Annotated in this window: 46 protein-coding genes, 7 pseudogenes and 2 riboswitches (1 of these 55 only partly in view); of the genes and pseudogenes, 20 read left to right on the top strand and 33 right to left on the bottom strand. The window is 51.2% G+C overall.

What is annotated here, in order from left to right:
* On the top strand, positions 1–262 hold the final stretch of the coding sequence (gene thiD / locus JI735_RS22245; RefSeq protein WP_039839459.1) for a bifunctional hydroxymethylpyrimidine kinase/phosphomethylpyrimidine kinase. It extends 551 nt beyond the left edge of the window; the window shows 262 of its 813 coding nt (coding positions 552–813); its start codon lies beyond the left edge, outside the window; its stop codon occupies positions 260–262.
* Between the two features lie 187 nt (positions 263–449).
* Here thiD and JI735_RS22240 read toward each other — a convergent pair whose 3' ends face one another.
* Together JI735_RS22240 and JI735_RS22235 are read right to left on the bottom strand one after the other, a co-directional pair.
* Positions 450–1,424, bottom strand: coding sequence for a hypothetical protein (locus JI735_RS22240; RefSeq protein WP_051052322.1), 975 nt, complete (start codon positions 1,422–1,424; stop codon positions 450–452).
* A 157-nt stretch (positions 1,425–1,581) separates the two neighbouring features.
* Positions 1,582–2,628: an aromatic ring-hydroxylating oxygenase subunit alpha gene (locus JI735_RS22235; RefSeq protein ID WP_051052323.1), complete on the bottom strand. Its 1,047-nt coding sequence runs from the start codon at positions 2,626–2,628 to the stop codon at positions 1,582–1,584.
* A 650-nt stretch (positions 2,629–3,278) separates the two neighbouring features.
* Here JI735_RS22235 and JI735_RS22230 point away from each other — a divergent pair.
* Positions 3,279–4,784: a serine hydrolase domain-containing protein gene (locus JI735_RS22230; RefSeq protein WP_202676446.1), complete on the top strand. Its 1,506-nt coding sequence runs from the start codon at positions 3,279–3,281 to the stop codon at positions 4,782–4,784.
* 896 nt (positions 4,785–5,680) lie between these two features.
* On the opposite strand, the gene fucU is transcribed toward JI735_RS22230, so the two are convergent.
* Genes fucU through JI735_RS22210 form a run of 4 tightly spaced genes read right to left on the bottom strand, consistent with a single transcriptional unit; the run spans position 5,681 to position 10,018 of the window.
* Positions 5,681–6,112 carry an L-fucose mutarotase gene (fucU, locus tag JI735_RS22225; RefSeq protein ID WP_039839483.1) on the bottom strand — a complete coding sequence of 144 codons (432 nt, stop codon included), beginning with the start codon at positions 6,110–6,112 and terminating at the stop codon, positions 5,681–5,683.
* A gap of 15 nt (positions 6,113–6,127) precedes the next feature.
* A complete protein-coding gene (locus JI735_RS22220; protein WP_039839486.1) occupies positions 6,128–6,778 on the bottom strand; it encodes a class II aldolase/adducin family protein in 651 nt (216 codons plus the stop codon).
* Between the two features lie 19 nt (positions 6,779–6,797).
* Entirely contained in the window at positions 6,798–8,225 is a 1,428-nt protein-coding gene (locus tag JI735_RS22215) for a rhamnulokinase (RefSeq protein WP_202676445.1), read from the bottom strand.
* 26 nt (positions 8,226–8,251) lie between these two features.
* Positions 8,252–10,018: an L-fucose isomerase gene (locus JI735_RS22210; protein ID WP_039839494.1), complete on the bottom strand. Its 1,767-nt coding sequence runs from the start codon at positions 10,016–10,018 to the stop codon at positions 8,252–8,254.
* 222 nt (positions 10,019–10,240) lie between these two features.
* Between JI735_RS22210 and JI735_RS22205 the strand changes: the two genes are divergently transcribed.
* Both JI735_RS22205 and JI735_RS22200 read left to right on the top strand, forming a co-directional pair.
* Positions 10,241–11,011, top strand: coding sequence for a DeoR/GlpR family DNA-binding transcription regulator (locus tag JI735_RS22205; protein WP_039839497.1), 771 nt, complete (start codon positions 10,241–10,243; stop codon positions 11,009–11,011).
* A 115-nt stretch (positions 11,012–11,126) separates the two neighbouring features.
* Complete coding sequence (locus JI735_RS22200; RefSeq protein WP_051052325.1) at positions 11,127–11,591, top strand: MarR family winged helix-turn-helix transcriptional regulator; 465 nt, start codon at positions 11,127–11,129, stop codon at positions 11,589–11,591.
* A 65-nt stretch (positions 11,592–11,656) separates the two neighbouring features.
* On the opposite strand, the gene JI735_RS22195 is transcribed toward JI735_RS22200, so the two are convergent.
* The 3 genes from JI735_RS22195 to JI735_RS22185 form a co-directional block, all read right to left on the bottom strand.
* Positions 11,657–13,525 (bottom strand): LTA synthase family protein, encoded by a 1,869-nt coding sequence (locus JI735_RS22195; protein ID WP_039839498.1) that lies wholly within the window; start codon positions 13,523–13,525, stop codon positions 11,657–11,659.
* Between the two features lie 212 nt (positions 13,526–13,737).
* On the bottom strand, positions 13,738–13,911 hold the full coding sequence (locus JI735_RS22190; protein ID WP_157771518.1) for a hypothetical protein: 174 nt from the start codon (positions 13,909–13,911) through the stop codon (positions 13,738–13,740).
* A gap of 511 nt (positions 13,912–14,422) precedes the next feature.
* Positions 14,423–15,655, bottom strand: coding sequence for a cation:proton antiporter (locus tag JI735_RS22185; RefSeq protein ID WP_039839500.1), 1,233 nt, complete (start codon positions 15,653–15,655; stop codon positions 14,423–14,425).
* 49 nt (positions 15,656–15,704) lie between these two features.
* A riboswitch (cyclic di-AMP (ydaO/yuaA leader) is annotated at positions 15,705–15,849 on the top strand.
* A gap of 191 nt (positions 15,850–16,040) precedes the next feature.
* On the opposite strand from JI735_RS22185, the pseudogene JI735_RS22180 reads away from it, so the two are divergent.
* Positions 16,041–16,698, top strand: a pseudogene (locus tag JI735_RS22180) (KamA family radical SAM protein); the annotation flags it as partial.
* 18 nt (positions 16,699–16,716) lie between these two features.
* Here the strand turns inward: JI735_RS22180 and JI735_RS22175 are convergent.
* The 9 genes and pseudogenes from JI735_RS22175 to JI735_RS22135 form a co-directional block, all read right to left on the bottom strand.
* The gene (locus JI735_RS22175; protein ID WP_039839503.1) at positions 16,717–17,541 is read right to left on the bottom strand and encodes an alpha/beta fold hydrolase; all 825 of its coding nucleotides are present in this window, start codon (positions 17,539–17,541) and stop codon (positions 16,717–16,719) included.
* Between the two features lie 7 nt (positions 17,542–17,548).
* Positions 17,549–17,706: riboswitch (cyclic di-AMP (ydaO/yuaA leader) on the bottom strand.
* Between the two features lie 17 nt (positions 17,707–17,723).
* The gene (mnhG, locus tag JI735_RS22170) at positions 17,724–18,101 is read right to left on the bottom strand and encodes a monovalent cation/H(+) antiporter subunit G (RefSeq protein ID WP_233182841.1); all 378 of its coding nucleotides are present in this window, start codon (positions 18,099–18,101) and stop codon (positions 17,724–17,726) included.
* Positions 18,085–18,378, bottom strand: coding sequence for a Na(+)/H(+) antiporter subunit F1 (locus tag JI735_RS22165; protein WP_039839508.1), 294 nt, complete (start codon positions 18,376–18,378; stop codon positions 18,085–18,087). Before JI735_RS22165 ends, mnhG begins: the two co-directional genes overlap by 17 nt.
* The gene (locus tag JI735_RS22160; RefSeq protein WP_039839510.1) at positions 18,375–18,854 is read right to left on the bottom strand and encodes a Na+/H+ antiporter subunit E; all 480 of its coding nucleotides are present in this window, start codon (positions 18,852–18,854) and stop codon (positions 18,375–18,377) included. Before JI735_RS22160 ends, JI735_RS22165 begins: the two co-directional genes overlap by 4 nt.
* A gap of 6 nt (positions 18,855–18,860) precedes the next feature.
* Positions 18,861–20,336, bottom strand: a complete 1,476-nt coding sequence (locus JI735_RS22155) for a Na+/H+ antiporter subunit D (RefSeq protein WP_039839512.1) — start codon at positions 20,334–20,336, stop codon at positions 18,861–18,863.
* Positions 20,333–20,656: pseudogene (locus JI735_RS22150) on the bottom strand (Na(+)/H(+) antiporter subunit C); the annotation flags it as partial. The gene JI735_RS22155 and the pseudogene JI735_RS22150, both read right to left, overlap by 4 nt.
* Positions 20,657–20,680: 24 nt before the next feature.
* Positions 20,681–23,526, bottom strand: a pseudogene (locus JI735_RS22145) (Na+/H+ antiporter subunit A); the annotation flags it as partial.
* A gap of 33 nt (positions 23,527–23,559) precedes the next feature.
* Entirely contained in the window at positions 23,560–24,201 is a 642-nt protein-coding gene (locus JI735_RS22140) for a universal stress protein (RefSeq protein WP_039839523.1), read from the bottom strand.
* Positions 24,202–24,545: 344 nt separating this feature from the next.
* Positions 24,546–25,601 (bottom strand): AraC family transcriptional regulator, encoded by a 1,056-nt coding sequence (locus JI735_RS22135; protein WP_325175530.1) that lies wholly within the window; start codon positions 25,599–25,601, stop codon positions 24,546–24,548.
* Positions 25,602–25,940: 339 nt separating this feature from the next.
* On the opposite strand from JI735_RS22135, the pseudogene JI735_RS22130 reads away from it, so the two are divergent.
* Positions 25,941–27,073: pseudogene (locus tag JI735_RS22130) on the top strand (glycerol dehydrogenase).
* A 7-nt stretch (positions 27,074–27,080) separates the two neighbouring features.
* Positions 27,081–28,841 (top strand): dihydroxyacetone kinase subunit DhaK, encoded by a 1,761-nt coding sequence (gene dhaK, locus JI735_RS22125; RefSeq protein WP_202676444.1) that lies wholly within the window; start codon positions 27,081–27,083, stop codon positions 28,839–28,841.
* A gap of 96 nt (positions 28,842–28,937) precedes the next feature.
* On the opposite strand, the gene JI735_RS22120 is transcribed toward dhaK, so the two are convergent.
* From JI735_RS22120 to JI735_RS22110, 3 genes are all read right to left on the bottom strand, one after another.
* Positions 28,938–30,104 (bottom strand): NAD(P)-dependent malic enzyme, encoded by a 1,167-nt coding sequence (locus tag JI735_RS22120; RefSeq protein WP_083886957.1) that lies wholly within the window; start codon positions 30,102–30,104, stop codon positions 28,938–28,940.
* 199 nt (positions 30,105–30,303) lie between these two features.
* Entirely contained in the window at positions 30,304–30,825 is a 522-nt protein-coding gene (locus JI735_RS22115) for a CDP-alcohol phosphatidyltransferase family protein (protein WP_039839533.1), read from the bottom strand.
* A 26-nt stretch (positions 30,826–30,851) separates the two neighbouring features.
* Complete coding sequence (locus JI735_RS22110) at positions 30,852–31,511, bottom strand: TVP38/TMEM64 family protein (protein WP_202676443.1); 660 nt, start codon at positions 31,509–31,511, stop codon at positions 30,852–30,854.
* Between the two features lie 194 nt (positions 31,512–31,705).
* Here JI735_RS22110 and JI735_RS22105 point away from each other — a divergent pair, with 194 nt between their 5' ends.
* Positions 31,706–32,404: a response regulator transcription factor gene (locus JI735_RS22105; RefSeq protein ID WP_039839538.1), complete on the top strand. Its 699-nt coding sequence runs from the start codon at positions 31,706–31,708 to the stop codon at positions 32,402–32,404.
* Positions 32,397–33,713 (top strand): HAMP domain-containing sensor histidine kinase, encoded by a 1,317-nt coding sequence (locus tag JI735_RS22100; RefSeq protein WP_039839540.1) that lies wholly within the window; start codon positions 32,397–32,399, stop codon positions 33,711–33,713. The genes JI735_RS22105 and JI735_RS22100 overlap by 8 nt, the downstream gene beginning before the upstream one ends.
* Before the next feature lie 113 nt (positions 33,714–33,826).
* Here JI735_RS22100 and JI735_RS22095 read toward each other — a convergent pair whose 3' ends face one another.
* Positions 33,827–34,582, bottom strand: coding sequence for a YheC/YheD family protein (locus tag JI735_RS22095; protein ID WP_202676442.1), 756 nt, complete (start codon positions 34,580–34,582; stop codon positions 33,827–33,829).
* A gap of 210 nt (positions 34,583–34,792) precedes the next feature.
* On the opposite strand from JI735_RS22095, the gene JI735_RS22090 reads away from it, so the two are divergent.
* Both JI735_RS22090 and JI735_RS22085 read left to right on the top strand, forming a co-directional pair.
* The gene (locus JI735_RS22090; protein WP_039839545.1) at positions 34,793–35,605 is read left to right on the top strand and encodes a DUF6492 family protein; all 813 of its coding nucleotides are present in this window, start codon (positions 34,793–34,795) and stop codon (positions 35,603–35,605) included.
* Between the two features lie 14 nt (positions 35,606–35,619).
* Positions 35,620–36,939 carry a sugar phosphate nucleotidyltransferase gene (locus tag JI735_RS22085; protein WP_202676441.1) on the top strand — a complete coding sequence of 440 codons (1,320 nt, stop codon included), beginning with the start codon at positions 35,620–35,622 and terminating at the stop codon, positions 36,937–36,939.
* 17 nt (positions 36,940–36,956) lie between these two features.
* Here the strand turns inward: JI735_RS22085 and JI735_RS36150 are convergent, their stop codons facing one another.
* The 3 genes from JI735_RS36150 to sbnA are packed head-to-tail and all read right to left on the bottom strand — an operon-like array spanning position 36,957 to position 40,180.
* Positions 36,957–37,319: a hypothetical protein gene (locus tag JI735_RS36150; RefSeq protein ID WP_233476000.1), complete on the bottom strand. Its 363-nt coding sequence runs from the start codon at positions 37,317–37,319 to the stop codon at positions 36,957–36,959.
* Entirely contained in the window at positions 37,259–37,921 is a 663-nt protein-coding gene (locus JI735_RS22080) for a hypothetical protein (protein ID WP_233475999.1), read from the bottom strand. The genes JI735_RS36150 and JI735_RS22080 overlap by 61 nt, the downstream gene beginning before the upstream one ends.
* Positions 37,922–37,951: 30 nt before the next feature.
* Positions 37,952–40,180 (bottom strand): 2,3-diaminopropionate biosynthesis protein SbnA, encoded by a 2,229-nt coding sequence (gene sbnA, locus JI735_RS37440; protein WP_325175529.1) that lies wholly within the window; start codon positions 40,178–40,180, stop codon positions 37,952–37,954.
* A 118-nt stretch (positions 40,181–40,298) separates the two neighbouring features.
* Here sbnA and JI735_RS37955 point away from each other — a divergent pair, with 118 nt between their 5' ends.
* From JI735_RS37955 to JI735_RS22045, 6 genes are all read left to right on the top strand, one after another.
* Positions 40,299–40,703 (top strand): YheC/YheD family protein, encoded by a 405-nt coding sequence (locus JI735_RS37955; RefSeq protein ID WP_411829941.1) that lies wholly within the window; start codon positions 40,299–40,301, stop codon positions 40,701–40,703.
* Positions 40,654–41,136 carry a YheC/YheD family protein gene (locus JI735_RS22065; protein WP_202677678.1) on the top strand — a complete coding sequence of 161 codons (483 nt, stop codon included), beginning with the start codon at positions 40,654–40,656 and terminating at the stop codon, positions 41,134–41,136. The genes JI735_RS37955 and JI735_RS22065 overlap by 50 nt, the downstream gene beginning before the upstream one ends.
* A gap of 135 nt (positions 41,137–41,271) precedes the next feature.
* Complete coding sequence (locus JI735_RS22060) at positions 41,272–41,946, top strand: response regulator transcription factor (RefSeq protein ID WP_039839559.1); 675 nt, start codon at positions 41,272–41,274, stop codon at positions 41,944–41,946.
* Positions 41,943–42,998 (top strand): HAMP domain-containing sensor histidine kinase, encoded by a 1,056-nt coding sequence (locus JI735_RS22055; protein WP_039839560.1) that lies wholly within the window; start codon positions 41,943–41,945, stop codon positions 42,996–42,998. The genes JI735_RS22060 and JI735_RS22055 overlap by 4 nt, the downstream gene beginning before the upstream one ends.
* A 158-nt stretch (positions 42,999–43,156) precedes the next feature.
* A complete protein-coding gene (locus tag JI735_RS22050; RefSeq protein ID WP_202676439.1) occupies positions 43,157–44,908 on the top strand; it encodes an ABC transporter ATP-binding protein in 1,752 nt (583 codons plus the stop codon).
* Complete coding sequence (locus JI735_RS22045; protein WP_039839566.1) at positions 44,908–46,668, top strand: ABC transporter ATP-binding protein; 1,761 nt, start codon at positions 44,908–44,910, stop codon at positions 46,666–46,668. The genes JI735_RS22050 and JI735_RS22045 overlap by 1 nt, the downstream gene beginning before the upstream one ends.
* A gap of 85 nt (positions 46,669–46,753) precedes the next feature.
* On the opposite strand, the gene murI is transcribed toward JI735_RS22045, so the two are convergent.
* The 7 genes and pseudogenes from murI to JI735_RS22015 all read right to left on the bottom strand — a co-directional run bounded on the left by murI (position 46,754) and on the right by JI735_RS22015 (position 52,740).
* Complete coding sequence (gene murI, locus JI735_RS22040) at positions 46,754–47,542, bottom strand: glutamate racemase (RefSeq protein WP_039839567.1); 789 nt, start codon at positions 47,540–47,542, stop codon at positions 46,754–46,756.
* Between the two features lie 59 nt (positions 47,543–47,601).
* Entirely contained in the window at positions 47,602–47,895 is a 294-nt protein-coding gene (locus tag JI735_RS37435) for an alpha/beta fold hydrolase (RefSeq protein ID WP_325175528.1), read from the bottom strand.
* Positions 47,882–48,232, bottom strand: a pseudogene (locus JI735_RS37430) (alpha/beta fold hydrolase); the annotation flags it as partial. The pseudogene JI735_RS37430 and the gene JI735_RS37435, both read right to left, overlap by 14 nt.
* Before the next feature lie 160 nt (positions 48,233–48,392).
* Positions 48,393–49,481: an NAD(P)H-dependent flavin oxidoreductase gene (locus JI735_RS22030; RefSeq protein ID WP_039839568.1), complete on the bottom strand. Its 1,089-nt coding sequence runs from the start codon at positions 49,479–49,481 to the stop codon at positions 48,393–48,395.
* Between the two features lie 336 nt (positions 49,482–49,817).
* Positions 49,818–50,428: pseudogene (locus tag JI735_RS22025) on the bottom strand (sugar O-acetyltransferase).
* A complete protein-coding gene (locus tag JI735_RS22020; protein ID WP_051052329.1) occupies positions 50,429–51,685 on the bottom strand; it encodes an MFS transporter in 1,257 nt (418 codons plus the stop codon).
* Between the two features lie 23 nt (positions 51,686–51,708).
* Complete coding sequence (locus JI735_RS22015; RefSeq protein WP_039839570.1) at positions 51,709–52,740, bottom strand: ROK family protein; 1,032 nt, start codon at positions 52,738–52,740, stop codon at positions 51,709–51,711.
* A 144-nt stretch (positions 52,741–52,884) separates the two neighbouring features.
* Between JI735_RS22015 and JI735_RS22005 the strand changes: the two are divergent.
* The 3 genes and pseudogenes from JI735_RS22005 (at position 52,885) to JI735_RS21995 (ending at position 54,632) form a co-directional block, all read left to right on the top strand.
* Positions 52,885–53,516, top strand: a pseudogene (locus tag JI735_RS22005) (histidine phosphatase family protein).
* A gap of 466 nt (positions 53,517–53,982) precedes the next feature.
* The gene (locus JI735_RS22000; protein ID WP_157764218.1) at positions 53,983–54,159 is read left to right on the top strand and encodes a hypothetical protein; all 177 of its coding nucleotides are present in this window, start codon (positions 53,983–53,985) and stop codon (positions 54,157–54,159) included.
* A 173-nt stretch (positions 54,160–54,332) separates the two neighbouring features.
* Positions 54,333–54,632 carry a hypothetical protein gene (locus tag JI735_RS21995; RefSeq protein WP_020429858.1) on the top strand — a complete coding sequence of 100 codons (300 nt, stop codon included), beginning with the start codon at positions 54,333–54,335 and terminating at the stop codon, positions 54,630–54,632.
* Positions 54,633–54,877: 245 nt separating this feature from the next.
* Here JI735_RS21995 and JI735_RS21990 read toward each other — a convergent pair whose 3' ends face one another.
* Positions 54,878–57,535 carry an adenosylcobalamin-dependent ribonucleoside-diphosphate reductase gene (locus tag JI735_RS21990; protein WP_202676437.1) on the bottom strand — a complete coding sequence of 886 codons (2,658 nt, stop codon included), beginning with the start codon at positions 57,533–57,535 and terminating at the stop codon, positions 54,878–54,880.
* Between the last annotated feature and the right edge of the window lie 136 nt (positions 57,536–57,671).

Genomic DNA, 57,671 nt, shown 5'->3' with positions numbered 1-57,671 from the left:
GGGCGGCGATCTGGCCATAGATGTGTTCTTTGACGGCTCTGAATATACTGTGCTGGAAACAGCCAAAATCGAACCGGCCTACAACCACGGAGCAGGCTGCACCTTTGCCGCTGCCATCACAGGCGGTCTGGCCAACGGCTTGTCTGTGCATGATGCAGTGGTAAAAGCCAAGGACTTCGTCTCTGCTGCCATCCGCAGGGGCTACGCGTTTAACCAATATGTCGGCCCTGTCTTCCACGGCGGCTACCGGCTGGAGCGTTAATACCGGGACAAGACATAGCAAGGTGTACACCTGCTGCAGTTGATCCTTCAGCGCACAGCGGCAGATGCTTGAACACAAAGAATGGCGGAACTTGAAAGGCATTGTGCCCTTCTGTTCCGCCATTCTTGTTATCCATCTATTGAGGATGCAATTACTTGCTGCAGGAATACTCCTGCAACAAAGCCTCCTACTGCGCTGCGCCCTCCTCGGCGATATGCTTCACAAATTGAATGATTTTCTCCTTCGGTTCATCCCCGCCCAGCACTCCAATTTCAATAGACTTGGTGTTATGGTTGATCGGCAGGGAGGACACAAACTTCGAGTCCGTGATGTTAACAGCGTACAGCTGTTCCTCAGTGCTCTCTCCCACCTTTCCCCACTTCAGGCGGGGATCGTCTTTGGAAATCTTGCCATCCGCCAGAATGGGCTCCAGATTCTGAAATCCATCCTGCTTGCCGATCCATTCAAGCGTAGCTTCATCGAGGATCAGAATATCCGGCGTGTTCGCTGCCAGCTCGACTACGGCTTTTTGCAAATAATTCATATCCAGGGTATCCGAGCCCTCGCCGGTCTTGGGAAGATAGACCATGCTGCTGTCCACCCGCTTCCATTCCGGGTACTGCTCGATGATCGCCTGGTTCAGCGCATCCATTTTGCCGTCTTCGTCCTTCACGCCGAAATTGCCTATGAACATAATCTTCGCATCAACCGGCGGCAGGGTGGCCAGATACTTTTTATGCTGCCAGTTGTTATATAGCGCGTTGCCGGCAAAGATAAGCACGATTACCGCGATAATGGAAATGATGACGTGGGTCTTATAGAGCCGCATAAAGCGTTCCCATTTACGCGCTCCGCCCGCAAGACTGCCGTATTTGGCCAGCCGCTGGTCTTCAGCCTCTTGAATTTCCTGCTGGTCTCTCGCATCGAGAATAAACTTGATGGCCTGAAACTCCTCTTCATAGGCGGCAATTTCCGCTTCAGTGGTTAAGGAGCGCCGCCGTCTTAGCAGCAGATCGAACCTTTTGTTCAATTCCTCTCTGGTTACGGTTTCAGGAACCCCCAACCTTTCATAAGCCTGCTTCAATTTCTCGTCCACAATCAAGTCTCCTTTGGGTTGATGCCGGTCCTGCATTGCGCCGCCGCCGGTACAGTCTGGAATCATTGTGTATTCATTCTACCATCTGCATTTCTATTTTATCAGACATGGGCCTACATTCTCCAGTGGACGGTAGAAAACACAAAAACCCTCCCCGCACGCTGCTCCGGAGAACAGATACAGAAAGGGATTGTGGGTACCAAGTGATAGAATGCTCCACTATTTATGACGTATAAGACCGGCCCAGGCCCAGTTCAGTCAGCAGCTGGCGGTAAGCGATGGATGTGCGGTCAGCCGGGATATGCGCTTCGGCCTGCAGATCAAGCGGCAGATCCTCCGGGGTCTGCGCCTCCACCATTTCCGCGTCTTCTGCAAAGACCTGCAGATTGAACTTAATCGTATCCTCGACCGGCGCACTCTTGTCGAAGTTTCTGGAAATCGGACAGAACAATCGCGTATAGCGTGCGGATACCGGGGAAGCACAGTTTAGAATGTTGAGCCTGCCTTCGTCCGGGAAATACACGGTAAGGGAAGCCGCAAATGGCGGGAACACACGGAATTCACGCAGCCACATGAAGCCCTCCGGTGCCGGGTTCTCTTGGCCTTTTCCATAGTTGCTTACTGTACTCCAGTATTCAGCGACCAGCTCGTTGCCCTCGCGTCTGACCTTGTACTGTGGAACCTCAGTGTTGTTCCGGTCACCAAAGGTGGCTGTATGCACATAAGCGAAATGGGAGACGTCGAGGAATCCCTCCATCTGGCGGCCGGACGAACCGGCAATATCGAAGCCCGGCGGCAAAATATTGATATAGTCCGGGTCTTCCCAGCCCGGGAAATCCGGAATCTGCTCCGCCGCAGAACCCAGGCAGGTCCAGATCAGGCCGTAGCGCTCCACCGCCGGATAGACAATCAGCTTCAGCTTGGGTGAGATTTTGGAGCTGGGATGGGCCGGTACAGCGGTACATTTGCCTTCACAGTTGTAACGGAAGCCATGATACGGACAGACAATTTCTCCGTTCTCCATCCAGCCTTTGCTCAGCGGCGCTCCCCGGTGGAAGCAAAGATCACGGGCGATCACCACCTTGCCTTCACTGCGGTAGCACACCAGCTTCATATCCAGCAGCTTCACCGCCAGCGGTTTGTCCTGTACTTCGTCCGCAATTGCCACCGGATACCAGTATTCAGCCAGTACCCGCCAGTCCTCAGGGGAGAACGTGCAATCACGGGGAAGTTCGATTTCTTGCACCGGTTTCTTCTTTTCCTCTATCATGATCGTTTCACCTCTCCACTCACACTAAACTTCATAAAGATAATTTATTATATATGTCAGATTATATAACTTATTGTGTGTATTTTAATCTTTTTTCGTTAAAAAAATCAATTACAGTAGGTTCTGTTTTGTATTATTGACTAAAAATATCGTTTGAATGTTATGCATCATGACATAATAAACAAAAAAAACAGCCCTCTACGAATCAGAAGGCTGTTTTGCTATTCTAAGCTGCATGCCATCCGGCTCAAGACTCCGCCAGCCACGGAAAGCTTCTCTTTCTCATAAAAGTTCATCGGCCCGCCCATGATGCAAAGCCAGTCGAAGCTGTCGACACCCGAAAACTTTCTATATAGGTTGAACTTGAATCCGTACTATTATTGTGGATCAGTTGATGTTTCGCATGGCTGCACTTCGTGCAATAGAAAGCGAATTCCGGCCTAGTTTGAAGGGGATTCGCATACTGCTCCTTCTCTTAATACCTCTCCTCACCACGGAGACTTGTCTACTGTCCACTACCTTACAGCCGTGTAAGCTTCCTTTAAGAAACTTTAAAGGTGGACGTAAGCTAAATCTATGGGTGCTGAACTTCGTGTGGACTATGCTGGATATAGTGTTCATTTAACTTCATACCGAAGGAGTTCAGAAACATGAAGCGTAAAGAAAAAACAATATTTTTCCGGGGGCTTGCCCTCAGCATGATGATTGCCGCAAGCTTGACAGTTCTATGGGGCTTCTCCACCCACATGAAAGCCGAGTCCGCTCAGCCGCCCACTGCCGGAAGCACAGAGGAATTCAAGCAATTGCTGGACCGCAAAGTCCCCCAGTGGCAGGAGACTTACGGGGTACCTGGTGTGGCAGTAGGTGTGATACATAACGGGAAAGTCGCCTACACTCTGAATTATGGGGTTGCCGATACTAAAAGTCACCAGCCTGTGGGTAAGGATACACTATTCGAGGCAGGGTCGATCTCCAAAAGCCTGACCGCATGGGGCATCCTGCATCTTGTAGACCAAGGTCTGCTCTCCCTGGATGATCCGGCGGCAAAATACCTTACGCGGTGGAAGCTGCCGGATTCCAGGTTTGATCCGAGCCAGGTGACAATCCGGCGGTTGCTTAGCCATACCGCAGGCTTGCCTGCGCACCGAGGCTATCTGGGAACCGCTCCGGGAAAAAAGCTTCCGGCACTGGAGGAATCGTTATCCGGAGCCGGTTGGTCCAACGATCCTGTAAGAGTGGCCGTAGCTCCCGGCACTCAGGAAGTGTATTCAGGTGCAGGTTATACACTGCTGCAGCTGGTGATCGAGGAAGTGACCGGCCAGCCGTTTGAACAGTACATGGACGAGCAGGTGCTGAAGCCGTTAGGGATGAAGCACAGCACCTTCGCAGCAACCACCGGCAGTCCCTTCATGTCTACTGGATATGGATATTTCGGTCAGGCGCTGCCGGATTATCAATTTACCGAAAAAGCCGCCGCCGGCCTATCCACCACCTCTGCTGATCTGGTGTCATTGATTATAGACAGCATGAATGGGCGGAATGGACAGCTGCCGGTCAACCAAGTGGCCGCAAAACCGCTTATTCAGGAGATGCAGACACCGGTTCTGACTGACAGCGGTTTAGGAATCTTCACAAGAACCCTGCCGGACGGTCAGGTGATGTTGTATCATCCGGGGGATAACCGCGGATTCCATAGCTTTTACGGGTTCGTCCCGGAGTCCGGCGACGGGCTTGCAGTTCTGACAAACAGCGAGAACGGAATTGACTTGCGGCAGGATATTTATAATGCATGGGTCCGGTCACTTACCGGTTCTGTACCCGATGGAGCCGATGCACTTGCCGCCGGAAGACAGACTAATGCATACATCACGCAAGGACTTGCAGCCGCGCTCGGCCTATATCTGGTTATCTTTTCCATCCGCTTGCGCAAGCGGAGAAGAGTGTTCATAACGAAGCATTCACAGCAGCCTTTTATCCGGCTCGGGATACGCGTGGTTCTGCTTACAGCAACCGGTACTTTATTGTTCCTGGTCTCTTATTCCTGGAGCATTTTGGGTCTCCAGTCCGGCTTAAAAAACATCGTACTCGTGGTTTTTGCCTGGCATCTCATTTTGCTCGCCGCCGGCTTTTTCCCGAAGACCAGAATACGGAAGTGACAGCAACCTGCTAAGATTAGAACGGCTGCGCCTCCTTCCCTGAAAGGCGCAGCCGTTTGAAGCCGGTGCTGTCCGTGAACCTTGCAGCCGCTGCTCCAGGGGAAATCTTAGTGACTGTTTGTCATCCTATTGCTTCATGGTTCCGGGAGGCAAGCTCAAGTGGGAAAAGGGGACTTAATTCCCCCACGTCCCAGCTCGCCATTCCACCTTTCGGGCTTATAGGGTTGCTCCTTACGAAAAGCTACGAGGCGACTTGGCTCTTACCTCGACAGGACTTTCACCGGTTAGTTATACCTAGCTTAGCTAGGTGCGCAGCAATAAAAAAGAACTTGATCAAAATGATCTGTCCTTTTTATGATTTCATCTACTGACCCAATGAATCCTACGGCAACCCTTTAAGTGGAAAAAGGTTAACTAATTTGCCGGAATACCCATCCTCGGGCAGGTCTAAGTGGAAAAAGGGACACTAATTCAGCTCATTTCGCCATTATTCAAGAAAAGTAGTCCAATTAAGTTTACTTTTTCCACTTAAATCTTAGGATTTTTTACTTTCCGGAAAAATAAGTTCCCTTTTTCCAACTAGCACCTGCGAAGAAACCGGTAAGTAATTGCTAGTTGGAATTAGGATATTTAGACCAACTCCCCCTCAGAACCCGGCCTTCGCAGCCCTAACAACGGTATTTCTGCCGTTGCTCGTAACAAATTTATTTATTCTACAACTTTAAGCATAATTTTATCCACTTGCGGAGGTTTCCTATACAATAAAGCTTCGCTTCCCCAAAACATATAAATTCTTATCTTTCAAAAAAACCTGCCCCCGTTGCATTCTCACTTGGAGAATCCGTCAGGGGCAGGTTTAATCTTTCGGGTGAAGCGCCAATGTCAGCACCTTTTTCTCAAACGCTCTTTATAACACCTTTTTTCAGGATGATATTGCCGTACAGCGCTTCCTCCCCGGTCACCACAATGGCATAAGCACTTCGGGCGCGGGTATAGAAGGCAAAACGTTCTTCATGAGTGATTACCGCTTCCTTGTCATGTCCCGAAATGATTTCCTTATAGGTGTCCCAGACCACGGGGACTGTGGAATCTCCCGGTACGACACTCATCAGGGCGGCCTGATAGTCCGCATAATGATCCAGCGGGAACAGCTCCAGAATCGCGTCCAGCAGCTCTGGAATACCGGTGCCGTCGCAGCGGATGACTCTGGAATGCAGCGCATGTCCGGGGAAGTTGGCGTCGGCAAGCACAAGTTCGTCGCCGTGGCCCATTTCCATCATGGCCTTCACCAGTTCGGGAGAGAGCAGCTTGGGGATTTTGTTCAGCATCTGCCGCTCTCTCCTTTACATTCCGTAGAAGGACCGCAGCGCCACCAGCTCTTCAATCCGGTTCGGCGGCAGCTCCCGCTCCCCGTGGATCATGCGGGTCAAAAAGGTCAGCTTGGCGGTGTATTCCAGCCGTTCCATATTCATATAAGCTCCCATTACATCCTTGCCCCAGGTCAAAGCCCCATGGCTTTCCAGCAGTACGGCTGTTTTCTTGCCCAGGAACGGCATGATGGAGTCAGGAACCTCCTCTGTGGAAGGCGTGCCGTATTTAGCCAGCGGGATCTCGCCCATGGCAATTACGGATTCCGGCATCATCATTTTGTCGAGCGCTTCCCCCTTAATGGCAAAAGCAGTGCCAAATGGCGGGTGCGCATGGACCACCCCGTTCATCTCGGGAAGCTCGCGGTATATCCGCAAATGCATTTTGACTTCCGTTGAAGGTCTATAGCCTTCCTGGGCCTCCAGAATCTCTCCCTGAAGGTTGACCTTGACCAGCATATGCGGCTCCAGGTAGCCTTTGCTGACCCCGGTCGGGGTAGCCAGCACCTCAGTTTCGCTCAAACGGGCAGAGATGTTGCCGTCATTCGCGGCAATAAAATCCTTATTGAACAGATTTTTGCCGATATCACAAATTTGCAGACGCAGTTTCTTTTCCAGCTCATCCATGGTTTACTCTCCTCAATTCTCATTTATTCGGCCGGTACACCGTCAGGGTCTCGGATGCGCCAACGACTTCAGCGGCGCGGCTGAAATCCAGTTCCCCCAGCGCAGCCAGCTGTACCAGCAGATTCCCCAGCGCACTGGCTTCAACGGGACCGGCGATAATCTCTCTTCCGGACGCATCCGCCGTCAACTGGCAGAGGAGCTTGTTCTGTATGCCCCCTCCGACCATATGAACCTTGCGGATCCGGGTGCCTGTTATTTCCTCCAGCTCCTGAAGCGTGGATGCGTAGGACTTGGCGAGGCTATCCAGAATCGTGCGGAGGATGGCTCCTTTGGTTTCCGGCACCCGTTGGCCGCTGCTCCGGCAGTATTCCGCGATCCGTCCCGGCATATCGCCGGGCGTGCTGAAGAGCGGATCATTAGGCTCAATAAAAGACTGTGCCGCCCCCTCCTTCCCGGCAAGCGCGGTCATCTCGCTGAAGCTGAGCGCTTCACCGGCTTCAGCCCAGACCCTCCGCGTTTCCTGCAGCAGCCACAGGCCGGTAATGTTCTTAAGCAGCCGGTTGCCGTTGCCGCAGCAGCCTTCATTCGTGAAGCCATATTCATAGCTTAACGGGGTAATGACCGGCGCCTTCGTTTCCATCCCGACCAAGGACCAGGTGCCGCAGCTGATAAACGCCGCGCCGTCCTTGTCCGCGTAAGGAATCGAAGCTACGGCTGAAGCCGTATCATGGGAAGCGCCGGCAATCACGCGGATGGGCCCGCATCCGAGCTTGGCACAGAGCTCGGGCCGCAGCGTGCCGATAGCGATTCCCGCTTCAACACGGGGCGGAATCAGCCTGGTTGGGATGCCAAGTCTGCCGAATACCTCCGAAGAAGGTTCACCCGTAACGGCGTCCAGCAGCCCGCTTGTGCTCAGTATCGTCCGCTCCGCAGAAGAGGCTCCAGACAGCAGGTACAGGAACAAATCCGGCATCATGAGAATGTGGCCAACCTGCTCCTGAAGCATGGGGTCCTCCTGCAAATCGGCGAACAACTGATAGACCGTATTGATCGGGTCCGGCTGATTGCCGGTCAGACGGAACTGCTCCTCCGGCGGCAGCAGCTCCTCCAGCCGGGCACGGTATTTGCCTACCCGCTGGTCGCGGTAATGATGCGGGGCATTCAGCAGCTTCCCCGCATGATCCACAAAGCCATAATCTACTCCCCAGGTATCCACACTTAGACTAGCAATTTCATTGCCAGCCTGGACCGCCAGCAGAATTCCCTGCTTGATCTCCTTAAGCAGCTCCGGAACGTTCCAGTACAAATGGCCCCCGGCCTCCACCGGGGTATTGGCAAACCGGTGCAGCTCCTCCGTAACAATCCTGCTTCCGTCATAGGTGCCGAGAATCACTCTACCCGAGCTTGCCCCAAGGTCAACGGCCAGCAGCTTCTTCAGCTTGCTCATCTCATCCACCTGCCCGTTCCCGGATATTAATATAGCGGTCCGAAATTCCGGCAGGCCCGGTAGTCGGCAGCTTCGAGGCTCTCCGTTCCGAACAGCGACCAGACGCGCGGTCTGAAGATCCGTGATTCCTCCACATTGTGCATACTCACCGGGATGCGCAGCATGGATGCCAGTGTAATCAGGTCCGCACCAATATGCCCATAGCTGATTGCTCCGTGATTGGCCCCCCAATTGTTCATCACATCGTATACCGAGCTGAACGAACCGGAACCGGTCAGAACAGGGGCGAACCAGGTTGTCGGCCAGGTAGGATCGGTCCGTTCATCCAGCGTGCGGTGTACCTCCTCAGGAAGCTCCACAGTATAACCTTCCGCCAGCTGCAGAACAGGCCCCAGCCCCTTAACCAGATTAAGGCGCGCCATCGTTACAGGCATACCGCCTTTGGTCAGATAATCGGTAGAGAAGCCGCCGCCGCGGAAGTATTCCTGCGATGCCGCACGGAACTGTGTTGCCTTCAGGGTAGCTTCCACCTCTTCATCTGTGATCTCCCAGAACGGCTTGATTACCGGCTTACCGTCCCTGCTCTGTTCACCTGCGCCGTCCAGCGCGGCGGAGCCTGAATTGATCAGATGGAGCAGGCCGCCCGCCGCCTCGCCCTGCAGCTCATATCCGGTGACCCGCTTCACTGCGGCCGGGCTCCAGTAGGTGCGGACATCGGCAAATATCTGCGCCGTATTCGTCAGCAAGTAATTGAACAGCATAGTCACCCCGTTCAGGCTGTCATTCTCCGTAGCCAGAATATAAGGCGCGCGCTTACCGTTCCAGTCGAAGGAGGAATTCAGGATCGTCTCCATGAAGTCACCGTTCGGGAAATGATCCGTCCATTGCCGCTGCCCCTGGAAACCGGCGGCGAGCGCGTTGTGGCCTTGAGCTTCTTCTGCAAATCCCAGCTCAGCCAGTACCGGATTGCCGATCATCAGGTCGCGGCCGATGAGCGCCATCTTGACGCAGGTTTCCAGCTGGACTGCCTTCTCTTCGCTGCTGACCTGCAGGTGCGCCGGGTTATTGTCGGGTCCAATCCGGCAGTTTTCCTTCGTCCACTGCAGCGCGCGGGCAAATTCCTCCTGATCGTAAATCCCTTCCTCGAAACGGCGGACGAACTCGGACATATCGATATATTCATTGCGCATGCCCAGGTACTCCTGAAAGAACTGGTCATTGACAATCGAACCGGCGATGCCCATGGAAACCGAACCCATAGACAGGTAGGAGTTCCCCTTCATCAAGGCAACGGCAAGTGCCGACTTGGCGAACCGCAGCAGCTTGGTCTGCACATCAGCCGGGATTTCCTCGCTGCCGGAATCCTGCACATCCTCCCCATAGATCCCAAAAGCCGGAATGCCCTTCTGGGCGTACGCCGACAAGACAGCGGCAAGATAGACCGCACCGGGCCGTTCCGTACCATTGAACCCCCATACCGCATGCGGGATGGTGGCATCCATATCCATCGTTTCCGAGCCATAACACCAGCAAGGTGTCACGGTAATGGATACGCCTACATTGGCACTTGAGAATTTGGCCTGTGCGGCCGAAGCTTCCTTCACACCGCCGATCGTAGAATCAGCAATCACACATTCTACAGGTGAACCGTCAGGGTAACGCAGATTGTCCTGCAGAAAAGCCGCGACCCGCTCCGCCATGCCCATCGTCTGGACTTCCAGTGATTCGCGTACGCCGCGGCGTCTCCCGTCAATCGTTGGGCGGATGCCGATTTTGGGATAATGAGTTGTCATGCCTTATAACCTCCTAAGAATAATAAGAACAATATTAAGCGCTTGCATCTCCTCCTATCATAAAATCATAATCATGTGATGTCAACATAAAACCACATTTTATTGTGTATTTTTGTGGTTTTTGAAATATAAATGTGGATTATTCTGTGGAATTCCCTTTTATTTATTCTTCGCTTTATAGTAAAATAGAAAAAAAGATTAACTATGCAGGAGGCCGTCTTCGTGAGAGCGTTCGAACGCCGAGAACTCATTATCAATAAGCTGTACCGCCACAAAAAAGTCCATGTCGCTGACCTGGCCCAGGATTTCGATGTTTCCGAAGAAACGATCCGCAGAGATCTGGAGAAGCTGGACAAAGAGGGCATTGCGAAAAAAAGCTATGGCGGGGCCATCCTGAATGTCCACACCAACGAGGACCCTTCCTACTCCCACAGACATGCGGTGAATATTGAAGCCAAGCGGGCCATTGCCGAAAGTGTCCTGGACCTGATCAATGACGGCGACAGCCTGATGACAGATACCAGCTCTACCGCCTTCGAGGCGCTGAAGAAAATTACCGAAGCCAAAAAAAACCTGACGATCATTACCAATTCACTGGTCGTCCTCTCCGAGTTTCAGCATTCCGGGCACAAGCTGATTTCCACCGGCGGTGTGCTGGGAGCGGAGACCAACTCTTTTGTCGGGCCGAGCGCTTCCCATACCATTCAGCGGTATAACGTGGATGCGGCGCTGTTCAGCTGCAAAGCCCTCTCGATGACGGGGGGACTGAGCGATTCCAATGAAGCCGAAAGCGAGCTTAAGATTCTTATGCGGCAGCAGGCGAGCAAAGCCGTCCTTCTGGCCGACCATTCCAAGTTTGACCGGATTGCTTTTGTCAGGCTGTTTAGCTTTGACGAGATTGATTATATCGTTACCGACGGGAAGCCCTCGGACGAGTGGATCTCTTTTCTGAACAAATATCAGGTATCGCTTCTCCATAATCCCGCAGAGTAAGCAGGCGCACAGCGAAAGAGGCGGACATGTCAAGGGCCCGGTTTCGTATCCTTTGCTTTATTTTATTTCAGCCCATGCCCTATAATTAGAGGAAACAAGTCCATGAGGTGTACAGATGAACGAAGACAGATATGACAAAATCGACGAGCTGATGGAAGCATTTCAGCAATTCTCCAAGATCAACTGGCAGAAGAACAATCCATCGCTGCTAAAGCCCAGTGAGATACGCGTGCTGATCACGATCAGATTAGGGACCGAGAAATCCGGGAAGCCGGTGCTTACCATCTCCGACATCAGCAAAATGCACAAGGTCACCTCCCCCACCATCACCCAAATGGTGAACAGCCTGCTGGCGCAGGGCTATGTGGTCCGCACCAGCGATGCCCAGGATAAGCGGGTCAGCGGGATTGCTCTGACAGACAAAGGCGTACGTTTGGCCGACGCTGCTGTGGCCAGAATCCGTGATACGTTCAAGGGGATGATTGACTATCTCGGCAAGGAGCGCAGCAGAGCGCTGATTGAGCTGTTGAACGGGGTCTATCACTATTTTGAAGAAATCAACGGGCAGCTGGAGGACTGAGAAATCTTATGTTCCGCACAAAAAAACAGTAAGCACAGGGTAAGCCCCATACTTACTGTTCCGGTTTACTGCTGGTCCGGACGGTCCGGCAATTGCAGCAGATAGCTGTTCGACAGGTTCAGCAGCCGCTCCGCAGCTTCGAACTGCGCTTCTGTAGAGCCGCCCTGGACGACCGAATTATCGCTTAGACTATAGTTGCTTCCATCCGCGTAATCATTCCCCGTCAGATAAATGCTCGTATTATTCACGAAGGAACCTGTAGGCAGGAAATGTCTGAACGGGATAAGGTTCGAGTCCGAGTTGAGCAAATCCTCCCCGAAATGCAGCTGATTCTGCAGCGGCACGCCCAGCAAATTGGATACTGTCGGCAGAATATCAATCTGTCCGCCCGTCCGGTCTACAACCGCAGGCAGAGAGCCGCCCGGCGAGTGGACGATGAACGGAATATTGAACATATCCGTATAACCGTACTCATGTCCGATCATCTCTTGCAGCAGAGCCTTCTCATCCTCACCCAGGGTGTACATCGGCACGCCTTGATGATCTCCGTAAAACACAATCAGGCTGTCATCCCACAGTCCGCTGGTCTTCAGGTCCTTCAGAAACTGCCCCATCGCATAGTCGGCATAATTCTGGGCTTGAATATAGTCCCCCAGCAGCGTACCTTCTAAGCGCTCCGGCAGCTTCATCTTGAACTTCTCCTCGGGAATGCGGAACGGATGGTGGGCGCTCATGGAAATGACCATCGCATAGAACGGCTGATCCTTGGCATCAAGTGCGGCCAGCTCCGGAACCGTTTTGGCGAACAGCACCTCATCCGAAGATCCGAATGCGATATGATCATCATCGCCATAGAAGCTCTGGTCATAATACTTGTCAAAGCCTATCGCCTGGTACAGAGCCTTGCGGTTCCAGAATTCCACACTGTTGGTGTGAAAAGTAGCTGTAAAATAACCGTTCGCACTCAGCAGCTTCGGCAGGCTGGGCACGGATTTGTTCATATAAGGCGATGACGTTGCCGGTTCATTCTTGGGCACATAGAATGAGGAGTTCACCACGAACTCGGCATCCGAGGTCGTCCCCTGGCCCGCATTGGTGTAAAAATTATTGAAGTACGTATTGCTGTGCGCCAGCTTGTTGATGTTCGGTGTGATCTCCTGCCCGTCAATGGTCAGTCCGATCAGAAAGTTCTGGAACGATTCCATCTGCACGATAATCAGGTTTTTGCCCTTGTCAGCCCCGGCGTACTGCGGCTGCTGCGGGGGTTGAACCCCTTTAACCGTATCCACGGCCTGCTGGGTAATCTCCTTGCTGTCTATAAGCTCTTCGTTCTCCGTGCTGTCCGCGAACAGCGTGTAAACTTCATAGTTCAGAATCCCCATGCTCTCCGCTTTTTTTATCTCGTTCATGCTCGCATGGTTAGGCCAGATATTGAAGAAGCACAGCGCGAGCGAAACGGCGGCCACGGTAAGCAGGACTGGGCGGCTGATGCGGTATGTGCCTCTCTCCTTCCATTTGGCAATATATTTAGGCCGGAACATAAAAAACAGGAAGAAGACGATATCCACAAAAATAAACAGATAATACGGCGTAATCAGGGAATAGGTGCTCTCTCCGACCTTAGTAACCTTATCCGCTTGCTGCAGTGCATGATAGGTCGCAATCACACCATAATATTTGTAATACATCAGGACGGCAAAATAAATCACCGTGATGAACAAATTCGCAATCATGTAGTACAGAATCTTCCGTTTGGAGGACAGCCATTCAATCAGACTGAATACAATGATGAAAAAGGGAATTTCGGTGAAGACCATACTCCAGTTCGGACCGTCGCTGAACACGACAAACCAGGCCACGGCGCTTTTGAGCAGCAGCACGAAGGTGAATAATAGAATCGGCCGGTTTAAAATGCTATTCAATGATTTCTTCATGAAACAATTCATTTCCTTTCAAAAAAATGATGGACTGCCCCGCTCGTGTTATCAATCCCCTACTGCATTAAATCACAAAGTACATAGGTTATCAACCTATTTTCAGAAATAAAAACACACTGCTAATTATATATGCGCACCAAAAAAACGGAAGCCCAAAAACATCACATGAAGTTCCGGACTTCCGTTTTTTTAGAATGAATTTATAAATTTCAATGCTTCAAGAAGGCTGCTCCGCCAATGCTGTGGATCAGTGATTCAAAACCGTTGCTGGCCATGTGAGGATAGCTCATGCAGAGCTTTTGATATTCCTGAACGATACGTTCGTGAAGCGGATGATCGGCAGGAATTTGTAACTGGGAGGACAGGACTTCGCTGAGTCCCATATTTCGGATCGAATCCTGAAGCTGCAAAGCATCCGGGTCTGAATAATGGTCAAAAAAGAGGGCTGAAGTGATCGCCGAGACCAGACAGTCTGTCTCCAGACCCAGTCAAGCTCAGCGCTGTGAAATTGACTTGCTGTTGGCGTCTGCTTGTAAAAACCAAAACAAAGGCTTTCTAAGCGCGTCAAGAGCGGCAGATAAGATAACACAGCCTGATTGCGTTTGCAAACAGAACAGAACAAGCCCATTCCAGCTTATTTTGTGAGCGCTATCATAAGCGGAGTTTGGGCAGGGCTGAAAACGCCTGAAACCCTTAATACCTCTGGACTTGCAAGGCTTCAGCCAGCAGTGCGCAGGAAGTGAATGAATCCGCCTGCTTTGCGGCCCGCCAAAATTCGGGCGAATTTTTTTCAGAACACGCCTTTTTATGCCTGCAAGGCACAAAAACCCCCTTATTCTGCGGTTGGCATCCGCACACAGGACAAGGGGGAATTGGGGGGCTGATCAAGCAAGATTATGGCGTTGACCGGGAATCCTGACTTAACCCAAGCTTCTTCACCAGCGGCTTGATCGACAAGCCTTGCACCAGAAGTGAGAACAGGACCACGCTGAACGTCAGCACCAAGATGTCCTGCCTCCCTTCAAAAGACATGGGCAGACTTAAGGCGAGCGCAATCGACAGGCTTCCCTTCAATCCGCCCCAATTCAGCACTGCCTTCCAGGAGCCGGGGAAATTCTTCAAGAACGCAAGACTTGAGTAGAGTGCGATGGTTCTGCCAAGTAATACGATAACAATCGCAGCCAGCATCAGCCACCATTTGTCCGAGAAATCAATATTTTTAATTTCCAGCCCAATCATCAGGAAGATCAAGGAATTCGCCACGAGGGTGATCACATCCCAAAAGGAATTAATGTTCGTCTTCGTAGTTTCGGACATGCCGATCCGTGCTCCATAATTGCCGAAGATCAACCCGCTAACGGCAACCGCTATAACTCCGGAGACATGGAAGTGCTCTGAAATGAAGTAGCTCCCAAAAAACAGCAGCATGGAAAAACCAATCTCCAGCGGAAAATCATCATACAGGCGGATCAGCTGTGAGAACAAATAACCCATAATGGCACCAACCAGGATGCCCCCGAGCGCAAACTTCAGAAACAGCAGAATACCGCTGCCGATTCCCGCCCATCCCATTTCCATGTATGAGAGCAGGTACACAGAGGAAATCTGGAACAGTACAACAGCAATACCGTCATTGAAAAGAGACTCCCCTTCAATGATGGTTACCACATTTTTGGGCACACCGAGAGATTTGAAGATGGATATGACGCTTATCGGGTCTGTTGCGCTCATCAGCGCCGCAAATGTAAAGGATACAATCAAGGGCAGTCCCAAGCCGAAATATACCGCAAGACCGATAATCAGAAATGACAGCAGCGTTCCGCCAAAAGCCAAAGCAAGCACCGGTTTGCTCTGTTCTTTCAAATGCGAAAAGGGCAGCTTCAGTGTGGCGTCACCCAAAAGGATCGGCAGGAATAAAGAAATGATAATTGCTTGAAACACATGCGACTGTGTGATAAAAACCTCCGCCTCCTCCAAGACGGGAATATGCACAAAACCCAGCAGCAGTCCAACCACTACCAGTGCAATGGAATATGGCTGGTTAAGCTTTTTGGCAACCGCTATAACGCCCATGGATACAGCAAGCAGGATTAGAACCTGAATGAAGATTTCATCGAAATGATTCATTTGTCACCTCAGCTATTGAATTTTGACTTTAACAAACTTTATAGAGTATACTCTAACAGCGCTTAATTCCCAGCATTTTCAGCTGGAAAGCGGGGGAACCAGTCAATTGGGGCGAATCATTAAGCATCAGAATGTTAGGGTACCATCTTACCCGAGTCCGTCAGCTAACCTCGTCAGTAGTGGACGGGTCTGCTTTTTTAGTTATTTCACATAACCAGAGACCCTTGTTAAGGGTCTCTTTTTGTGCTTTTCAGACCCTGCTGGCTGCAGTTTGGCTTTTGACACGATTCCCCCTTCTTATCACTAAATAAGACTAGGGAGAGATGTACATGCAAAAGGTAAAGTACATAACGGATATCAGCAAGATTGCTAAGCTGTCAGATCTGAGCATGTCAAGATTATCCGTCTCGGCTCCAAAATCCCCGTCTTCAATCCCATGCGCATTTATGAGGATGAGGATTTCCTGAATATCATTCGGACTTACTCGACTGAAGAACACCGGATCTATGTAATGGCGCATATTAATCATCCCCATGAAATCACAGCCGAAGCCCGCAAAGCATTTCAAGCCCTTCACCATGCCGGTGCCATTGTCGTCAATCAAACCCCTGTCCTGAAAGGAATCAATGATGACCCGGAAGTTCTCGGAGAACTGCTCCGTCTATCCTGGGCCGGAGTCACTCCCTATTATTTCTTCGTTAACCGGCCAGTCGCCGGCAACCGGGAGTTTGTTCTCCCCCTTGAACGTGTCTATCGCATTGTTGAGCAAGCCAAATCACGAACCTCCGGTCTGGGCAAAAGAGTGCGGCTGGCCATGAGCCATTCCTCCGGAAAAATAGAGATTCTGGCGATTGATCAAGGCAAGGCGTATCTCAAGTATCACCAATCCAGAGACGGGGAATACGGCAAGTTCATGATTCTGGACTGTCCGGTGGTTCGATGATTTGCCCGGCAAAGAGGAGCACTGGAACAGACCTGTGCAGGCAACAGGCATGTTTTCGGCTTCCGAGGATCTATTGCTGCAAGCTGCCCTTTCTGACTGATGGCTCAGCAGGGCGGTATCATCCGCCCTCCAGCCCGTCGCCCCGCTGATGAATGGCATGCTGGTCGATCAGGAAATTTAACAGCAGGCGGTTAAAAAGCTGCGGCTGGCACAGATGGCTGGGGTACATGGCATCATCCAGCACCACCAGCTGCGCCGAAGGCAGCATGGAGGCGTTCTTGCTCGCCTGCGCCAGCCTCCACTCATTCTGGCTTCCGGTTACACACAGCACAGGAACCTGCAGCTTGGCCGCATAGGCAAGAATATCAATCTGGCGCAGGGCAATCCGCTGTTTGATCCCTTCGGTTGGCCGTTTATGCAGCAGCTCATTCCGGAGGATATGATAAGCGGGCAGCCATTTGTTATAGGCGATTCTCAGGGAGCGCAGAAGCAGCTCAGGCGGCAAATAATACGATATCCATGAGCATCTCTCGACAATTCCCCATAACCGGTTATTTAACGTGGAATCATGTCCGTTCGAACAGTTGTCCACCAGCACCAGCGCACGTACCAGCTCCGGGTTCTGCACAGCGAATTTCTGGGCCAGCACACCCCCGCCGGAGCTTGCGACGAGAATCACGCTCAGCAGCCTCAGACGGCGGAGCAGCTCCTTCAGATCCTCACACTGGGTATCCAGAATGCGGTGAACCTCGACATCCATTTTTCCGGACAACCCGTTCCCTCTCAGATCCAGAACAATCACTTGAACACGGTCACGAAAATACTCAATTTGCGGCTCAAACAGATGATGCGAGGTCAGGTGATCATGAATAAAAACAACCGGCACCCCTGTACCATAGGTTTCGTAGTAGATAGTAGTTCCATTTAGTTGAATTTGCGGCAATCCATTCGTCTCCTCTCTTCTACGCTTACGGGGTTAGCTGACGGATTCGGGCCTGAAGAGTAGCCCTACTCGAATGTTCGAGATTCACCCCTTGGCATGCCAGTTGCAAAACTGCACACGCGGTGGTTCCCCCGCTTCTTTTACAGAATTCAGCGAAAAAGACAATATTCTTTAGTTTACTATTATTTATACTGTGAATCATTCTCCTTCGTCTCATTCTTTTCCAGCACCGGCTTCAGATCATCCTGCACGCTGCCCTTCCATAATGGCACACCCGAGCGGTAAGCCGACCGGCCATTCAGATGCCCTGCAACCGGAGAAGTGATGAAGACGAATACAATCGCGAGCAGCAGCTTGATGCTGACTATGTCTATATAGAAGTAAAAAAACAGAAAGGCTCCTGTCAGCACACACAATACACCCAGTGTAGCACTTTTGGTGGCGGCATGGGAACGTAAATAGACATCCGGCAGCCGGACCAGTCCAAACGCGCCAAGCCCGCAAAACAATGCGCCCAGCAATACCAGTATCACAATTAGCAGCTCACCGATCAAGCTTATCACCTCCATGCTCCATAACCGTGTCTCTTTCAATATATCTGGCTAATGCCGTAGTCCCGATAAACGTCAGAATTCCGATTACAAGGACAATTTCGAAATAATCCTCTGTCTTCTGCCGCATGCTCAGTACCGCGACCACCGCCAGCAGATTGATGCCGATGGTGTCCAGCGCAGCAATCCGGTCTGAACGGGTTGGGCCTTGAATCAGCCTGTACAGGCAGGCCAGCATGGCCAGTGCCAGGATCGTCAGTGAAATATTAAGAAGTATCGGAATCATTGCCGGGTCACCTCCATAATCGCTTTTTCAAAGGTTCCCTCGATCTGGCGGGAGAGCTGGCCGGCGTCCTCAATATCCATAGCGTGAATATAGAGGGTCCGGCCGCTTCCCGACACCTCCAGCGTTAGCGTCCCCGGTGTCAGACAGATGAGGCATGAGAGCAGGGTGACCTCAAAATCGGATCGAAGTGCGGTTTCATAGGCGAAGATGCCCGGACGAACGGTCAGTCTGGGACGAATAATTTGCCGGATGACCGCAAAGCTGGACCAGACCAGTTCCCGCAGAAACAGTGCCAGCAGCTTCACTATGGACCACACGCGGTTCAAATAAAGCGGCTCAGGAAGGAACTTGTGCAGCACCATCAGAATTCCGCTTCCCAGCAGATAGCCGATTACAAAGCTTGAGCCTGACCCGTCGCCGCTCAGCATCATCCACAGAAACGCAGTCATCAGGTTTAATAAGATTTGAACAGCCATCTTCATCTACTCCTTCAATACAGCTTCAATGTAAAGCCGGGGCGAACCAAGCACTTCCCCCGCCTGTGATACATAGGTATTCACCCGCTCTGCTCCAAGGCCCATCAGGATGACCAGAACGAGGAGTCCGGCAGCCACCGCCGTCCCGCTTTTTAGTTTAACCTTGGGCGGTTCCGTGTCCGGCATATTGCCCCAGAAGGCAAGTCTGAACACCTTGATCAGCGAGTACAGCACGAGCAGGCTAGAACCCAGTCCGATGAGGGATAACGTCAGCATTCCAGCATCCAGTCCTCCCCGGATGATCAGCACTTTACCGGGAAATCCGCTGAATGGGGGGATGCCGGCAAGTGCCAGTGCCAGTGCGAAAAAGCTCCAGCCCAGCAGCGGGTAACGTTTGATCAGCCCTCCCATGTGCTCAAGCCGATCCGTACCCGCAGCGGCAATCATTAACCCTCCGAGAATGAACATAAGGGCCTTGCCCAGCATATCGTGCAATAGATAAAAAACAGCTCCATCCAGTGCATCCGGTGTTCCCGCAGACAATCCGAAGGCGACAAAACCCACACTGACAATGACATTGTAGTTGAGGATGCGCGGGATATCATTGTATGCAACGGCACCCAGTGAGCCGAGAATCATCGTAGCCGCCGCCATCCAGGCGATCCAGCCATTCGTGAAATCAGGATCTTCGGCAAAGATAAGCGTAAAAGTTCTTATAATGGCGTACAGCCCCACTTTGGTAAGCAGCGCCCCGAACAAGGCCCGGACTGCTGCCGGCGGCGCACTGTAGGAGCCGGGGAGCCAGAAGAACAGGAACAGCCCGGCCTTTAGAGCAAAGACGATCAGAAACAGCACAGCGATCACATTAAGAACACCGCCCTGCCCTGCCTCGTGAATACGCTGGGACAGGTGAGCCATATTCAGTGTGCCCACCGCTGCATACAGGTAAGCAACTGCTGCTACAAACAGCGTTGAGGACACAATGTTAATCAGCAGATACTTAGAGGTTTCCCGGAGCTGCAACCTGATTCCACCCAGGGATATCAGCGCGTAGGACGAGATTAGCATCACTTCAAAGAACACGAACAGATTGAAGATGTCTCCGGTCAGAAAAGAACCGTATACGCCCACAAGCAGAAAATGAAAAAAGGTATAGTAATAAAATTTTTCCCGCTCCGCACCGATGCTGGTGAAGGAATACAGCAGAATCCCCAGGCTCACCACCGACGCCGTCAATACCAGCAGTGCTGCAAACATGTCTCCTACAAACACAATGCCATAAGGCGGAGCCCAGCCCCCCATGTGCAAGGTTTGTATGCCCTCATGATGGATGCGCGCGGCCAGTATAACCGACACAACAAGATTCAGAATTCCGCCCAGTGTGCTTATCCACCGCTGCACCAGCACCTGCTCTTTCAGAAACATCAATAGAACAGCCGTACACAGGGGAATCAGAACCGGCATGACCAAGAGATTATTCATTGCTCCTCCTCCCGGACGTTATCCAATTCATCGGTCCCGTGAGCCTGGTACGCACGATAGGCCAGTACGAAGAAGAACGCGGTAACCCCGAAGCTGATCACGATGGACGTCAGAATCAGCGCCTGCGGCAGCGGGTCCACATAGGCATCCGCCTTGCCGCCTAATACTGGTGCTGCCCCTTTTTTTAGTCCGGCCATAGTCAGGAGAAGCAGATGGACGCCATGCGTAAGCAGGGAAGTACCGAGTACAATCCGCAGCAGGGTTTTGGACAAAATCAGATACACGCCGACCGTAAATAAAACACCGACCGCTACAGCCATCATCCATTCCATTTCACTCATCCCCCCTATGGTAAAAATAACGTTCATGGTCACGCCAATGACTGCCAGATATACACCCAGATCGAACAGAACCGCTGTCGCAAGTTCAGTATCGCCAAGCAGCGGCAGATCAAAATGGCCAAAGGAATGGCTCAGGAACGGCGCGCCAAACGCAAAGGAGCCTGCCGCTGTCAGAATCGCGGTCAGCAGCCCCGCCGCCGTGAGGACGCGGTAATTAACCGGGAGAAGTTTGCGGACCGTATCCACTCCCAGTGAAATCGCCATCAGCATCAGACCTGCGGACGTCATTAAAGCGCCGATAAAACCTCCGCCCGGATGATTGTGTCCGGCAAAAAACAAATACAGCGAAAAGGTAAGGATAATGACTACAATCACTTTGGACATCGTCCGCAGAATCACATCATTGCTGCGCAGCGGAAACAGATAGGGTGACGGTTTGTTTTTTTCCGCCGGGGTCAGCGCCCCTGGCTCCATTCTCAGGTGGACCAGCGCATAAATGCCAAGGGATGCAATGCCGAGAACCATGATTTCAAACAGGGTATCGAAGCCCCTGAAATCTACCAGAATGACATTTACTACATTTTTGCCGCCAGCCAGGGAATAGCTTTCTTTAAGGAAAAATTCTGAGATCGGCGCAAAAGGACTGCTGCCCATCGCCGCCAGTGCAATCAGTGTCATCGTCAGACCAACTCCCACAGCTATAATGAGATTCGGCCATTTAAAGGAAGCTTTGTCCTTCTCCCGCTTCAGCTTCGGCAAATATCTGAAGCACAGCAGGAACAGGATCACCGACACCGTCTCCACGATCATCTGCGTCAAGGCAAGGTCTGGCGCACGGAAGATCACAAACAGCAGGGTCACCATGTATCCGACCGTACCTGTGAACAAAATGGCATTTACTCTCGACTTGGCAAAAGGGACGGCAAACGCTGCTGCCAGCATGACCGCAACCACCGCCGCTTCGTACATCGATACCGGAGCGTAGTCCGTCATGCCCAGGGTTATCCCCTGCGCTCCAAGCAGCGTACTCCCCAGGGCAATGATGAAGAACCCGAAAATGTACAGCAGATAATGCCGGTTGCTGCCAGTCATATAGAGGTTGGTGAAGCGGGCTGATCCGCCTTCCAGCGCGCGAATGCTGAGGTTATATATACGGTTAAGCGAATCCCTCCCGCTCCATTCACGCTCCAGGATCCGCAGTCTGCTATAGCCCCTATACAAAAGCGTTCCGGCAGCGATTACGCCAAGGGTCATAAAGATTTCCGGAGTCCAGCCATGCCAGAAATGGATCGGAACATGAAGGTTTTCCTCCGGCGGCAGCAGCCCATATTGAATCGAAGCTACTGCCGGCTCAATTAAGGAAGAGCTTAAGAGGTCCGGGAAAAAGGCGAAGATCACCGCCAGGGAAACTAGCAGCACTGGGGAAAATAATAGCCCCGGCGGCGCTTCATGCGGCACTTTGTCCAGCTTCTCCGGCTGCAGCTTGCCGGTGAACGTCCGGAAGACCAAGATCATGCTGTATACAAAGGTAAATACGCTTGCTATCCAGGCAAGAACCGGAAACAGCAGCAACCAGAACTGTGTACTCCATACATGCAGCTCCCGGATATCAAGCACAGCGGTAAAAAACATCTCTTTGCTCAGGAAGCCACTGAACGGCGGAAGCCCGGCCATGGACAAGGCGCCGATGAGCGCCACGGAAAAGGTAACCGGCATCAGGGACATTAATCCGCCCAGCTTGCGCAGATCCCTCGTATTCGTCTCGTGGTCTACAATGCCAACCACCATAAACAGGGTTCCCTTGAACACCGCATGGTTGATCAGATGAAAGACAGCCGCCGCAGTAGCCATAGCATAGAATAGAGACTCTTCTGTACCTGTAAAGAAGGCCGCCGCCGAGCCCAGTCCCAGCAGGCACATGATCAAGCCCAGCTGGCTAACTGTAGAAAAGGCGAGCATCGCCTTCAGATCAGTTTGCTTAATGGCTTTGAACGAGCCATATAACAGAGTGGCCAGTCCGCACACGGAGACCAGCCAGAACCATTCGGACTGTCCGGCGAAGACGGGCGTCAGCCGTGCCACCAGATACAGCCCCGCCTTGACCATCGTCGCTGAATGGAGATAGGCACTGACCGGAGTCGGCGCCTCCATGGCATCGGGAAGCCAGATATGAAACGGAAATTGTGCGGATTTGGTGAACGCTCCCAGCAGAATCAGCAGCATAGCCGGAATGAACACCGGTTCCAGGGACAGCTCTCCGGCTTGCAGGGTAATCTCCCGGATACTGTAGGTTCCGCTCATCACATACAGCAGGTTGAACCCGGCAAACATCGCCAGTCCGCCAAACACGGTGATCAGCATCGACTTGAGCGCTCCGTAGCGCGATCTCTCCCGGCGGTGCCAGAAGGCAATCAGCAGGAAGGAAGTAATACTGGTCAGTTCCCAGAACCCGTAGAGCACCATTAAATTATCAGACAGCGTGACTCCCAGCATGGCTCCCATGAACATAAGCAGATACATGTAGAAGTTATGGATGGATTCCATCCGCTTTTCCAGATAATAAATCGAATATAAAACTACCAAAGCTCCCATCCCTGTAATCAGCAGGGCGAACAGCAGGCTCAGCCCATCCAGCACCAGGGTAATATCAATCCCCAGCGAAGGCATCCACGCTACCGTGGCCACAGTATTTTCCCGGATTGAACGGACCGGATCTGCAGCAGGAAATACACAAAAAGAGCCATAGGAGCAGGCAGCACCGCCCACCCGGCGTGAAGACGCGGAAAACGCTTGACGAGCGGGATCAGAACAGCCAGCAGAAATGGTATTAAGATTGCAGCATGCAGCACAGCTTCGCACTCCCCCTCTTTCAAATCAGTAAACTATTTACCCGGCTTAACCCAGACCCCCTGTACAATCCTTAGGTACTGCGCTTCACCATTCTTAACGATTTTGAATAAGCCGCTGTTGAAATCGGTGTCCAGTTCACGGAAAAATAAACCCTTTACCGCTTCTTCTCCTTCGGGCTCATCCACAAGCACATAAGCATCGCCTTTCTTCACCAGATAAGCGGTAAAACCCTTTTCATGGGACTGTTCCAGGAGATCGGGGTAGCGCTGTACAGCTACTATGTGGAGATCAATAGGACCAAGCAGCTCAATCAAGTCATTGATAAAATTACCGCGGGTGATCTCCTGCCACAGCGTCTGGCCGGACTGGCCAATGATAATCTGCGTGACTCCCCGTTCCCGGGCGGTGTCCACGATCACTTCGGCTGTTTTCTTCCCCATACATTTCCGGACCAGAAATTCTCCTCCGGCTTCCTTAGTGAGTGTCTCCCACCCGGAGATATATTGCTCCTTCCCATGGTTGTACTCATTATCCTTAGATGAATCCACAGTGAGTACACATAAAGGAGCATTCAACAACTGAGATAACTGGCTTCCTCTTTGAATCAGCCGCTGTCCGTGCGGTCCATAATGTACACATACCATAATGCTTTCACTGTTCGATCTGAGGTTCATACGCTCCGCCTCCTGCCTTAAATTCCCATAAAAAAACACAAAAAGAGCCCGCTGTTGGCAGGCTCCTCCGGGTAAATCCATATACAATTACATTGATTATATAGGCTACCGGGAAGATTGTAAAGGAACAAGCGGGTCAGCCGTTGGCTTCACCGCCACAAGCGTTAGGTTTACATAACACCTGTAATATCCCCTTTTTCCCGGAAGGTTATTACATAGGATATAGATTGAACTTGAAATCCGTAGTCTTCATTTGGGATAACAATAGTGGATTTGTTGCCTGACTGTACTTTGTGCAATAGTACGCTCAGTGTTCCGGATACGAATCGCATTCTGCTGTATGCTTAGCCCTGCTCACCTTTGATAAATGAGCGGTAGGCTGCAGGGGTGCGCTGTTCGTATTTTTTGAAAATTTTGATAAAATAGCCAGCATCGCAAAAGCTCAGATGATCGCTGATCTCATTAACCGACAGCCCGGTCGTTTCCAGCAGCTGCTTGGCCTGTCCGATTTTGAGCCGGGAGACATAAGCCGAGAAGTTCTCTCCGCTCTCCCGCACGAACAGCCGGCTGAAATAACTGGGGCTGATGTGACAGAGCCGGGCCATCGCCTCCAGAGAGAAATTCTCATGCTTGCGGCTGTAGATATAATCGAAGGCCGGCTGCAGCGTTGGGTTGGAACAGCTGACAGCGGATAGGTCCGGAATGGCCGCTGCTTTGTTCCCGCTTTCTATGGGTGCAGCGGAATCGGACAGCTCTTGCTGCACCGCTTGAGGTGCGGGACAGGACGAATCTGCCAGCGTCTTGTGGGGCAGAATATCTACGGCTGGTGCAGCGAGGGCCTGCTGGTACAAATCCATAATTTCATTTTTCCGGCTTGCTTCCTCAACGATATAATTGCACAGATGGGACAGCATTTCGGCGATGGTGACCACTTGAGCATACGGCATAACGGGCAGCTGCTCATACTCCTGCCTTAATGCTGCGAATGCCCCGGCGCTCTCCGGTGTTGTCGGACGGGTTACAATCTGCTCCAGCCGTGATCCGTCATTGTCTGCAAGCCGCACCTGCCCCGCCATCACAGCTCCGACATATTGATTGTCCACCGTTATGGGTATAGCTATATCCAGAATGCTGAAGTGGCATAAATACACATAAGGTTGGTTCAGCCGGACCGCCTCCAGTCCGCCGCGCGCATCACATTTCTGGCAGTAGGAGGACAGCTCGGCATCCCGGCGTACCGCCTGGCAGAAGGCTTGGCAGCGGCTGTGCCGGGTAACCGGAACTCCTTTGTAATCGACGGTAATGATCGCCATTTGTGTGACGAGAGACAGAGAATCCTGCAGCGCCTGCCATTTCTCAAGATCAATAATCGACTTCAGATCATATTTGGATAACATCATAGCCGTTTGTCTCCATCCCCGGCAAATATGCCTGTTCTATACTGAATTATAGCGAAACCTGGCGTAAGAGAACAAGATAATTATATTTTTTCGGAGGATGACAAAAATTTACGATCTGAAAACGCTTAAATCTGTCAATTTCCTTCCATGCATCTAATTTAGCCCGTGTCTATAATGAGGATAGGCTCACAAAACTTAGCATATGCTTTCGAAGCGGGTTTTGTACGAAGTGTATTCAGGAAGTTAGGCTCACAAAACTTAGCGTATGCTTTCGAAGCGAGTTTTGTACGAAGTGCATTCAGGAAGTTAAGCTCACAAAACTTTTAGGAGGAAAAAGCCATGAGAAAAGTGTTCATCAGCCCGACCAAATATATTCAGGGGAAGACGAGCTGCTTAACCTGGGGTATTTTGTGAAGACCTTCGGAGACTCCGCCCTGCTGATTGCCCACCCCGATGATGTGCAGCGGGTCAAGGCCAAGCTGGATGCCACCAGCAGCAAGTTCGGTATTACCCTGATCACGGGAAATTTCCAGGGAGAGTGCTCCCGCCAGGAAGTCGCCAGGCTGCAGGCGCTGGCCCGTGAACATGCTTGTGCCTGTACGATTGGCCTCGGGGGAGGCAAAGCCATTGACACGGCGAAATGCGTAGCCGAAGGCGATGCCTTGATCATCGTGCCCACGATTGCCGCAACGGACGCTCCCACCAGCCATTCTGCGGTCCTCTATACACCGGAAGGCGCTTTTGACGACTATGCTTATTTCAAACAAAGCCCCTCCGTGGTCATGATCGATACAACCATCATCGCTGAAGCCCCTGCCCGATTCCTGGTGTCCGGCATGGGGGACGCTTTGTCCACCTATTTTGAAGCCCGGGCCACTTCGAGATCCTTCTCCAATGTCAATGCCGGGCTCCCCTGCGGAGTCCGTGAAGGCGTCAGCCCGGAAGCCAAAGGCACCAAGGCTGCGCTTGCCCTGGCCCGCGTCTGCTATGAAACCCTGCTGGAAGATGGCGTCAAAGCCAAGCTGGCCTGTGATCAGAATGTTGTGACCCCGGCACTGGAAAATATTATTGAGACCAACATCCTGCTGTCCGGCCTCGGTTTTGAGAGCAGCGGACTTGCGGCAGCCCATGCCATCCACAACGGACTGACGGTTCTGGAAGGCAGCCATCATTATTACCATGGCGAAAAAGTGGCCTTCAGTACATTGGCCCAGCTGGTGCTGGAAAATGCGGACAGCTGCGAAATCCAGGAAGTGCTTGCTTTCTGCGCTTCCGTAGGCCTTCCTGTATGCCTGGCTGATATCGGCGTGCACTCGATCACCAGGGAAGAGCTGCTGGAAGTGGCCCGCAAGGCCTGCATTCCGGAGGAATCGATCCATTCGATGCCGTTCCCGGTCACACCAGAGGCCGTAGCCGCAGCGATTACCGTTGCCGACCAGTTGGGTCAGGCCTTCAAGAAAGGCAAGGTGTAAACACACCATGAAGAAGATAATCAATCAGCCGGAAACCTTAGTCCGCGAAATGGGCAGCGGCATGGTGATGGCCCATCCGGAGCTGGCTTTTGACCGCAAATACAAGATCATTGCCAAAAAAGCGCTCAACGGGGACAAGGTCACCCTGATCAGCGGCGGCGGCAGCGGACATGAGCCTGCCCATGCGGGCTTTGTGGGCCTGGGCATGCTGGATGCCGCGGTGTGCGGGGATGTCTTCGCCTCCCCTTCCCAGATCCAGGTATACCAAGCCCTCCGCAGCTCTGCGGGCAGCAAGGGCGCCCTGCTGATCATCAAAAATTACAGCGGCGATATGATGAACTTCCAGAACGCGGCGCAGCTTGCCCGGGAAGACGGCATTGCCGTCGACTACGTGAAGGTGGAGGACGATATCGCGGTAGAAGACAGCCTGTATACTGTCGGCAGACGCGGTGTGGCCGGAACCCTGTTCGTCCACAAAGTCGCCGGGGCCGCAGCAGAGGCCGGCCTGTCCCTGGAAGAAGTGAAACGCGCAGCCCAGCATGCGGCCGACCGGGTGCGCAGCATCGGCTTTGCTTTTACCTCCTGTACGGTTCCGGCCAAAGGCACTCCCACCTTCCAGCTTGCGGAGGATGAAATGGAATATGGCGTCGGCATCCACGGGGAGCCGGGGATCCGCAGAGAAAAGGTGGTCAGTGCCGGCGAGCTTGCCGGGCGCATGATATCCGCTCTGCTGAACAGTCTCCAGCTTGGCGAGGCAGGGGGCCAGGAGGTGGCCGTACTCGTCAACGGCTTCGGGGCAACGCCGCTGCAGGAATTGTACGTTCTGAACCACGCTGTAATGCGTGAGCTGTCGGAACGCGGCATAACGGTCCGCCGCACGCTCGTAGGCAACTATATGACCAGCATTGATATGGCCGGAGCCTCCGTTACTCTCCTGAAGCTCGACGATGAGCTGAACCAATGGCTGTCCGCCCCGTGTGACACACCGGCCCTGAGAATTACGGGACCCCTCGAACCTGTCCATTATGCTGATCCGTTGGAACGGCAGGCGGAGTCCGGCGAGGTTAGCTATACCAACGAAACTGACCCCGCCCATGCCGTGATCCGGGACGAACGCCTGTCGACAGCCAATATCATCTATCTTGTTGACCAGATGAGCGAAGTGATTATCACGAACGAGGTGCCGTTCTGCGAGCTGGACGCCCATGCCGGAGACGGGGATTTCGGCATGAGTGTGGCCAAAGGCTTCAGGCAGCTCAAGAGCGAGTGGCATGATCTGCTTGAGAATCACGCCACGGACACCGGCAGCTTCCTGCAGGCCTGCTCGCTGATTATTATGGAGCACTGCGGCGGCGCATCAGGCCCGATCTGGGGCTCCGCGTTCCGGGCAGCAGGCAAATCCGCAGGTAATAAAACCTCCCTCTCCATTCAGGAAGTCGCTGACCTGCTGTCCGCCGCCGTCAAGGGGATTCAGGATACCGGCGAGCGTTCCTTCGGCCGGGGAGCGGTTGTCGGCGACAAAACGCTGATTGACGCCCTCGTTCCTTGTGCCGAAGCGTGGCAGAGCAGTGCAGCGCAGAATGACACGCTGCATACGGCATTCATGAAGGCCGCCCAAGCCGCCGTTCAAGGTGCCAAAAGCACGGAGGGCATCGTCGCCCGGATGGGCCGGGCGGGAACCGTCGGCGAACGCAGCATCGGCTACCCGGATGCCGGAGCCTACGCGCTCGGCGTCATCTTCACGGCCCTGGCGGAAGCTGTTCAGTAAGAAAAAAGAGTACTCCACAGCTGAATTAGCTGGAGTACTCTTTTTCTTGCAATCTGCCGGGTTGACACTCGCCCGCCCGCAGCAGCTCACACCCTGTTATGTATTCGCCCCGATCAGCAGATTTTTACGGGCAGCACCGCTATTGTACGCCGCTTCGGCAACGGCAACGCGGATTCGTTCCACCACGCGCGGATCAAAGGCATCCGGAATGATATACGTCTCATGAAGATCCGCAGCATCAATGACCGAGGAAATTGCTTGCGCCGCTGCCAGCTTCATTTCATCGTTGATGTCGGTGGCTTCACAATCCAGCGCCCCTCTGAAAATACCGGGAAAGCACAGCACATTGTTAATCTGATTCGGGTAATCTGAACGGCCTGTCGCCATGACTCTTACATGGGGCGCAGCGATGGCTGGATCGATTTCCGGTGTCGGATTCGCCATGGCGAACACGATGGGGTCCTTAGCCATGTTCAGCACATCTTCCAGCTTCAGCACATCCGGGGCGGAAACACCGATAAATACATCGGCATCCTTGATCACATCCGACAGCTGGCCCGTTTCCAGGCGGGGATTCGTCATCCGGGCATATTCGTTCCAGTGTGTCCGGCTGTAGGCAACCTGCCGGTTGAGGGCACCTTCCCGATCCACACCGATCAGGTTCACAGCCCCTGCATGGAGCAGCATTTTGGAAACGGAGATGCCTGCTGCACCGATACCGTTGACCACGATTTTGACATCCTTGATGTTTTTGCCGCATACCTTCAGGGCGTTCAGCAGCCCGGCAAGCACTACGATGGCCGTCCCGTGCTGGTCGTCATGGAATACCGGAATGTCCAGCTCCTTCCGGAGCCTTTTCTCAATCTCAAAACACCGCGGAGAGGAAATATCTTCAAGATTAATGCCTCCGAATGTAGGGGCGAGCGCTTTTACAATAGCAATAATCTCTTCCGTACCTTTCGTGTCGAGGCAGATGGGGACGGCATCCACATTGGCGAACTGTTTGAACAGCGCCGCTTTGCCTTCCATCACCGGCATGGCGGCTCTCGGGCCGATATCTCCCAGACCCAGTACTGCAGTTCCATCGGATACCACAGCTACGGTGTTCTTCTTCGTTGTCAGTTCATAGGCCTGCGCCTGATCCTGTGCGATCGCCTGACAGACCTCCGCAACACCCGGTGTATATACCTTGGACAAGTCTTCTTTTGTCCGGATCGGATTTTTTAATGTTGTCTCAAGCTTCCCGCCTTTGTGGAGCAGCATGATTTCGTCCAATAAATCCACAATCGTTCCCCCGTTCAACTGATATACCGCTTGTTCAATCCATTTACTCTACCTCTATAGTTATCGGCTATTTTCATCAGTTTTGCAAGATAATTAACGGCGTTGCTGTTGCCGGAACCAGCCTCCCCGGACCGGGATTAACAAAGTTGCCACAAGTACCCCAAACGCTTCTGGAGCTTTATCTTTTGTTGAATTTGTATTTGGAGACCATGAAGCAGGCAAGAAACAGCAGCAGCACAACGGAACCCGTTGTAAAAGCACTATTGACAGGTACAGCCAATGAATACGCGGCGAGAATAAAACCCGCGACGGTGATGGGCATGCCGATAAATACATTGTCGAAATGACCGATGTTATATTTGGCCAACCGATAAGAACCGCTGATGACATACAGCAATAACACGCAGATGCCGATTCCTTTGATATGGCCCAGGTTCAGAAAATTGAATTTACAGAATATTAACAGCGCCGGCGCAACCCCGAAGGAGACCAGATCCGCCAGGGAATCCAGTTCTTTGCCGAGTATGCTGGATACGTTCAAGAAACGGGCGATTCTGCCGTCATATCTATCCACTACTGCCGCACAGATTAGAAACACCCCGCTGATAAAGTAGTTCCCGCCCACAATCTCAAGAATGGCCAGAACGCCAAAAGATAAGTTCAGGAACGTGAGCACATTGGGTATAGACTTTTTAACCATACTTCTCCTCCGCCTTCAGCAATAAATTATGAACGGCCGGCGCTCTTGCCGGCCCCGAATCTGTGAATCAGCTTATCTTTATAAATCAATCCCAATACAAAAGCCACCACGGCCAGCACGGAAAGGATGATGGTGGAGGTATAATTTTTCTGATAAATGTTAGCTCCGACTGCTACAGACGCGATCAGCCAGGGCAATCTTCCCGCAAGCAATATTCCGAAGAGCCTGAGCGGCTTCATCGGCGTCAGCCCTGCAATATACACGAGGAAATCCTTCGGCAGTCCGGGAATCAGGAAGAAAATAAACAAAAATACCGAAAAATTCTTTCTCTCCATCATATCTGTCATCCACTTCAGCTTTTTCTTTTCTATTAATCTCCCAATCAGGAAGCCTCCCATAAACCTGGTGAAATAAAAGGCAATAGCGGAGCCTGTCAACATCCCGGCTGTTACATAAATTGTTCCCAGCGTGACTCCATATATGTAGCCTCCGGCAATTTGCACGACCTCTCCCGGAATCGGAGCAATTACGGTTTGGAGGATCTGAAACAGAATTAATACCGCCGGTCCCGCTTTGCCCGTTGAGAGGATATACTTTCGGAATTCATCAAAAGACACGGTCAATTGAAGGATATCCGGCAGATATTTCAGCATCAGAATAACTGCCGCACCTGCCAGTATTAACAATGATATTCTGCTGATTAAGATCTTTCTGGATGGGGCCATAGGTATGTGATCCTTTCTTGCGTAGTGTAGTTAGCAGTATACGAGGAGGATCTTAAGCTTGACCTGAAGAGAATCTTAAGAATTCTTAAGTCCTCTCCATCCGCTAGATTAAATCAATATTGAATTATATACTGAGAACGAACGGAGGAAGATCAATGAACCATACAACAAATATTCTGATCGCCGATGACAACGATGAAATCCGGGAGATTGTCCGTGTTCTTTTGAAAAGCGAAGGGTTCCATATAATCGAAGCTGTAGACGGAGACGATGCTGTCCATAAGGCCGATGAAACAATAGATTTATTCATTCTGGATATTATGATGCCTGGAAAATCCGGATTTAAGGCATGCGTAGAAATCCGCGAGAAATCAAGCGCTCCTATCTTGTTTTTAACGGCAAAAACGCAGGACTCCGATAAATACATGGCCTTCTCGGCGGGAAGCGATGACTACCTGTCCAAACCGTTTTCTTATACAGAGCTTGTCTCCAGAGTGAAGGCGCTGCTGAGAAGATATTATGTGTACAAAGGGAAGGACAGTGTGCCTTCTCCGGATAAAATCCACATTCATGATCTGAGCATCAACACCGCCTCCAATGAGGTGACTATGGCTCAGCAGGAGATTACGCTGACGGAAACCGAATATCAAATTCTGCTGCTGCTGGCACAAAACAGGATGAAAATATTCTCTGCACAAAATTTATATGAAAGCGTGTGGAACGAACCTTATTTCTATAGCTGCAACAATACGGTCATGGTGCATATCCGCAACCTGAGAAGCAAATTGGAGGCCGATCCGCAGAACCCGGAGTATATCAAAACGGTCTGGGGAAAGGGGTACCGCATTGATTAAGAGGTTTGTATCCGGCAAGCTGAGAATCAAATTAATTCTCTCCCTGTTGTTCTCATTTGCCGTTTCTGTAGGTATCTTCCTGTTGCTGCAATTCACTGCGGAAGACATTGCGGAGGACTATTTCGATCAAAGCTCCTTCATCGAGAATCAACAAAATCAAGCCATTGCCGAATTCAAGGAATATGTGTCCGATAACAGGCTGGCCCTGAGCGATCATGAACAGCTAACCAAATGGGTTGGCAAAATGAAATATGTAACGGTCTATCTTTTCAAAGATGATAACCTGGTATATAGCTCGGATCGTGAAGAGGCTGCTGCCGGCAACGGGAATTACATGATTAACCCGATTCTCAAAGGGATTCCGCTTGTGCCTGTCGCCTTTGCCGACACCAACGTCCAGCTATATATGGAATGCTTTTTTGAATACAAGTATATTAACATCATAGGCTTTGTAACCCTCACCCTCTCCTTTATCTGCTTTATCTGCATCATGCTGTTCTTTATCAACCGGAAAACCTCTTATATCGGAGTACTGGAAAATGAAATCAAAATACTGGAGGGGGGCTATCTGGATTACCCCATTACGGTCAGCGGCGATGATGAGCTATCTTCACTGGCCCAAAGCATCAATGAAATGAGAAAGTCGTTTATGGAAAGACTGAACAGCGAGGACCGGGCGAGGTTGGCCAACAGTGAACTGGTCACGGCGATGTCGCATGATCTGAGAACACCGCTCACAGCGCTTGTAGGTTATCTGGATATCATTGCGTACCAGAAATATGGCACCGAAGACAACCTGAACAAGTATATTCACAACAGCCGTGAAAAAGCCTATCAAATCAAAACGCTGTCCGACCAATTGTTTGAGTATTTTACGGTGTTCAATACCGATGAGGAGGATTTGGCGCTGGACACCTTCGACGGGATGCCATTGATCGATCAGCTAATCGATGAGCAGCTTCTGGGACTGCAGAATCACCGGATTCAGTTTGAGTATCTTCCATGCGGCACCCCCTTTCAGATCGACATCAATTTGACAGCTATGCGCAGAGTGTTCGATAATCTGTTCTCCAACATTACAAAATATGCCGGCACCTCAAAACCAGTAATCATTAAATGCTGTATTGCCAATCAAAAGTTACGGCTGGATATTCAAAATCACATTAGCCCTAATCTGGAAACAGTAGACAGCACAGGAATCGGCATGAAAACCTGTGAGAAAATTATCAAGCAGCACAAGGGTTCCCTGGCGGTCACCCGAACTGAAGATATCTATTCTGCCTGCATCCATTTGCCTGTAAAGGCCTGAGCGTCCGCCGTTCAGGACCTGCACTCCCATAAACATGCAAATAACCCCACATCAAGTGGGGTTATTTGCATGCAGAGCCACTTCAAACGGCAGCCTGATTCAGGGCGGCAGCTTTACTTTTCCATCCAATAACGCCGGTATTTCATAACCTTCCTGTACATGGATTTATCCTTCAGCTGATTGAAGATATAAGGGTCGGGGTTCATATTCACTTCAATTACCCAAGGTGTCAGTGACCGGTCCAGGCCGACATCTACGCCGATTTTGCGGATGCGGGGATAGGTTTTCTGCATATGGGCCGCCATGCGGGTGCCAAGCAGATCCAATTCCCCGGTCAGATGTGCAAGCTGTTGGCGGGTCAGATGGGTCGAGAGCAGGGTTTCAATCGCCATCGGCCTGCCGCCGCTGTGGTAATTCGTAACAATTTTGCGCGGATGGCCCAGCCGTCCGATGATTCCGGTAGCTTCCCAGACTCCCTTCGGGCTTAGCTGCACCATCACCCGGATATCAAAGCGGCGGCGGTTATGCTTCAGCAGGTGGATGCCTTTCTGAATCAAATAACTTCTTTTGCCTGTTTTTTGGGCCAGGCTTTTGTGAAAGGCTTCAAAGGTATCAAAATGGCGGACCGTTTCCTCATACTGGTACGTGTAGCCCTTGTGCTCCCCCCGCTCGGCCCGTATAACCCCGTTGCCATAGGTTCCCCGTTCGGGCTTGACATAGACCATTCCATAGCTGCGAATCATCTCCTCCAGATTGCGTCTGGAGAATTTCCGGGTATCCGGGATAAAAGGTCTGACCGCATTGCTGCGCAGCAGCAGCTTTGTCTTCACCCATTTGCTCTGCACTAAGTTAGCTGTGTTTGCCTTCACGCTCGCACTCTCCCATCCGGTAAGGGCATTGCGCCCTCCCTGATATACAACGTCACTGTATCCTATGCAGAAGCAGCCCTTGTTGAATTAAGCATCTATCCCGTAGGGAAGATTAACTTTTCTGCGGCCCTTGCCCGGTCCTGAACGCTTGCAGCAGCATACATTAGTTGCAGACGCCTTAAGTGTCAATATGTGTCCGGAGATGAAGCTATGTCAGCAATATCAGGCTTAACGAACAGCGGGCCGGCAATCGATGTCCTGATCCCGGCCATTGAAAAAGATCTGGCAACCCTCCCTCATGTGATAGACAGCCTTCGCCGCTATGTCCGCCATCCGATCAGCAATATTTACATTGTCTCGCCGAACAGCAGCAAAATCAGGTCTCTGTGCGCACGGAAAAGCTGTATCTTTGTCGACGAAACCCGTGTGCTGCCGTTTACCAAAAAGGACATCCGTTATTCCTCCGCCCGGTGGAACCGGTCAGGCTGGCTGTATCAGCAGCTGCTGAAGATGAACGGGGATCATATCTGCCGGGAGAGCTATTTTCTGGTTATTGATGCCGATACTGTACTGATCCGTCCCCACCGTTTCCGTTCCGGGAACAGCAGCATTTTCTACTGCCGCAGCTGGAGCCAGCCGGAATATTTCCGCACCTACCGGAAGCTGATGGGTACCCGGCCGCCCGCTCCCAGATCATTTGTCACCCATTACATGCTGTTTGAGAAGGCAAAGCTGGCCGGATTAAAACGAAAAATCGAAGACCGCCACGGCATGTCCTGGCACGCCGCCATTATCCGCAGTATCGACAAGAAGAAGCAGTTTGGCTTCTCAGAGTACGAAACCTACGCCAATTATGTGTACAGCGGAGACAGCAGCTCTGTAATTTTGAAGACTGCCCATAATAAATCGCTGAAAAGCTCATTTGCGTCTCTGGGGAAAGCGCAGACTCTGCGGCTTGCCCGCACGTTCCGTTCACTTTCCTTCCATCAGCGCAAAGGATACTCCACTCCAGCCAGGCACTAAGGAGGCAGACAGCTGTGCATACCATTCTTCTATGCGGCGGTTCCGGCCAGCGGCTGTGGCCGCTGTCGGGCCGCATCCGTTCCAAAATGTTTCTGGAGCTGCTTCCCGCACCGGATGGGGGCAAGGAGTCCATGATCGGGCGGGTATGCCGCCAATTGGATCATGCCGGTCTCGGTGCATCGGCATTGTTCGTCGCACATGAGGATCAGCTGGCCCTGACGCGGCGGCACACCCGGAACCGGTATCCGGTGATTGGAGAGCCCCACAAACGGGGCACATTCACAGCAGCCGCGCTCGGGGCGCTCTATTTGCATTCCGCAGGAAAAGCCAAACCGGAAGACACGTTATGTGTCGCTCCAGCCGATATGTACACGGATGATGCCTTCTTCGATTGTTTTCACCGGTTCCCAGACATTCTGGCCGATTCACAGGCCGAACTTGTCCTGCTTGGGACAAGGCCCACTCACCCTTCGGACCAGTACGGCTATATCATCCCGGGGAGCGCTGGACCGGGAGCCTATGCCCCCGTCCTGTCGTTTCAGGAAAAGCCGGACAGCGCCAGGGCCGTGGAGCTTATACAGCAGCAGGCATTATGGAACTGCGGCATTTTTGCTTTTCGCCTAAGCTTCATGCTGTCACATTTGGAGCGCATGGGTCTGCCTGCTGAACCCGCTGCATTTACAGATCTGTACCCCGGATTCCCGGTCCGCAGCTTCGACCAGGAAGTGGCGGAGCGCAGCCGGAAAGCTGTCGTGCTGAGGCATGAAGGAGAATGGCGCGATTTGGGCAGCTGGGATGCAATGACCGCGCGCCTGACCGATCCGGTAATTGGGGAAGGCGGGATTTGGGGCAGCTCCCGGGATACTCATATTGTTAACGACCTGGGGATTCCGCTGCATGTGATCGGGGTATCCGGCATTATCGCTGCAGGAAGTCCAGAGGGCATTCTGATTGCCGGCAAAGGGGAAGCAAATGCCATCAAAGATATCCTGCAACAGGCTGCAGAGGAACCGAGGTATGGGGAAACCGGATGGGGAAGCTATACCGTCCTCGACCGGACCTTCAGCGGACCGGAGCTTATTCTGACCCTTGCCTTATCCCTGCTGCCGGGCCATGACCTGCCTGAATTGCAATGTCAGCATACCGGCAAAAGCTGGGTCATCGTGTCCGGTCAAGGAGAAATCATGCTGAACGGGCTGCCCGCTGCGGTACAGACCGGCGGAATCTTTACAATCGCCAGAGGAGACAGTCATGGGATTAGGGCTTTTACTGCCCTGAAGCTGATAGAGATCAGAACTTGCGGACAAGATGATGAGCAAAAGATCTACAGCTAATGTTGCAGAAACCTCAGCTACTCCAGCTCGTTGCCGATCCCTTTCTCCCTTGCCTTCTTCACGTAATACACCGCTGTAGCAATATCGAAAACGGCCATGCCCATCGGGCAGAAAAAGACCGGCTCGGCTTCAGCGAAATCGTCCAGGCAATGCCGGACGACGACATCGGTAATCTTTCCCGTGCCGCCCTGAGTCAGTCCCCGTTCCAGATGGAGCCGCTCAATGTCCGTATTCTCCCGGCAGACTTCATCCCAGTCGTCGACGATGACGGCAGTTACCGCCGCTAACGCCTCCGGCTTGTAATCCCGCAGTGAAACATTCAGCAGAAGACTGCCCCGGGCAGGGGAAGATCGATATACCGGTGGTTGGATACAGTACATGTGATAAAGATATTGGAATGCAAATAGACCTCTGCCCACGTGGCGGCCGCTTCCGTCCTGTCTCTGTAAAGAGGCGGGATTTCCGCCAAATCCGCTCCCCGGATATCATAGATCCGGATGCTCTCAATCCGTTCACCGTACAGAGCCGCAGCCATTTGAAAATGATACTGTCCAACCGGTCCCCAGCCGATAATCCCGAGCTGAATCCGCTCCGGCGGGCGCGCCTGCAGCCAGTGGCGGATCATCAGCCCGCTGATGGAAGCTGTCCTGACGAGGCTGGGGACCGGTGAATTCAGGATTGCTGAGGGCTGGCCCGTAAGGGGGTCATTCAGCACGATGATGCTATGGGCCCGGGGAAGACCGGCCTTAAGATTATCCGGGAAGCTGGAAATCCACTTGATTCCCGCCGCGCTCACCTCTCCACCTACGTAAGCTGGCATTGCTATAATACGGTTGTTAAGATTGTTATATCTTAAGTAGGGCTTAACCGGCTGTGCGTAATCACCGGAATCAAGAATGCGCACGGCAGATTCTACGGAGTCCACCAAGGCAGGCCAATCCAGCCCGACGGCCCGGAGATCCCGGTCGTTTAAGTACAGCATGCTCCTCCTCCTTTTACCAGTGTGATGAACTTATCTTTCGCTATGGCCGAACTGGTTCTGCACCCATGAATCGGAGTACACGGTATCGAGGTACCGTTCTCCTTTGTCATGCACAATCACCCCGCAGACAGATCCCGGAGCTATTTCCTGCTCCATATGCTTCACTGCGGCAATAATTCCCCCGGAGGATGCGCCGGCCAGGACCGATTCGTTCTGTGCGAGTGCCCGGCAGCCTGCAACGATCTCGGAGTCCGTGACATGTACGATCCGGTCAATCAGATATGTTCTGCAAAAGGGCGGCACGATTCCGGCACCAAGTCCCGGGAACCGCCGCCGGCTCTTATTCCCGCCAAAAATGGCGCTGCCTTCCGCGTCAACGGCCACAATCCTGGTCTTCAGGCCATGATCCCTTGCATATTCTGCAAGGCCGCGGATGGTGCCGCATGTACTGACGCTGCAAAACAAATAATCGATCCGGTCAAGTGCAGTTACGATTTCTTTCATTGTCGTGTGGTAGTGGGACAAATAATTATTCGGATTACCATACTGGTTCAGCCAGCAGCTGCCCGGCAGCTCTGCCAGGAGCTGCTGCACACGTTTCAGCCGGGCAGGCAAAAACTCGCCTGTGTCCGGGTCGGGCTCGGCCACAACATCTATTTTGGCATCCAGTGCTTTAAGGATTTGAAGATTCGTCCCGGTTGTCCGAGGGTCTACAACACTAATAAACCGCATCCCCAGATATTTGCAGATCATGGCCAGGCTGATCGCCATATTTCCCGAGCTTGATTCAATGATGGAAGTGCCCGGCCCGATTTCTCCGGCCTTCCAAGCCTCCTGGATCATCCGCAGGGCAGGGCGGTCCTTCGCGCTTCCTCCGGGGTTCAGCAGCTCCATTTTGGCATAGACCTCAAACCCGCTGTTCCGGAACAGGTTGCCCAGCCTGATTAAGGGCGTATTTCCGATGGCCGCCAAAATGCCGCCGCTGAGGTTGATCCCTGCCCTGTCCTTCTGCTGCTGGTAATATAACTTTTTGTTCTTCACCTGCCCGCTCTCCAGCGGTTCGTCTCCGGCTGCCAGAATAACCTCAATCTCCTTCAGCAGATGGCCCCTGATCATCATGCCGATTTCCGGAATGCAGTCTCTGATCTCGTCCCGGATGACCGGAAGGATAGTGTGATCTGCAGATTTGCTTTTGACAGATACGGTCAGCGCATTATTCCTTACTTGAACCCGGATGATTGCGTCCTCAAGATGGCGGTATACCACCTGTTCGATATCGTACAGGCTGATTTTTTCCCCGTGCTTCAGCTCCCGGCCCACCCGTTTGACGATAGAACCAAAGCTCTGCTTCATTACTCCCCCAACCATCACGGACCTGAAGTCCCTGATCACGTCATAAGTAACGAACCGGACCGCAGGCAGCATCTTGCGGACGCTGGAGGTAAGGACCAGGATGCTTTCATCTGTTCCCAGCGGCCTCAATTCCCCGCCTAACTCCTGTGTCCCGATCCCTTCCGCATAAATGCCGTCAGCAAAAATATACCTGCCCAGATCATGGGAGTAATAGGCGATGGTGCCGATTTCAATGGAACCATACGTATCGGTGATGTCGCGCGGATCGATACCGAACAGGCGGGCCATATTCCGCTGCCACTCGGGCGTGGCGATTTCCCCGACCAGAATGATTTTGCGGAGACCAAAGGCACGCGGATTGTCGCTGGCATATACGATATGGTCAAGGATGGAGGGCATCGTGTACAACAGGTCAGGCTTAAAAGCCTGAATCCGTTCAATATGCTGTTCAACCGGCAGCTCAAAGGGGATCGCACTCTTTTCCAGCCCCAGCCGTTCAAAAATGGTTAGGGCCGTGTCCGCTGCATGTCCGGTACCCATGTCCGCCATCGCTCTGGTACATCCGCTTCCTGCAATCAGCTCCCCGAACAGCTTCGTTTTGATGTCAACATAGTGCTTCTCGTCTTCCTCTGAGTAGAATATCGCCTTTCTGCGGCCTGAGCTTGTGCCCGATGTCCTGTATACAGCCAGAGAAGGATCGGCAGAAACTGTATAATAATGGGTTTCAAGAATTTCCGCCGTCAGCAGCGGGAGGTTCTGCAGCTTATAATCCGTTGTCTCACCACCCATCAGCCCTTTGTACCAAGGAAAATATTCAATCACTTCAAGCACCTTATCCTGCAATTTGTCCAGCAGCATCATAGCCGCCTCCTGCTCCGCCGCATCTGCAGCCTCATTAGATATCACCTGCAATAATCATATGTAGAACGCCTAGGGTGTGTTCTTTTATTGTGTGGCGCCCAGTCAAAAGCCGACCGGTTCCCGTAATATAGCCTACATAGACTAATGGAGACGGAGGGATACAATGAAGGAGCAGATCCGGCGGATATCCAACAAGCTGACGAAGACAAGGGTGCTGGCCAGGAGCCAGGAGTTAAGAAGTCATATCCCGGCAACAAAAAGAATGAACCAGAGTGTACTTCAGGAGATGCTGCAAAAATATCAGATGGTGTACGTTAAACCATGCTGCGGTTCTTTGGGGCAGGGAGTGATCCGGGTTGAAAAAACTGCCGGCAGCAGCCTGAGAAGCAAAAACAGCGGGAAGCATGCCCCGGGGACAGTGGGAATTACCGCTATCAGGCGGGTATGCAAATACACAACTTTTCTGACTACGATACGGCATACCGGGCCATTCATAAGGAAACCCGGGGAAGTCCTATCTGGTACAAAAAGGAATCCGGCTCCTGCTTCACAAGGGCCGCCCCTTTGATATCCGGGTGATGGTGCAGCGCAATCTCAAGGGCCAGTGGGAAGCTACCGGGGTGGCAGGACGCGTGGCGCATCCGCTCAAGGTGGTTACCAACGGCAGCCAAGGGGGAACGATTTATCCGGTTGAGGTATTATTAAGACCCTACACCAGCCCGGAGAAGCGGACGGCATTGATCGCAGCTATGCATGACATTGGCGTGAAATCCGCCAGGCAGCTAAGCACGGCTTATCCCGGCCTTCAGGAAATCGGTGTGGACCTTGCCCTGGACCGGCACCTGAAGCCATGGATTCTGGAAGTAAATACAGCCCCTGATCCCTGTCCGTTCACCAAGCTGAAGGACCGCCGAATGATTAACCGGATCGTCCAATATGGCAAAGCGTATGGGCGGATATATCATCTTAAGTGTATGAAGGCGAAGCAGGGTGTGGTGTAATCAAATCACAAAGCAAGATCATCTTTCTAAATCTTACTGACACAACTGTGTACATTTCTTGCCTAATCCTCTTCATGGTGGTTATGATAAGGTTGCCTATGTATCTCAAATGACCAAACCATTGGAGTGAACCCGATGATTCATATACTAGTTGTGGAAGATGACCGGCATGCCAGAAGACTGTTTGAAGCCGTGCTGAAACGCGAAGGATACCTGGTATCTACCGCTGAAGACGGAGCCCGGGCCATGGACGTGCTCGACCAGCAGCATATCGACCTCATCGTTCTTGATATTATGATGCCGAACATGGACGGATATGAGTTCGCCAGGGAGCTCCGGGATGCCGGCAGCCTGATTCCCGTTCTGATGGCTACGGCCAAGCATCTCCCGGAGGATAAAAAGAAGGGCTTCCGCCTGGGGATCGACGATTATATGACCAAGCCGGTCGATACCGAGGAAATGCTGCTGCGGATTGGTGCCCTGCTCCGCCGTTCCCAGATTGCCAGCGCCCGTAAGCTGGTTGTAGGCAATGTGGTCTTGGATTACGATGCCTTGACGGTTACGCACGGCGAAGAGAAGCAGACCCTTCCGCAAAAAGAATTCTACCTGCTGTACAAGCTGCTGTCCTATCCGGACCGTGTCTTCACCCGTATCCAGCTGATGGACGAAATCTGGGGGATGGAAAGTGAAAGCTCGGACACCACGGTCAACGTGCATATCAACCGCCTGCGGAAGCGGTTCGAAGGGTATCCCGAATTCGAGCTGGTGTCTGTACGCGGCCTCGGATATAAGGCGGTGCGGCATCAATGAGCAGGTTGGGCGCATGGATCAAAGAAAAGATCACTTTGCCGTTCTTATTTTCACTGATGGTTTTCATTATTTTCCTCATTACCGTTGTGATTACCGGTATACTGGTCTTTCTGGCACATTTTTTCGGGCTGTTAAATGAAGAAGTCGCCCAGGGCGGAGCCGTACTACCGCTCATTATTTTGGTCTCCTGCATCATCATTGGGACCACGATATCCGGTTTTACCAGCCGGAGAATGGTCAAGTCCATCCGCGAGTTTATCGAAGCCACCCAGCGGCTGGCTGCCGGCGACTTTTCCACGCGCCTATATTTGAAGAATCCGCCCGAATACCGGATTCTGTCCGAGAACTTTAACCGGATGGCCGATGAGCTCGGCGGCATCGAGATTTTGCGCACCGACTTCGTGAACAATTTCTCCCATGAATTCAAGACACCCATTGTCTCGATCAAAGGTTTTGCCGAAATCCTAAAATACGATGATCTCTCCAAAGAAGAACGGGACGAATACCTCGATATCGTCATCGAGGAATCCGCCCGGCTCGCCTCGCTGGCCTCAAATGTGCTGGAGCTGTCGAAGATCGAGACCCAGACGATTCTGACGGACAAGCAAAAGGTTAACGTTGGAGAGCAGATCCGCCAATGCGTGCTGCTGCTGACAACCAAGCTGGAGAAAAAACATCTCTCCCTCAATTTGGGTCTTCATGATTATTCCCTGTCCGGCAACAAAGAGATGCTCAATCAGGTCTGGCTTAATCTGCTGGATAATGCGATCAAATTCACACCTGAACATGGAACGGTTACCATTGAGATGAGGCGTACCGCAAACTCACTGGAAATGGTGTTCAGCAACACCGGAAGCGTGATCGATCCGGAGACCCTTCCCCGAATCTTCGACAAATTCTATCAGGCGGACACCTCCCACGCGACGGTGGGCAACGGTCTCGGCCTGACCATTGTACAGCGAATCGTGAACCTGCATGGCGGGACGGTTGCCTGTGAGAGCGGGGCTCTCCAGGGAACTGCATTTATCGTCACCCTGCCTTCCGAAGCCTAAAAACAACCCCACAAAGTGAGGTTTTGGCTTCAAATTAAACAAAGCTTTGAAAGAACCGCAAGGTTTTTTTAAAGCTTTTTCTTTTTTCAGAAAAGTTAACGTTCAGTTTATGTTCTTCCGGTACCATACATACATCATCACACAAAGGAGTCAGACTTATGGTCAAAATACTCAAATACTTGAACCCGAAAGAATGGGCCCTCTTCGGCATCAGCATCCTGTTCATCGTTGCCCAGGTGTGGCTGGATCTGGAGCTGCCCGATTATATGAGCGAAATTACCCGGCTCGTCCAGACACCGGGAAGCGAAATGAGCGAAATCATGGCTACCGGCGGCTGGATGCTGCTCTGTGCGCTCGGCAGTCTGGCAACCTCAATCGTTGTAGCCGGCATCGCCGCAAGAATCGCCGCCAACTTCTCTTCCCGGCTCCGTTCCAAGCTGTTCGATAAGGTGCAGTCCTTCTCCATGGAGGAAATCAACAACTTCTCGACAGCCAGCCTGATTACCCGTTCGACCAACGATATTACCCAGGTGCAGATGCTGATTGTCATCGGATTGCAGCTGCTCGTGAAGGCTCCGATCCTTGCGGTGTGGGCGCTGCTCAAGATTACCGGCAAAAGCTGGGAGTGGTCGCTGACGACCGGCATTGCCGTCGGTGTGCTTATCCTGATCGTCGGAATCTGTGTCGTGCTTGTGCTGCCGAAGTTCCAGAAGCTGCAGCAATTGACGGATAATCTGAACCGGGTGTCCAGAGAAAATCTGACCGGCCTGCGGATCATCCGTGCATATAATGCCGAAGGCTATCAGGAAAACAAGTTCAGTGAGGCCAACAATGTGCTTACCCGCACGAACCTGTTCGCAAACAACGTACTGGCTGTGCTTATGCCAAGCATCACCCTGATTATGAGCGGTCTGAGCCTCGCCATTTATTGGGTAGGCGCGTCGCTGATCCAATCCGCCGATATGGGCGCCAAAATGGGACTGTTCTCGGATATGATCGTCTTCTCCTCTTATGCTATTCAGGTAGTTATGGCCTTTATGATGCTCATCATGATCTTCATTCTGATGCCCCGCGCCCATGTCTCAGCCAAACGGATCAACGAAGTGCTGGATACCAAGCCGAGCCTGATGAACGGATCGCTGACCGCCTCTGCCTCCAAGCTTGCCGGCGAGGTTGAATTCAGAAAGGTCAGCTTCAAATATCCCGATGCGGATGATTATGTCCTCAAAGACATCAGCTTTACAGCCAAAACAGGCGAAACCGTCGCCTTCATCGGTTCGACCGGCTGCGGCAAAAGCACTGTCGTTAACCTCATCCCCCGCTTCTATGATGCTACTGAAGGCGAGGTGCTTGTCAACGGGGTCAATGTCAATCAATACGAAGAAAGCGCGCTCCGCAACAAGATGGGTTATGTCTCGCAGAAGGCGGTGTTGTTCGGCGGAACCGTGACTTCCAATATCGCCTTCGGCGACAACGGCAGCGATGCTTCCGCTGAAGTGGTAGATGCGGTGTATATCTCCCAGGCTTCAGATTTCGTCGAAAAAATGGAAGGCAGCTATGATGCGCACATCGCCCAGGGCGGCACCAATCTGTCCGGCGGCCAGAAGCAGCGGCTATCCATTGCCCGGGCGATCGCCCGCCGTCCGGAAATTCTGATTTTTGACGATTCCTTCTCCGCGCTTGATTACAAGACGGACCGCAAACTGCGCAGCGAACTGAAAAAGGGTGCCCGCGGAACCACAATGTTGATTGTCGCCCAGCGGATCGGCACCATTAAGGATGCAGACAAAATTATCGTGCTGGAAGAAGGCCGCATCGCTGGCATGGGCACACATGAGGAATTAATGGACACCTGCAGCGTTTATCAGGAGATTGCCTATTCGCAGCTGTCCAAGGAGGAATTGGCCTAATGACTGCAAACAACAAACAACCCGGCACCTGGAGCAAGCTTCTCCGATATTGCCGTAATCATATTCCTGTGGTGCTGGTAGCCGTGCTCAGTGCGGCCGCCGGAACCGTGTTGACCTTGCTTGGTCCGGATCAGCTCTCCGAGATGACGGACCTGATTACCCAGGGCATCGCTGCCGGAATCGATATGGAGGCGATCGCTTCTATCGGATTGTATCTGGTCATCATCTATGGAATCAGTGCTGTACTCTCTCTGTTGCAGGGACTCATCATGTCGTCGGTGACGCAAAAGGTCTCCAAACGTTTAAGAGGCGATCTGTCGCACAAAATGAACAGACTGCCGATCTCTTATTACAATAAATCAACAACCGGCGACATTCTCTCCCGGGTAACCAATGATGTGGATACGATCGGGCAAGCCTTGAATCAAAGCGTCGGTACGCTGGTCACCGCCCTCTCGCTGTTCGTCGGGTCCATCGTCATGATGCTCAAGACGAACTGGATCATGACCGTTACCGCAGTTGTCGCTACAATCATCGGTTTTGGCCTGATGACGGTTATTATGAAGAAGTCCCAGAAGTATTTTCAGAGCCAGCAAGAGTATCTGGGCAAAATCAACGGCCATGTGGAGGAAGTCTACACCGGACATACTGTTGTAAAAGCCTACAATGCCGAAGCGCAGATGCGCGGCGCATTTGAAGACCTGAACCGCAATCTGAAAAACAGCGTGTTCAAGGCGCAGTTCCTCTCCGGCATGATGATGCCGATCATGATGTTTATCGGGAATTTGGGTTTCGTGGCCGTCTGTGTGGTTGGGGCTGTACTGGCAACGAACGGAGATATTTCCTTCGGGGTCATCGTCGCCTTTATGATGTACGTCCGCTTCTTTACCCAGCCTCTCTCGCAGATCGCCCAGGCTGCGCAAAGCCTGCAATCAGCTTCGGCGGCCAGCAAGCGTGTCTTTGAATTTTTAGAGGCCGAGGAAATGGACGATGAGAGCCAAAAGACGGCACGACTGGAAGCTGCAACGGGCAAAGTGAAGTTCGAGCACGTGCAATTTGCCTACGAGGGTGCGGATAATCTGGTGATCAAAGACTTCTCCACCGAGGTTCAGTCGGGGCAAAAGATCGCGATCGTCGGCCCGACCGGCGCCGGCAAAACCACGCTCGTCAATCTGCTCATCCGCTTCAATGAACTCACGGGCGGAGAGATTTATATTGACGATACGCCGATTAGCAGCCTGACCCGGGAGAACATCCATGACCAGTTCTGTATGGTGCTGCAGGACACCTGGCTGTTTGAAGGAACGATCCGGGAGAACCTGATGTACAACCAAACCGGCATCACCGATCAAGACATTCAGGAGGCATGCAAATCGGTGGGCCTGCACCACTTCATCCAGACCTTAAGCGCCGGCTACGATACGGTATTGAACGACAAAGTCAACCTGTCCGCCGGCCAAAAACAACAGTTGACCATCGCCCGCGCCATGCTTAAAGCTGCGCCGATGCTCATTCTCGACGAGGCGACCAGCTCGGTCGACACCCGGACGGAGCTGCTGATCCAGCAGGCGATGGACCGGCTGATGGAAGGCCGGACCTCCTTCGTCATCGCCCATCGGCTCTCGACCATCAAGAATGCCGATGTCATTCTGGTGCTGAAGGACGGGGACATCCTGGAAAGCGGAAGCCACAGCGAGCTGCTGGCCAAAAACGGCTTCTACGCCGAGCTGTACAACAGCCAATTTGAGCAGGCCTCATAAGCGCTGAGGCGCTTCCTACAACAAACATGTAAAAGAGCAGCCGGCTCAGGAGTTATTCTGGGCCGGCTGCTCTTCGCCCGTTAATTTAATTCCCTGCGTAGTCGCCGTCTAAAATTTGAAAAAGCTTTTGATAATTAGACAATGAAAATGAATCCTTTACTTCTATACCTGATTTGAAATATTGAATATCGCCTGTTCCCTGGTTAACCAGTTTTTTAGATTCAAGAATCCGTTGCAGATTTTTTGCTGTTCCTATGCTGCCTGAGATAAAATCAACTTCTTCAGGAAACACTTTCCTCAATATCCCTTCAAAATAAGGGAAATGAGTACAACCCAGCACCACAGTACCATACTGTTGTAAATCAAATGAGGATAATTCCTTTTCTAGATAAGGAATAACCCGATTCTCATTAAATTCAAAGTTTTCAGCGAACTGAACAAGCCCCGGGAGTGCTAAACTGTCCACAATATCTTCAGAATCAATCCGCTGAACCAGATCATGATATTTCTTCTCTTTTAACGTTAAATTTGTAGCCAGCACTAAAACCTTTTTCTGCCTTCCTGCCATATTATCAATTGCTGGCTTTACTGCCGGTTCTATACCTAGTATAGGAAAGCTATATAGATTGCGGAGTTCCTCAATAACAATACTGGTGGCAGTATTACAGGCAATAACTAAAGCTTTAACATTATGTTTAGCTATAAATTCTACAGCTTGAATGATATACTCCCTTACTTCTTCCTTTGATTTTTCTCCATAGGGAACATGTTTAGTATCCGCATAAAAAAGATAATCTTCATATGGCAAAAACTTCAATGCTTGATGAAGTACAGTCATTCCGCCTATACCCGAATCAAATAAACCTATTCTCATGACTTCCACTCTTCTCATGACTAATTTTAAAATTTAAATTCATTTAGACTTGCTTTATCTCACAAGATACCATTTTTCTTAAGGAAAGCCCACATTAGTTCCCCTATTTCATTCGCATGTGTTTCCAATGCAAAATGGCCGGTATCTAACAGATGAATCTCGGCATTAGGCACATCTTTTTTAAAGGCGTTAGCCCCCTCTGGAATAAATGAAACATCGTTTTTACCCCAAGCTGCCAAAACCGGGGGTTGATATTCGCGAAGATACTGCTGAAAGAGGGGGTACATCTTTACATTATTTTGGTAATCAAAAATTAAATCTAATTGCTTCTCAGCATTTTCAGACCGGGACATATGCAATATCTAGAGTATACCCATCAGGAGAAACCCGGTTAGCTTGTGTTCCATCAAGATATTGACTCTTAATTGTGTCAGCTTCAAATGGGCTCCGATAACTTTCTCTTTTTTCAAGTGTGGGATTACGCCAATATTCTGCCCGCGCAGCCCACTTCTTACCTAAACCCTCCTCGTATATATTACCATTCTGGCTGATTATCGCCGTAACACAATCTGGATGGTTCATAGCTAAACGAAAGCCAATAGGCGCCCCATAATCAAAGACATACAGGGCATACTTAGTAAGTCCCAGATGTTCAATAAAGGCTGCAATAATTTCAGTTAGATGGTCAAATGTATAACTGAATGAGCTTCTACGAGGTGATGTGGTTTGCCCAAATCCCGGATAATCAGGCCAGCCTCCCGGTAAAAAACATTTATGCCTTCTACCTCTAAATAATGATACTCCGTCAAGTTACACCCTCCTATTTCCTCATTTGCTTCGAATGTTCGAATCAGAACCGCTCCTCCGGACATAGGGAAAGTTTTTTAACAAGGACCTCTGCCTGGCCGATGGTTTGTTTGACGATTTCCGCAGCGGATTGGCCGTTGGCTAACCTAAGACCCTGCCCCGCCCAAAGTGACATATACTCTGGATTGTTTGCTTTTGCAGCTGCCCGCCGAATGGTTTGCGTTAACGCGTTTTGTATCGGATAGGCAGGAATGGTTCCCGGATACTGATCCATGTCACTCATAAATTTAGTTCGAATACCTCTTGCCGCTTTGCCCGAGTATGCATGTGTAATTTCCGTGGAATCCTCGCTTGAAGAGAGAATCTTCTGTTTATATATTGGATGGGCACCGCTCTCCGGACACGCTAAAAATGCAGTACCCATCTGTACAGCACTGGCTCCTAATGCCAAACTTGCCACAAGCCCTCTTCCATCCATGATGCCCCCTGATGCGATGACCGGAAGCCCTACATGATCTACAATCTGTGGAACAAGAGCCATAGTACCGATCATGGATTCCGAAGCACTTTTCAAAAATGTCCCCCGGTGACCGCCTGCCTCATAGCCCTGAGCAACAATTGCGTTTACGCCGGCCGCCTCCAGATGCTTTGCTTCTTCAACTGTTGTTGCAGTCCCCATAACGAAGATTCCTTGCTGTTTCATGTCCTGGATCACATGCTGTGGCGGTATACCGAATGTGAAGCTGAAAACGGGGATTTTCTCCTCAAGTAATAGCTGTACCTGCTCGTCAAAGTATTCTGAAAACTTCAGTATTGACGGATTTTGAGGAATTCCGAGTAGGTCACAGTATTTATTAAGATAAGCTGTCATTTGAACGATGGATTCTTCCGCTTCGTCCGGTTGCTCAAGTACAAACAAATTAACACCGAAAGGCTTGTCTGTCCGTTCTCTGATCATTCGGATCGCGGTGCGGGTCTGTTCCGGTGTTAAGTATCCCGCTCCCAGATTCCCTAAACCTCCGGCATTTGAAACGGATGCTACTAAGTCAGGTGTTGTAGGGCCTCCTGCCATCGGCGCTTGGAATAATGGATATCTAAGTTCTAACGTGCGTGTCAGCCCAGTTTCAAACACGGATGACCGCCTCCTGATCATGTGGGATAAACGGGTACTGAAGTAGCAGGAATCAGGCAAAACCGGTAACTTGGAATTCCCCTTTTAAAATCATTGTAATCCCTTCAAGATATCGTGTAAAATGAATCATCCCAATTTATCCGGGTTGCAAAACAGAGGTTTTGCTTCACACAAGTAGAAACGGCTACGCCGTCCTTATTAGGACGGTACCCGTTTCAGCGAGAAATAGAAGGATAATTTACAGCGTGAAGCATATAAATTCTTATATTTTAAGAAAGGCAGTACAGAACTCATCTTCTGAGTCCTGTACTGCCATTAATCTTTTGGAGTATATATTTAAATATAATCCGGCACGTCAAACTCTTTATCTTTAAAATAATATTTCCGGTCCTCTTCCGTGATTTCACGGATAACCCGGCAAGGACTTCCTGCTGCGATAACATTATCAGGTATGTCTTTAGTTACTACACTGCCTGCCCCAATCACCACATTGTGTCCGATGGTCACGCCGGGATTGATGATAGCATTGCCTCCAATCCATACGTTATTTCCGATTGTGATCGCAATCCCATATTCATACCCTGAGTTTCTAGAATCCGGATGAACGGGATGACCAGCGGTATAGATGGACACATTCGGTGCGAACATGACATTCTCCCCATTACAACCTTGCCGACATCTAGAATGGTGCAATTGAAATTGGCATAGAAGTTTTCGCCCACCGAGATATTTGAGCCGTAGTCGCAATGGAAGGGGGGTTCAATGTACACATTTTTGCCTGTATGACCAAGGATGCTGCGGATTAATTCATCCCTTCTCTCCGTTTCATCGGGGCGCAGCAGATTATATTCATGAATTTTCAGCTTGTTGGCGGTCCGCTCTTCACTTAATCCATCCAGCCATGCCTTGTACGGGAGTCCTGCAAGCATTCTTTCTTTCTGATTCATTTACTGTTCCTGCCTTTCGTATGGTTCATGATGTAGTACATTTAGTTTTGCCGGTTCTTTATAGTGAAAAACTGTAATCCATAGTAAAACAACGCCATAAATGAAAGTTGTCGCCAGAGCAAAGGCCACCCCCTTCCCGATGGTGAGAGAGAAGACGACGCCTCCCAGGACTGACGCAGCACCTTGAATAAAACCAATAAATGCGGTGCCTTTAGCAATCAGTTGTTCTCCCATATAAGCTTGGGCATAGGCGAAAGGAGCCACTTGATAAATACCTAAGCCTATCCCAATGATGGCTGTAGACAGGATGACGATCGAATAATTGGTGAAAAAGATCATTCCCGCGTAAAATAGGGTGCCCATAAATCCGGCTCCCGCCATTACCAGCATGAAGCGTTTGCTGCACCCCTTCTTTTTAATGTACCAACCAGATAAACCGGCTGTCAGCATGCCAAGTAAGTTGCACGGGAGTAATATTAGCGCGCTGATAGTTGCACTGGAATTAAGTGCAGTCTGCGCATACAGTGGAATGTATTTACCGCTACATGTTATACAAGTAAAAACAAACGTAATCAGCGAAACGATCAGGAATCCTCTGTGCTTCAGCAAGACGCTGATCTGTAAATCTTTCAATATATTTTGAGGAGCATATTGTGCTTCAGAGAATTTTCGTTGGTTAAAATCAGGCATGAAGAACCAAATAAATGCTAAACCCGCTGCAAATAACGGGCACAACGCAAATAGTGACACTCGCCAGTTCCAGTATTCAGTTAACAGGCCACAGATAACAGGGCCAATAATCAGCACGCTAAAGTTGACGGTCTGTAACGTAGCGAGCCGGACAGGGTACTCTTTTTCAGGAACCACATCATTAAGAATAGAGAAAACATTAGAGAAGAACAGGCCCCAAAAGAAACCGGAAGCCCCTTGAGCAATCAGAAACAAAAAACCATCAGGTGATAGTGCACATAGGAAAATACTAAAGGCATATGCGCCTACACTCCATAAATAAAGCTTTTTGCGTCCGAAGTATTCTCCAGCGCTTCCGGAAATAAGCAACGCTGCGCTTCTTGTCAAAGGTTCAATTACAAAAAGTATACTTAGCAGATCAATTCGATCGTATTCCCGAAAGGCCGTCGCTGCATAAATCCCCGTGCTCCCGCTAATATAGTTGGCACAGATATTAATTAAAATTAATCCGGCAAAAATATAGGTGACAGAACGTGAAGTAAGATGCTTATTTTTGAGAACTTCCATTTAAAATCCCCTGTTCGTTCGCCTCAAATTCTCTTCTCCACCAGTTGGTATGAATAGGATAAACTTTCTAGCGTCATACGGATTAGACCATGCATGTAGTCCTCCTCCGGATGCTTAAGCAGCGTAAGCTGCGGCATATGCATCTCGGGTATATCCTTTAGACATTCCTGACGAATCAGAGCGATATCTGCAGGTTGTATCAGGCTTCCTGTCAAAGCAATCATTTCAGGATTCATGACGGCGATCAGACTGCTTACTGCATGAGCGGCCGTAGAATGAAAAGTGTTGCGGTCATGCAACCGCTGAAATTGCTCTGCACGGGACATCCCATAAGGCAGGAAAGAAATCTCTCCGGCAAAACTAGAATTTCCTCTATGAATATGCCCGTTCACCATCATGCCTGATCCAGGGAAGCAGCCTTCGATAAAAGTTGCAACAGCAACAGACTTCTCTTCTTCATATTCTTGTTTGTGGTAAAAACCATACACGGTTAAATTCATATCATTCTCTAAAATAACCTCTACGCCATACTTCTCACGAATTAACGCCTCAATTTCGACATCAATTAATTCAGCAATATCACTAATATTCATAATTCCCTGATTAACTGCCCCAGGAACACCAAAGCCTATAGCCTGAATCTTGGGATAACGGGCGACAAGGCGGCCGGTTATTTGATCTATAGCGGTAAAATCTAGCGGCATGTATTCCTCACGCCCCTTCTCCACCACTTCCCCAGCCAGGTTTGCCACCGTGAATTCAATAGAGTGCTTTTTCAATCCGGCTTTGATGATAATGCAAGCAATAAAAGCAAAATCCATATTGTATTGATACACTTTTGCCGGCCGGCCGCCATTAGATTCTTCTGTTTCCAGCTCCAGCACTTCACCTGCTACTAAAAGCTCATTCAGAATGCTCCCGCAGGTGCCAAGACTCAAACCTGTGGATTTAGCCACAGCAGCTTTTGTAGCCTTCTTATTTGCTTTGAGCGTCTGCCTAACAAGCTCCTGGTTCATCTTCTTGACGCGCATCGTATTATTCGCAATTGGACTCATCATCATTCCCCTTAATACAATACTTATTATAATACTTGTAATAAGTAAAAAGATAACCCATTATATTTATTTTGTCCACTCTTTTTCATAAATACTGTTCCCTCGCAGGGATAGGATAATGTTATAATTTTCTGTAATGAAAAGATGGAGGCCATTTTTATGAGTATGAAACTTTATTTGACACGACACGGTGAAACGGAATGGAACGTTGTGCACCGTATGCAAGGTTTTGAAGATTCCCCCTTAACAGCACTTGGAGTCCGTCAGGCAGAAAGCCTAAAAACCGTTTTGGATGCTGTTCCCTTAGACATTGTCTACACGAGTCCGAGTCCCGGGCTATTCGGACGGCTAAATTAATTTGCGGGGACAGGAATATCCCATTGGAAACTTCCGAAGCGCTGATGGAGATGGGGTTTGGGATTTGGGAAGGACGTGTTCACGCTGACGTGGAGGCCCAGTTTCCTGAGCAATGGAATCTTTTCTGGAACGACCCTGAGAAGTTTGCAATAACTGATAGCGAAACGTATACGCAAGTGCATGACAGAGCCATTGGATTCTTAAATGAAATTGTGCAGAAACACCCCGGGAAATCGGTGCTCATCGTTACGCATACCATTGTAGTAAAGATGCTGATGGCTCATTTTGCCGGAAGCGAACTGAAGCAGCTATGGAAATCGCCCGAAATCCTTCCAACCAGCCTTTCAAGAATCGATATCACGGATGATGCTGCTGAGATTATACTGCATGGGGATGTCAAGCATTATAAAAACTTGTAAAACTCTAACCCCACCGCTCCCAAATCAACGGGGGCATGTTGAAGATGGACCGCCCTATTCCTTCACGATCTATCCACAGCCGTTGCGGACAGGAAAGCCGTTATTGCAGGAGGATTCGGCTATTCCGCAGGACAACGGACCGAGATGCCTTTATTTGTCCCTTTTCCCTTTATTCAAGGCTCATTCGAACGATATAACGGCTCCTGAGTCCGTAACTGCTGAAAAAGTAAGGTTTTTGGCAAAATACGGGCTCCTCTGTCCGCTCCAGTCGGCGGATGGAGCCCAATTTCCTGCATCGCTTGGCCAAAAAGTTGTAAAGCAAGCGGAGGCCATTATTTTAGTTACGTATTAAAGGTAGTTTTTTGCATGTTTATGTTTTCTTAATCTTCTCATTACTGCAATTTAATAATTGGCGGTTACACTTAAGTTGTTAAATCGCATCCGGCGCCCCGAAGAGGAGTCAAGTATGACAGAACAATACGAAATTGATCAATTTCTCAGACAGGTTCAGGCCATCGAGCGCAATATTCACGAACTGCTGCAAAAATCGCAATTATCGGATGAAGAAAAAAACTATATTCTCCGCCATATTCTTGCGGTACCTGTCTCTAACGAGGATGTATATATAAAGAATGCAGGTTGAGAAGTTTCCGAACGGCAGACAAATGTACAAAGTCCGTAACTGGCCGAAATGGCTGGCTGCGGGCTTTTCTCATGATTAGCCGCATGAATTTCACTGAATTATATATAGTACCTTGAATTGTGTTATAATGAACTTCTTATTGAATATGATGAAGAATAGAGGCGCACCTGAGGATGAAATGTAAAATTAACCGTAACGCAGCAAAAGTTCTGAAAGATATGCTCAGCACTCCTGAAGCGGAAGGCAAAAAGATCCGTGTTGTCATTACCCAGAACCATGGCAATCACGGCCATTACGCCATCACACTTGATACGCCGACCGAGCATGATGAAGTTGTCGCTACTGACAAGGACATTGAGGTGCTGTTGGATACGCGTGAGCCGCTGCTGGATGGCGTATGGATTCAATTTTTCTATGTGCCTGAGGAAGGCTTTTTTATCACAAACCCTTCAACCGGATTCCTTGAGAAGTAAGGGAGTAATATTTGAAAAAGAAGCCCGCAATTGGCCGGATCGGCTGATTGCGGGCTTTTGTATAGATATATCCTCGAACGATTAAAAATTGGGCAAGTTTTATTAGCTGTTCATTCAGTAAACAAATAACATTATTTATCACAACAAAAAGGTCCCGATGTAGGAATTCCTAGTCGGGACTTTTATTGTGTTCATTTAAAACTCGATCTCAATGATGCGACTTTCACTTCAAATCCTCTATCCCCTTACCCGCACCGGCTATACCCGCAGTTGCTGCAGGTCTTGCAGCCTTCGATGTTGATCAGCGAGGCGCTGCCGCAGGATGGGCAGAGGTCGCGGGAGGCGGTGGCATGGCTGTGCGCACTGTGGCCGCCGTGGCCGTCATCGGTGGAAGCTGCCGCCGGGACGCTGGATTTCAGCTCGGCGCTGAGTGCTTCGTTGAAATCAAGCTCCAGCGTGGCCGCGATTGGAGCGGGCACATGGTCGTCATGGGCGTTGTTCAGCACATGGGTTTCCAGGGCTTTCGCTACCGCGTCGGCGATGGACTCGACGCGGTTCGCGCCGAAGCCGATGGCGCCGGAGCCGCCGATGCCTTTGAGATGCTTGATCAGCAGCTCAACCTTCTCGCCGTGGTCGCCGTAGCGGAGGAACAGCGAGCAGACACGGCCCAGCGCTTCGGCCATGGCGAAGACGTCGGAGCCGGCTTTGCCGACATTCAGGAAGATTTCGGCCGGAATGCCGTCCAGGTCATTGATGGTGATATACGCCATGCCGAATGGCGTGTTGATCTTATAGGTAGCGCCGCGCAGCACCTGCGGGCGTTTTTTGTATTGTTTGTCTACTGCGCTTACCTGCGGCGCAGGAACAGTGGCTGCAACTGCGCTGGCTGTTGCAGCTGTTGCAACCGGTGCAGCCGGTTCAGCAGCCGGAGCTGCGGCTTCAGCTGCCGGGGCATCCTTCTTGTCTTCCTTCTTCGAGGTTTCCAGCACCTGTACGTCACGGCTGCCGTCACGGTAGATCGTTACGCCTTTGCAGCCCAGATCGAAGGCCATTTCATACAGCTCTGCCGTTTCCTCAACGGTGAAGTCGGACGGGCAGTTCGCCGTTTTGGAGATCGAGCTGTCCACCCAGCGCTGGATTGCCGCCTGCGCCCGGATATGATCCTTGGCGGACAGATCCATCGAGGTCACGAAGTAATCCGGGAGCTCTTCACCCGGATGGGCTTCCAGCCATTCCTGGGCAATCGGCACGAATTGCTCGTCGTAGCCGAGACGGCTCTGACGGAAGTATTTGAAGGCAAAATAAGGCTCGATCCCGGTCGAGGTGCCGACCATGGTCCCCGTGCTGCCTGTAGGTGCCTGAGTAATAACGGTAACATTGCGCATGCCGTTCTTACGGATCGATTCACCTACTTCAGGGTAGGTTTCGGTGATGTTTTTCATAAATCCGCTCAGCAGATATTTCTCTGTATCAAAGGCCTGGAAGGAACCCTTCTCACCGGCAATTTCGGACGAAGCCAGGTAGGCTTCGCGGGCCATGAAGCCGTAGAGCTTGTCCAGGAACTCCAGCGATTCCGGGCTGCCATAGCGGATGTTCAGCTTGATCATCAGCTCGGCCAGACCCATGGTTCCCAGACCTACGCGGCGTTCCTTGCGCTGATTGGCTTCATTTTCCGGGAAGTGGTATGGTGTCTTGTCAATGACGTTGTCCAGAAAACGGACGGAATAGCGGGTAGTCGTCGCAAGATCAGCCCAATCCACATCATGATTCTCCGCATCATAGAATTTGGAGAGGTTGACGGCAGACAGATTGCACACGCCCCAGCCCGGCAGACCCTGCTCACCGCACGGATTCGTGCAGATAATCGGGTTGAAGTACCAGCTGTTGGACATCTGATTATAGTATTCCATGAATACGACGCCCGGCTCAGCCGATTTCCAGGCCGATTCAATAATGGTATGCCAGACATCGCGGGCCTTGACCGTGCGGTAAGGAATGACTGCGCGTCCGTCAGCCTTCCATTTATCCAGATCGCCGTCCCAGACTGCATCATAATCAGGATCGGTGGTATCCGGGAAGACCAGCTCCCAGTCCAGATCCTCCTTCACAGCCTTCATAAAAGAGTTGCTCACGCATACCGACAGGTTGGCATTTGTCACCTGACCCATGGTCTGCTTCACGGTGATGAAATCGACAACATCCGGATGCCAGTCATTGATCATCAGCATCAGCGCGCCGCGGCGGCTTCCGCCCTGCTCAATCAGTCCGGTTGTGTAGCTGAACAGCCCGCCCCAGGATACGGAGCCGCTGGATGAGCCGTTCACGCCTCTGACAATCGCGCGGCGCGGGCGCAGCGAGGACAGGTTAATGCCAACTCCGCCGCCGCGGGCCATGATTTCTGTCATTTCGGACAGCGTCTGCATGATGCCGCCCCGGCTGTCTTTTGGCGAAGGCACGACATAGCAGTTGAACAGTGTCAGTTCTTCGCTTGCTCCGGCACCTGCGGCAATCCGGCCGCCCGGAACAAGCTTCCAGTCATCCAGAATCGACCGGAATTTACCTGTCCACTCTTCCTGAAGCTCAGGGGTAGACTCTACGGAAGCCATGGCGGAGGCAAGCCGGTCCCACATTTCTTCCGGGGTCTTCTCTATGTTAAGCGTCAGCTTCTCCACATCGGACTCTACAAGCTCGCCGCTGCGTGTTTTTACCGTTACGATACGCCCGGTGCGTTCAACAATTTCTCCGACTTCCTTGGTAGGGAATTTCGGATCGTCTTTGGTCAGCACAAGCACCACATCGCCTACCTTGGCATTGTTGCTGTCCGCATCCTTCCAGGCGTAGCGGTCCAAAAATATTTTTTCGCTCAGACCCTCAAGACGCTGCTTGCGTTCCACTGTACTCAATAGAAAAACCTCCCGGATATTGTGATATGTAAACCATGAAATACAAGGATGCCTCATGGCGCTGATCTATAAATCCCTATATTTCAGCAGAAACTTTGCGGGTATCCGCCGCTGCCGGCGTGCACTCAGGAAGATT

The organism is Paenibacillus sonchi (assembly GCF_016772475.1).
Classification (GTDB): domain Bacteria; phylum Bacillota; class Bacilli; order Paenibacillales; family Paenibacillaceae; genus Paenibacillus_AQ; species Paenibacillus_AQ sonchi.
This window is presented reverse-complemented; position numbering and strand designations above follow the sequence as displayed.

What these genes read in the sequence shown, in the direction of transcription:
- JI735_RS22080 (WP_233475999.1), bottom strand. Translation starts at nt 37,921, where the DNA reads ATGCTGTACTTAAACGACCGGGATCTCCGGGCCGTCGGGCTGGATTGG.
- JI735_RS22060 (WP_039839559.1), top strand. Translation starts at nt 41,272, where the DNA reads ATGATTCATATACTAGTTGTGGAAGATGACCGGCATGCCAGAAGACTG.
- JI735_RS22160 (WP_039839510.1), bottom strand. Translation starts at nt 18,854, where the DNA reads ATGGCTGTTCAAATCTTATTAAACCTGATGACTGCGTTTCTGTGGATG.
- JI735_RS22240 (WP_051052322.1), bottom strand. Translation starts at nt 1,424, where the DNA reads ATGATTCCAGACTGTACCGGCGGCGGCGCAATGCAGGACCGGCATCAA.
- JI735_RS22055 (WP_039839560.1), top strand. Translation starts at nt 41,943, where the DNA reads ATGAGCAGGTTGGGCGCATGGATCAAAGAAAAGATCACTTTGCCGTTC.
- JI735_RS22185 (WP_039839500.1), bottom strand. Translation starts at nt 15,655, where the DNA reads ATGAATCATTTCGATGAAATCTTCATTCAGGTTCTAATCCTGCTTGCT.
- JI735_RS22105 (WP_039839538.1), top strand. Translation starts at nt 31,706, where the DNA reads ATGAACCATACAACAAATATTCTGATCGCCGATGACAACGATGAAATC.
- JI735_RS22200 (WP_051052325.1), top strand. Translation starts at nt 11,127, where the DNA reads ATGAACGAAGACAGATATGACAAAATCGACGAGCTGATGGAAGCATTT.
- JI735_RS22115 (WP_039839533.1), bottom strand. Translation starts at nt 30,825, where the DNA reads ATGGTTAAAAAGTCTATACCCAATGTGCTCACGTTCCTGAACTTATCT.
- JI735_RS22090 (WP_039839545.1), top strand. Translation starts at nt 34,793, where the DNA reads ATGTCAGCAATATCAGGCTTAACGAACAGCGGGCCGGCAATCGATGTC.
- JI735_RS22220 (WP_039839486.1), bottom strand. Translation starts at nt 6,778, where the DNA reads ATGGATGAGCTGGAAAAGAAACTGCGTCTGCAAATTTGTGATATCGGC.
- JI735_RS22230 (WP_202676446.1), top strand. Translation starts at nt 3,279, where the DNA reads ATGAAGCGTAAAGAAAAAACAATATTTTTCCGGGGGCTTGCCCTCAGC.
- JI735_RS37955 (WP_411829941.1), top strand. Translation starts at nt 40,299, where the DNA reads ATGAAGGAGCAGATCCGGCGGATATCCAACAAGCTGACGAAGACAAGG.
- JI735_RS37435 (WP_325175528.1), bottom strand. Translation starts at nt 47,895, where the DNA reads ATGTCCCGGTCTGAAAATGCTGAGAAGCAATTAGATTTAATTTTTGAT.
- JI735_RS22045 (WP_039839566.1), top strand. Translation starts at nt 44,908, where the DNA reads ATGACTGCAAACAACAAACAACCCGGCACCTGGAGCAAGCTTCTCCGA.
- JI735_RS22195 (WP_039839498.1), bottom strand. Translation starts at nt 13,525, where the DNA reads ATGAAGAAATCATTGAATAGCATTTTAAACCGGCCGATTCTATTATTC.
- dhaK (WP_202676444.1), top strand. Translation starts at nt 27,081, where the DNA reads ATGAAGAAGATAATCAATCAGCCGGAAACCTTAGTCCGCGAAATGGGC.
- JI735_RS22235 (WP_051052323.1), bottom strand. Translation starts at nt 2,628, where the DNA reads ATGATAGAGGAAAAGAAGAAACCGGTGCAAGAAATCGAACTTCCCCGT.
- JI735_RS22135 (WP_325175530.1), bottom strand. Translation starts at nt 25,601, where the DNA reads ATGATGTTATCCAAATATGATCTGAAGTCGATTATTGATCTTGAGAAA.
- murI (WP_039839567.1), bottom strand. Translation starts at nt 47,542, where the DNA reads ATGAGAATAGGTTTATTTGATTCGGGTATAGGCGGAATGACTGTACTT.
- JI735_RS22020 (WP_051052329.1), bottom strand. Translation starts at nt 51,685, where the DNA reads ATGGAAGTTCTCAAAAATAAGCATCTTACTTCACGTTCTGTCACCTAT.
- JI735_RS22190 (WP_157771518.1), bottom strand. Translation starts at nt 13,911, where the DNA reads ATGGGACTCAGCGAAGTCCTGTCCTCCCAGTTACAAATTCCTGCCGAT.
- JI735_RS22210 (WP_039839494.1), bottom strand. Translation starts at nt 10,018, where the DNA reads ATGACAACTCATTATCCCAAAATCGGCATCCGCCCAACGATTGACGGG.
- JI735_RS22165 (WP_039839508.1), bottom strand. Translation starts at nt 18,378, where the DNA reads ATGATTCCGATACTTCTTAATATTTCACTGACGATCCTGGCACTGGCC.
- JI735_RS22215 (WP_202676445.1), bottom strand. Translation starts at nt 8,225, where the DNA reads ATGAGCAAGCTGAAGAAGCTGCTGGCCGTTGACCTTGGGGCAAGCTCG.
- JI735_RS22015 (WP_039839570.1), bottom strand. Translation starts at nt 52,740, where the DNA reads ATGAGTCCAATTGCGAATAATACGATGCGCGTCAAGAAGATGAACCAG.
- JI735_RS21995 (WP_020429858.1), top strand. Translation starts at nt 54,333, where the DNA reads ATGAAATGTAAAATTAACCGTAACGCAGCAAAAGTTCTGAAAGATATG.
- JI735_RS22140 (WP_039839523.1), bottom strand. Translation starts at nt 24,201, where the DNA reads ATGAACCTCAGATCGAACAGTGAAAGCATTATGGTATGTGTACATTAT.
- JI735_RS22155 (WP_039839512.1), bottom strand. Translation starts at nt 20,336, where the DNA reads ATGAATAATCTCTTGGTCATGCCGGTTCTGATTCCCCTGTGTACGGCT.
- fucU (WP_039839483.1), bottom strand. Translation starts at nt 6,112, where the DNA reads ATGCTGAACAAAATCCCCAAGCTGCTCTCTCCCGAACTGGTGAAGGCC.
- JI735_RS36150 (WP_233476000.1), bottom strand. Translation starts at nt 37,319, where the DNA reads ATGTACTGTATCCAACCACCGGTATATCGATCTTCCCCTGCCCGGGGC.
- JI735_RS22000 (WP_157764218.1), top strand. Translation starts at nt 53,983, where the DNA reads ATGACAGAACAATACGAAATTGATCAATTTCTCAGACAGGTTCAGGCC.
- JI735_RS22050 (WP_202676439.1), top strand. Translation starts at nt 43,157, where the DNA reads ATGGTCAAAATACTCAAATACTTGAACCCGAAAGAATGGGCCCTCTTC.
- JI735_RS22120 (WP_083886957.1), bottom strand. Translation starts at nt 30,104, where the DNA reads ATGCTGCTCCACAAAGGCGGGAAGCTTGAGACAACATTAAAAAATCCG.